This window comes from Geobacter sp. OR-1, assembly GCF_000813145.1.
GTDB lineage: Bacteria > Desulfobacterota > Desulfuromonadia > Geobacterales > DSM-12255 > Geoanaerobacter.
The window spans coordinates 1-57,671 of sequence record NZ_BAZF01000008.1 but is presented as its reverse complement, the minus strand read 5'-3'; the positions used below and the strand labels follow the sequence as shown (position 1 = coordinate 57,671).

The window sequence follows — 57,671 nt, the reverse complement described above, 5'->3', positions numbered from 1 at the left end:
GGCAGGCCAGCAACCGCCGCATCGAGATAATCCTCGTAAACCGGGATGAACCTTCGTCGTTGCCGTCTGCTCCCCAGTAAGGGGGCGACCAATGGCCAAGGAACTGAAGAACAAAGGAAACAGCGGCAGCAAGAAGTTCGCGGTCCGGCCGTTCACGGCCATCAAGGGGCTGGCGGTTGATAAAGCGCCCGCGCCGGCCAAGCCGGTCGTCACGCCGGTAACAAAACCGGAGTCCGCTAGCCAGGCCGAAGACGATCTGCTCTTTTTGACCGAGATGGCGGGCGTAGCCAGGATTCACACCCGCTCAGCATCTCGGCAGGGGAAGCGGCCCGAGATTCGGCCGGCAAAGCCGGAGCCTACTGTCGAGCCGGATGAGAGCAGGGTCTTTCTGGACGCCCTCAAGGCGCTGAAGCTCGATGTCAGCTTTACCGATGCCGTACCGGAAGAGGATATCCCGAGCACGCCGCGCCGGATCAGCCGGATGCGGCAGTTGCGCCGGGGCACGATCCGCCTGAACCTGGAGATCGATCTGCACGGCCTGACCAGAGACGAGGCGCTCGACGCCCTGACCTCGTTCATCCCGGCGGCCTGCAGGCGCGGCCAGCAGGCGGTGTTGGTGATCGCCGGCAAAGGGGTGCATTCGCCCGGCGAACCGGTACTGCAGGGGGCTGTGGCCGAGTGGCTCGGCAACACCGGCAGGGAATGGGTGACCGAGTTCGTTCCTGCCCCGGAGAGCATGGGGGGAGACGGCGCCTATGTGGTGTTTCTCAAGCCCGGCAGCAGTGGCTAGATAACCAATATTTAACTGAATCCTCAAAAGGGGGAGCGCATGGACAGACGGGATTTTCTCAAATCCGCCGGGATGGCGACACTGGCGCTGCAGCTGGCGCCGCAGGAGCTGCTGGCGGCTCCGGGGCCGCAGGTGGCGGTTGCCGAAGGGAAGAACTACGCGAAGACCACCCGGAATGCAATCAATGCCCTGGGCGGTATGAAACGGTTCGTCAAGCCGGGCAATGTGGTGGTGATCAAACCGAACATGGGGTGGGACCGGAACACGGAGCAGGGGGCCAACACCCATCCCCAGGTCGTGAAGGCCCTGGTCGAGGAGGCGCTGGCCGCGGGCGCGAAAAAGGTGAAGGTCTTTGACCGGACCTGCAACGACGAGCGGCGCTGTTATGTCAACAGCGGCATCGAACCGGCCCTGAAGGGGATGAAGAATGTGGAGGTCAAGCACCTGGAAGATGAGCGGTACAAGAAGGTCGCCCTGAACGGCAAGGCTCTGAAGGAGTGGGATCTGTACGGCGAGGCGCTGTCGGCGGACGTGTACATCAACGTGCCGGTGGCAAAGCACCACGGCCTGTCGAAGCTGACGCTCGGGCTCAAGAACGCCATGGGGATCATGGGTGGTAACCGCGGCAATATCCACAAGAACATCGACATCGCCCTGGCCGACATCAATGCCGCCCTGAAGGTTCATCTCACGGTGATCGACGCCACGCGGATCCTGACTGCTCACGGCCCGCAGGGTGGCAACCTGAAGGATGTGAAGGTGATGAACACGGTTATCGCGTCAACCGATATCGTGGCAGCGGACGCCTATGCCACCACCCTGTTCGGCATGAAGCCGGAAGAGATCCCGGTAACGGTCGCCGCCTTCCAGCGCGGCCTGGGCGAGATGCGGCTGGACCGGATCAAGATCCTGAAGGTGTGACCGGCATTCGCAACCCGCTGGAAGGGTTACGACCTGTTCAAGCTTTGCAGTTGACAGTTTTCGTCCGGAATCTTATGGTTAGCGGACTTTTATGTTATGGAGCCAATTATGGCCATGCAACGCGCATGACAACTGAAGCCGCATCACCGGTAGCCGCCGGTGGGGCGGCTTTTGTCGTTGGGAGAGAGTAAAAGCTCCGCCGCTGGTGCCTTGAGACGTTGGAGGAGAGAATTGAAGACGATTAAAACCTTACTTGTTTTTGCTTTGTTGGGTGCTTTCCCCACGATCTCTAGTGCAGAGAAACAGGCGAGCCCAGAAGACCAAATACGGCAGCATCTCAAACTCCCAACAAACTCACCTATCGACCTATGGAAGATAAGAGCGAAGGTTTTGACAGTGGTGCGTATCGGTCAACCGTGGCAAGAGGTAGAAAAGGCGATTTCAACATTTGATTTAAAAAAAAGCCCAAGTAGAAGCAAAGATACGCAAAAGCCGTCGTGCTGGCCTTGCGACAACGGATTGGTCTGTGAATTCAGAGCAGATGCATCAGACCCCGGAGGTAAGAGAACATACTGGATCGAGTTTTTCTACTGGAAGAATGAACAGATCCTTGAAGACGTCGCAGTAACGCTATTCAGGGGGAAGAAGACTCAGAGTACGAGCAAGTTCTATACTGAAAACTGAGAGCCTCCAACCACGTCCTTGGACCTGCCCGAAAAACCAGGCAGGTCAAGGCCGACACTGTTGGCTGGAAATGAAAAAAGTAATAACTGAAATGGTGAGGGTAAAAATGATTATCGATTCAACAGGGCTAATTCTCTTTTCTCCGACGCAAACTACCAAGAAGATAATCGAAGGTATCGCACAAGGACTGCAAGTAACAACAAAGCAATATTTTGATCTGACACTACCTGATACAATTGCCCATCCGAGCCAAGGATTCACTCAAGATTTGGCAATCATCGGTGCCCCAGTTTATGCCGGGAGGCTACCTTCTGTCATGCTCTCTAGGTTTAAACAAATTAAAGGAAACGGAAGACCGGCTGTCATTGTTGTAGTTTACGGTAATCGAGCATACGAAGACGCACTTATCGAATTGCGGAATGTTGCCATTGAGATTGGCTTCAAGCCCATTGCGGCTGGAGCATTTATTGGAGAGCATTCCTATTCAACTTCTGACTTGCCAATTGCAAAGAGTCGGCCTGATGCTGACGACATGGCAACAGCCCATAAATTCGGAAAAGAAATTCGCAAAAAATTTATGACCGAAATCAGCAATACAAACGAACTTCTTCAAGTACCTGGAAATTTCCCCTACAAAGAAATTCAGATGCTTTCAGGCGTAGTGCCATCTGTGAATGAAGCTCTTTGTTTAAGGTGCAGGAAATGTGTCCCCGTCTGCCCTACGGTGGCAATAGACAAAGAAAATCCCATGAATACGGCAAAGGATTTGTGCATAAGGTGCTGTGCTTGCGTCAAAGCATGCCCAAGCTATGCAAAATTATTGGATGATCCTCGTATTAAGCAGGCTGCCGAGTGGTTGTATGCAAACTTCAGTGTTCGGAAAGAGCCTGAAATATACTTGTAGGGACAGCCAACCAGGAGGCGGCACACAGTCGGCGCGATAAACTATGCGCCGCTGGTGCGCCCCCGAACCGTTAGGCAATAAAATGAGGTCATACTGATATGATCGAAGACGACCACTATGTTGTAAATACCAGGAACGCGCACATCGATACCTCGGATTTTCAGCGAGAAGTGCGCAAGGTACTGACAGATAACAAGTGCGGCATCAATGAGGCTCTTGAATGCATCTATGACATAGCATTCCTAAGGACAGGCACCGTGCCGCAGGAACCAGACCATACTCAGCTGATATGCAGGTATCTGTCTCCGTCGAAGTTCATTCAGTTCCTTCATACGCGTTCGATTAGCTTTCCGACGGCAACGCAGTTTTCCGACCATTGGGAGTGTCGTGTTCCGGAGGATTATGAAACGGCGGTACTGCGCATCCTCTATGATCTCAATATGTCTGCGGACGATTGGAGCAGCTTGGTAAGAAGGAAGGCTGAAGAATGGAACATATCTTGTTGGACTCAGCTGGATAACCATTTCGATGATCATCTTATGTGGGACTGTTATGCGGGTGGTCCGCAGGGCGTCGGAATTACCGTACGCTACGGAGTTCTAAAGGACAGTCTTGCCAATTCCGTTAAGCAGCTTGATGTTGACAGTTTGCTTCATTGCGGAAGCGTCAACTATGAAACCCTTTCCCTTCTTCCATTCAACAAGCACCACATGTTCAGAAATGAAAATGAGGTCAGATTTGCTTTTAGGGCTCGCCACTGCGGCGCCCTCAGTGTCTCAATCGACGACATCTTCGGTTCATTCGGAATTCGGATTTCGCCAGCCGCCACCGTCGAGCATCACGATGCTATGCGCAGTCTTTGGCTCAAGTACGGTGGCGTGGACCGAGTACAATGGCCTCAGTGAGCGTCTGGGGCGTCCGCAAGACGCCTAACCACGTCCATAGACACGGACAGCTAACGCCGCCGGTCATGGCCGTCCTCGTTGTACAACGAAAGAATGAGAAGAAATAAGTTACTGGCAAGTTGAGCCGTCCAGGGCATAGAGGGATGCAGCAAGGAGGAAACCATTCAGGAGATTACCGGCGATATCTGGAACTTTTTCGGGAAAGCAATCATCTGTATCACAACCAACGGCCACATCAATCGCAAGGGCGAAGCAGTGTTGGGCCGCGGGTGCGCTCTCCAGGCCAGAGAGCGTTTCCCCGACCTTTCTGCACGCCTTGGGGGGCTGTTGACAGCCGAAGGCAACCATGTTCATCTATTGGGAGACGGCCTCGTTAGCTTTCCGGTGGAAGAAAGCCCGTGGGCCAATCCTGACCTGCGGCTGATTCGGCGTTCGGCAGAGGAACTGAAAGCCCTGGCCGATCTGCAGGGTTGGGCTCGTATTGTCGTCCCCCGACCCGGATGTGGTGGCGGCGGGCTCGATTGGCCGGACGTTAAGCGACTACTTGTTGACCTTTTCGATGACCGGTTTACAGTAATCACCGTTGGGACTGCCAACCACTCGGCGGCACACGGGCTTCGCTAAACGCTTCGCAGGTGCGCCTCAGCCACGTTGTCTGAAAAAAAATAAGGGCAGGAGAAAGAATATATGTACCAACGGACCCACGGGACAATCAATATTACCTTTTCTTGACAACTTGTCACGAAAAGGTAATATTTAAGAAAAACAGCGAGGATCTTTATTATGCAAACCATGACAGTCGGTGAGGTCAAAGCTCATTTTTCAGAAGTCCTCGACATGGTGCAAAGTGGCGAGGATGTAGTAATCAGCTTCGGCAAGAAAAAGGAGAAGATCGCCGTTCTGGTCCCTTTTTCGCACTATCAGGGCAAACCGGAACGCAAGCTTGGGCTGCTGGCAGGGAAGGCGACCTTTTCGCTTCGGGAAGATTTTGCCTTGTCCGATGAAGAATTGTTGAAGTCATGAATTTTCTTCTCGACACCCATACGCTGCTCTGGTCACTGTTCGAGCCGACTCGACTGGGCAGAAAGGGGGCGGAGATTCTTGGTAATGCCGACGAAACCATATTTGTCAGCGTGGTCTCCTTCTGGGAACTGTCGTTGAAGTATTCTATCGGCAGGCTTGAACTCAACAATGTTGGCCCCGAAGATTTCCCCTGCCTTGTCCGGCAGGCAGGTTTTGAGGTTTTGCCGCTTGCCGAAGCTGATGCTGCAACCTTTCACCATTTGCCGCGACTGGAACACAAGGACCCTTTTGATTGTCTGCTGATCTGGCAGGCAATCTCAAGAAAACTGACTTTTATCTCACAGGACAAAGCATGTGCAGCGTATAAAAAGCAGGGACTGAAGGTGATCTGGTGAGAGTGTGATGAAAAAAATTACCTCCAGCCGCATAAGCCAGCTGCTGTTCCTGGCGCTGTTCCTGGTCCTGTTCGTCCGGACCGAATACCGGGGAAGCGACGAGATCAATGCCGCGGTCAATGCGTTCTTCCGTGCCAACCCGCTGGTGCTCGTCAGTTACCTCCTCGCTGCCAAGAGCTGGTCCTGGCTCCTGTTTCCGGCAACAGTGACCCTGGTTGCAACTGCCCTGCTGGGGCGGTTTTTCTGCGGCTGGATCTGTCCGCTCGGGACTGTCCTGGACCTGGTGACCGGCCGAATCGCCAAGTCGGGGCCGATCCGGGCTCTAGGCGGCAATACCAAATACTGGCTGCTGCTGCCGCTGCTGTTTGCGGCGCTCTTCGGCGTCAACCTTGCCGGACTGCTCGATCCGATCGCCATCCTGCTCCGCGCCCTGACCTTTGCCCTGTATCCGCTGGTCGGCGAAACCTTCAGGTCGGGGTGGGTCGGCCTGTACCGGGTGATGGGCGACAGCCGCGATACCATTGCCCCTGCCTATGCGCTGATCCGCGATTACCTGCTCCCGTTCCGGGAGACGATCTATCCGCTGGCGTTCCTCTCGCTACTGATATTAGGCCTGATCCTGTTCCTCGAAAAATACGAGCCCCGCTGCTGGTGCCGTCGGCTCTGTCCGCTCGGCACCCTGCTCGGGCTCTTTGGACGGCTGTCCCCCTTTGTTCGCATGCCGGCAAAGCTGTGCAGCGACTGCGGCTCCTGCCAAGAGCTTTGCCCGACATCTTTCGACCGGGAGGTTCTGCAGAAAGACGAGTGCATCCTCTGCATGGAGTGCCAGCTCCACTGCCCGCACAACAGGGTAAGGTTTCGCCTGACGGGCCTTGCCGCCAGCGGCGGCGATTATCTCCCTGAGCGCCGGGTTCTGCTGGGAGGGATCGTTTCCGGCTTGTTCGCTTCCCGGCTGTTCCGTTTCCGGAAGCCGGAGGCCGAGGCGCGGCTGCTGCGGCCGCCGGGGGTGCGCAACGAACATGAGTTCCTGCAGAAGTGCGTCCGGTGCGGCGAGTGCCTTAAGGTCTGCGTGAAGAGCGCGCTCTACCCGGCGATCATGCAGGCGGGGCTGGAAGGGGTATACACCCCGGTAGTCTTGGCGAGGCTCGGTTACTGCGAATACAACTGCACGCTCTGCGGCCAGGTCTGTCCCACCGGCGCGATCCCCAACCTGCCGAAGGAGCGGAAGCAGCGGGAGGTGATCGGTAAGGCGGTGTTCGACAAGAACCATTGCCTGCCGTTTGCCCGGAACACCAGCTGCATTGTCTGCGAAGAGCATTGCCCGATCCCGCAGAAGGCGATCCGGTCGCGTCTGGAGAGGCAGAAAACACCGGACGGCCGGACAGTTGAGGTCCTGGTGCCGTATGTCGTCACTGAGATCTGCAACGGCTGCGGCATCTGCGAATTTGTCTGCCCCCTGGAGGGTAAAGCCGGGATCGAGGTCTTCGGCGTCAAGGACAAAACCCCTCTGAAAGAGTCCGCCGAATTGCCATCGCTCTCCGAAACACCTGCGGAAGCCGATCCGTATCAATGAAAGATCCCGAAACCCGCGAATTTGCCGGTTGACGAAGTCCGATTCTCTGGTACTCCTTGAAGGGTAGTCAACTCTGAAGGAGGACCGGCATGTCTCTCATCCTCACCCAACTGCAGGACCAGATTGGCACCATAACCTTCAATTATTCCCAGCGCCGCAATATCCTCTCCAAGGCGATGGTGGACGAGATCATCCAGGCGGTCGAAGCGCTTCAGAAAAGCAAAGCCAGGGTACTGATTCTTCGTGCCGAAAAGGGGAGCAAGGTCTGGTCCGCCGGCCATGATGTAAGAGAGCTCCCCCTGCCGGGCCGCGACCCGCTTGCCTATCACGACCCGTTGCTGACGATCCTCCGCACGGTGCAGAGTCTCACCATGCCGGTCATCGCCATGATCGAGGGGGGTGTCTGGGGTGGCGCCTGCGATCTGGCGCTCTCCTGCGACATCCTGATCGGCGCCAGGAACTGCAGCTTCTGCATGACCCCGGCGAAGATCGGCGTGCCGTACAACGTGACCGGGATTCTTCATTTCATGAACATAATGGGGGTGAACGTTGCCAAGGAGATGTTCTTCACTGCCCAGCCGCTGTCGTCCGAGCAGGCGCGCAAGGCCGGCATCCTCAATCACCTGGTGGAAGACGGAGAGCTTGAGGAGTTTACCCACGACCTGGCCATGAAGATTACGCAAAACAGCCCGCTTACCATTGCCGTCATCAAGGAACAGATGAGGCTGCTGGCCAGTGCCTATCCCATGAGCCCCCATACCTTCGAGCGGGTGCAGGGGCTCCGCAGAATGGTTTATGACAGCAAGGACTATGCGGAGGGGATCAAGGCGTTTATGGAGAAGAGGACACCTAATTTCACCGGAGAATAGAGAGACGCGCCTTGCACGAAAATCGCGTCTCTGAAGACATAGAGATCAAAAAAATCAGGACTATTGTGTTATGACTGATCCCCCTCTTTCCGCAATCCGCAACATCGGCATTATCTCCCATATCGATGCCGGCAAGACCACGGTGTCGGAACGGATTCTCTTTTACACCGGTGAGACGCACCGGATGGGGGAGGTGCACGACGGCCTGGCCACCATGGACTGGATGCCGCAGGAGCAGGAGCGCGGCATCACCATCACTGCGACTGCCACCTGCTGCAACTGGCGCGATATCCGGATCAATCTGATCGACACGCCGGGCCATATCGACTTCACCATGGAGGTGGAGCGGAGCATGAGGGTGCTGGACGGCGCGATTGCCGTATTCAGCGGCGTGGAAGGGGTCCAGCCGCAGAGCGAATCGGTCTGGCGCCAGGCCGAGCGTTACCGGGTGCCGCGGATCTGCTTTGTTAACAAGCTGGACCGGGTCGGCAGCGACCATGAAGCGGTACTGGCCCAGATGGAGCGGCGGTTGGGGGCCAGGCCGCTGCTGCTGCAGCTCCCTGTGGGGAGCGAAGCTGCCTTCAGCGGGGTGATCGACCTGCTTGACCGGCAGATGATCACCTTTGCCGACACCGATCTCGGGATGACGGTAACCAGGCAGGAGCTGCCGGACTCGTTCCGGGAGCAGGCAGCCGTTGCCAGGGAGAAGCTGGTTGAGGCGGCGGCCGACTTTGACGATACCATCCTAACCGATTTCCTCGCCGGTGAGGATGTCTCTGCCGAGCGGCTGCGCCTGGCAATTCGTACCGGAACGCTGGCCTGCTCTGTTTTCCCGGTACTGTTGGGATCTGCCTTGCGCAACAAGGGGGTTCAACCGCTGCTCGATGCCGTTGCCTTTTATCTGCCGTCGCCTCTCGACGTGCCGCCTGTAACCGGGAAAAATACCTCGACCGGAGACGAGGTCAGTATTCCGTGCACTGTAGATGCCCCCTTGTGTGCATTAGCTTTCAAGGTTGTCGCCGAGGAGGGGCGGAAGCTTACCTATCTGAGGATCTATTCCGGATCGCTGAAGCCGGGGATGGCGCTGGCGAATGGTTCCAGGGGGAGGTTCGAAAAGGTCGCCCGGATATTCAGGATGCATGCCCACAGGCGGGAAGCGGCGGACCATGCCGGTGCCGGCGACATCGTTGCCGTTACCGGGTTCAAGGATGTGCTCACCGGCGATACCCTCTGCGACCCGTCGCTGCATCTGGAGCTGGCCGGCATGAACGTTCCCGAGCCGGTAGTCTCGCTGGCTGTGGAGCCAAAGGGGGTGGATGACCGGGAAAAACTCCTCCCGGCCCTTGACAAGCTCCAATGGGAAGACCCGACCTTCCGGGTTCATGAGGACCGTGAAACCGGGCAAACCATCCTCACCGGCATGGGGGAACTGCATCTGGAGATCATTATCGACCGTTTGGCCAGGGATTTCGGTGTCGGGGTAAAGACCGGGAGACCTCAGGTAGTTTACCGGGAGACGGTCGCCAGGGGGCTGACGCATCGGGAGGTGTTCCGGGTCGAGCAGGAGGGGAAGGCGGTCGGCGGCGAGGTGCTGTTTTCCCTCAAGCCGCTGGAGAGGGGAGCCGGGGTGCAGCTGTCGCTGGACAGGCTCAATGACGGCGCATTGTCAAACGATTTGAAAAACGCCCTTGCGGAAGCCATGCACAAGGGGTGCGCTGCCGGCGGCCTGGCAGGCTATCCGCTTACCGATCTTGCCATCGAGATCATTGAAGCGCCGTTCGAGCAGGGGGTGACCAGCGAGGCCGGGATCAGGGCAGCGGCGCAGCGGGGGTTGATCAGGGCATTGAAAGATGCCGGCGTTGTCATGCTTGAGCCGGTTATGGCCCTTGAAATCATCACTCCGGCCGAAGCAACCGGTCGGGTCATCGGGACGCTCCAGCAGAAACGGGGCCGGATCGAGGGGATCGACGGCCTTGGCGAGATGGAGGTCATTCACGCCCTGGTTCCGCTTGCCGAGCTTTTCGGTTACATGACCGAGCTCAGGAGCGCCACCAAGGGGCGCGGCACATTCAGCATGGAGTTTGACTCTTTTGTCAATGCCCCTCAGGAGCTGCGGCTAAAATTCGGACTGTAGTTGCGGAATTTTCTGCCGATTATAAGGATAACGATGTTAGTGGGGTAACTATTCTTAATTGAAGGGATTCCCTTTGGCTACTGTATCAATCGACAACCTTGCCGCCGGCATGATCCTGAAGAGCAATGTCTGCGATCGCAGCGGCCGGCTTTTGTTGCCCGAAGGGGTTGAGTTGACGGAAAAGCACCTGCAGATTTTACGCACCTGGGGGATTCTGGAAGCAGAGATCGTCGGGGGAAGCGAGACCGAAGCCGCCGGTCACGGGGACGAAGAGATCAGCCCGGAGGCGCTCGCCGAGGCAGAGGCCAACGTGAAGCCGCTTTTTATCCACAATAACCTTGAGCATCCGGCAATAAAGGAACTGCTCCGGCTATGCATAATAAGGAAGGCAATGCATGCCTCCTGACCTCAAAATAAGCATTGACGAGATTATCCAGGATGTCTCCACCGTTCATTCTCTGCCGCTGTTTTATGCCCGCCTTGACGAAGCGATAAACAACCCTAGGAGTTCCATTACCGATATCGGCAAGATCATTTCCGAAGACCAGGGACTGACCGCGCGTATTCTGAAACTGGCCAACAGCCCGTTGTTCGGCTATTTTTCCAGGATAGAGACGATCAGCCATGCAGTTACCATTATCGGCATCCAGCAGGTCAGGGATCTCGCTCTGGCGTTATCGGTAATGGATGTGTTTGCCGGGATACCGAAAGAGCTGATCAACATGGAACAGTTCTGGCGGCACAGCATCGTCACCGGGCTGACGGCCCGGTTGATTGCTACCAGTCAAAGGGAATCCAACCTGGAGCGTTTTTTTGTCGCCGGGATTCTGCATGATGTGGGCAGACTCATAATGTTCATCAAAGTCCCCGAACTCTGCAAGGAAATGCTCGAAGAGTGCCGGGGCCAAGGGCGGCTCCTGTACCATGTGGAGCGGGAGCGCCTGTTGTTCGACCATGCCGAGGTCGGCGGCAGGCTCCTGAGGAAATGGAAAATCCCTCCCAGTGTGGCCGAGCCGGTTGAGTTTCATCACCGGCCCAATAGGGCGGAACAGTACCCGCGCGAGGCATCTCTGCTGCATCTGGCTGATATTATTGCCCATGCGCTCCAGATCGGCAGCAGCGGCGGCCTTTTTGTCCCCCAGCTTGACGAAAAGGTCTGGGCCGGCCTGAATCTCTCCCCTTTTCTGTTTGCATCGCTCATCAAGCAGATCGATAAAACGGTTACCGAGACGGAACAGGCGTTGTTCGGGAGGGGGGCAAGTGCCTAGTCAGAGCGACAACCCGGCCAAGCTTCTGGAACGGATCAGTTTTCTCGAAGAGAGCAACCTGAACTATGTCCGGACCCTCGATATCCTTGCCGCCTGCAACGATTTCCAGTCCGACATCTATCGCAAACAGGACACTTCGGTCGTAATCAAGGCCATGTTCGGGCAGTTGCGCCGGTTGATACCATTTACTACCCTGTCTTACTACAACATCGAGGAGGATGCCAGCTTCAAGCTGATGCTCTGTGATCCGCACGAGGCGGAACCGGTACTGGCGGCAGAGGTTGATGCGAAAATTCTGGACGGCACATTCCCCTGGGCCCTGAACCAGAACCGTCCCGTAATTGTTCCGGTGGAAAGCGGGAGCGAATCTCTGGTCCTTCATGTGCTTGCGACGCAATCCCGGATACACGGGATGTTTGCGGGGATTCTGGAAGGGTGCCGCCTGAATTCCGACTTTGCCTCACAGACTGCCATGAGCATCATCCTTACCAGCACCGCCTATGCCGTGGAGAATGCCTCGCTTTACGAGATGCTGCACGATCATATGCAGAATCTGGAAAAGATGGTGCAGGTACGGACGATGGAGCTCGAGTCGGCCCGCAGACAGGCAGAATCCGCGACCAAGGCCAAAAGCGAGTTCCTGGCCAACATGAGTCATGAGATCAGGACCCCGATGAACGGCATCATCGGCCTGGCAAAGCTGATCAATGACACTGAACTTACAGAAGACCAGCGGCTTTACGTCGATTCCCTCCAGCTCTCTGCCGATAACCTGCTGACCATCATCAATGACATCCTGGATTTCTCCAAGATCGAAGCCGGCAAGATCACCCTGGAAGAGATCCCGTTCCGGGTCCGGAAATACCTTGAGGGCACCCTGCAGCCTTTGAAACTCAAGGCAAAAGAAAAAAACATTTACTGCGAACTGAAGCTGCCGGAAGATTTCCCGGAATCGGTGGTGGGAGACCCGGTACGGATCGCCCAGATTCTCAACAATCTTCTGGGCAATGCCATCAAGTTTACCTCTCATGGCGGTGTTGTCCTCGAATGCCGCGAGGAGAGCCGGGGCGAGGGGAAGGTCAAGGTCCGGTTCACCGTCACCGATACCGGCATCGGCATCCCGTCAACGGCGCTGGCACGGATCTTCGACAAGTTTACCCAGGCGGACAGCTCTACGACGAGACTTTACGGGGGGACCGGCCTCGGCTTGTCGATCACCAGGAGCCTGACCCAGCTGATGGGGGGCGAAATCGAGGTGCAGAGCACGGAAGGGGCGGGGAGTGCGTTTTCGGTTACCATCCCGCTGCAGCTCCCGCTGACCGGGCAATGCCCGGCGCTGCCGCATGAAGAGCTGCTGCAAACGTTTGTCTGCCGGCCTTTGCGGATACTGATCGTTGATGATATCCCGGTCAACCAGCTTGTTTCCCGGAAGATCATCGGCAAGACCGGCGATCATGCCATCACTTGTGCCGAGAACGGCAAGCAGGCGCTGGAGATGTGGGAGCAGGAGATGTACGATCTGGTGTTCATGGATATCCATATGCCGGTCATGGACGGACTGCAGGCCACCAGGGAGATCCGGCGGCTGGAAGAGGGGAGCGGGAGGCGGACGCATATCTGCGCCATGACCGCCAATGTCATGAAGGAAGATGTGGAGGTCTGCCATGAAGCAGGGATGGATTCGTTCATTGGCAAACCGGTCAAAGAAGAAGAGGTCTACCGGGTCATCAACCGGCTGGATGAGGCAAAGGACGGCATGATCCTCTCCCCGGAACGGCCGGTTGTCACTGGCCAAAGCGCCGAAGAGAATCCGGACCAAGCTGACTCGGATGAGGATGTTTTCAATCGTAAAGAGCTTCTGGACCGGCTGGATGGCGAAACTTCGTACCTGGTCAAATTTATCGGCATGTTCATAGACGCCGCTGAACCCAATATTGCCGAACTGGGAGAAGCGATCGAGACCGGTAATGTTGAGAATGTCAGGATAAAGGCGCATACGATCAAAGGGGCAGCGGCAAACATTGCTGCCGGCAGAATGAAGAGGATTGCCGCAGAGATGGAAGACGCTGCCAGAGCAGGGTCGGTCGCAGGGCTGTTACCCCGTTATCGGTCACTTAAAGAGGAGTTCGATGTTTTCAAAGATACGGTCAGAAGCGATCTGGCTGCAGTTTAAGCTGCGCTGCGCTGTTTCAGCCCCGGAGTTGTTGCCGGTGTTGAATTGTGCCCGGAAGCCTTTGTTCTGTTCTTCAGGGGGGAGTCATGGCGGATAATGCCGTGGTTGGCCAGAAAGAGGCCAAAAGGTTCGAGTTCAAGCGTCTCGGCTATACATTAATGCTGGAGGTTGCTCCGGACGGCCTCGTGTGTAAATCCACCTACACGCCGTCGCCAAACGGCGCACCCCTGTCCCACGAAGAGCTGTCGAACTATCTGGCCCAGGCCAAGGTCAGGGAAGGGATCAACGACGACGCCGTGGAAGAACTGCTCGCGGCCGCAATTTCCCATACCGAAGTAGACGGACACCCGCTGGCTTATGGCATTCCGATGGTGCCGGGCGAAGACGGCAGTATAGCCCTGACAGTCAAGGATTCTCTGGAATCGGCCGAGGAGGATGCCGAAGAAGATGCCGAAAACGAAACTGTCGATTTTCGGGTCGTGCAGAGTTTCTGCAATGTCACTACGGGGGACCTGGTCGGCCAGGTGCTGCCGCCGGGCGAAGGTACGCCCGGATTAACGGTTTCCGGCACGGTAATACCACCAAAACCCGGTACTCCTTTGAATCTCGTTCTGGCCGGTAATGTCTCCCTGGCTCCGGACGGCTGTTCTCTTCATGCCGAGGCCGATGGCCGGGTCTTCTGCCAGGGTGGCGAAATTTCCGTCGAAGATGTGTACAAGATCAGGGGAGACGTGGACTTCAAGGTCGGCAATGTGCTCTTTAACGGTTTTCTCGATGTGTCCGGGGATGTGCTGGACGGATTTTCGATCAATGCCAGCAAAGGGATAAAGGTGCGCGGAAATATCGGGGTATGCCGGGTAGAGAGCCTCGGCGACATCTCTTTTGGCGGCATGAACGGTCAGGGCAAGGGGGAAGTTTCAGCCGGAGGGAATGTGTTCGCCAATTATATCAATGATGTGGCGATTGAGACTGCCGGCGACATAGTTGTCGAGTACGAAATGCGGAACTGCAGCATAAAGGCTCTCGGATCGGTCCGGGTCAACCGGGGCGGGTTGTCCGGCGGCGAGTGTGTGGCCATGGGAGGGGTGGAAGCGGCGAGCATCGGCACCGTCACCTCTTTGCGCACCTTGATCGTGGTCGGGGTCAATTATCGTGACCAGGAAGAGATCAATCGCCTCTTTAACGACATGAAACAGTTGATCGCCAGTTTCAACGCCGGCAAGGGGACAATGGATAAAACCGATTTCTCCCGGGCGCGGGCCGAGATTGCCAACCGGATTCAGGAGGTTCGTGCCCGGCAATATGTTGGCTGCAATCCCAAGGTAAATGTAAAGAAAAAGCTCTATGACGGGGTGAACATTACGGTCGGCAGCATCTGCGAAGAGATGAAGGAGGAACAAAACGGACCGATTTCGATCATTGAAAACACGATCGAGGGTGGCTTCAGGTGTATCAGCCTCACTGATCTGTCGGTCCGGGCGCAGGATATTGAACGCGCGTATGTACAGCAGCACGAGTTCATGCTCAGAAGAGCGAAGGGGGTAGCTTCATGAAGGCGCTTATTGTCGACGATTGCCAGTTGACGCGGGAAATGCTCGGTTTTGCCATTCAGGCTGAAGCCGAGATCGATTATGCGGTAAACGGAGAGGAGGCTATCACTCTGGTCAGCCAGGCGATTGCTAAAGGTGCGTATTATGACCTGATCTGTCTTGATATAACCATGCCGGTAATGGGAGGGCTGGAGGCGCTGAGAAAGATCCGGGACCTGGAGGGGGCCGGCAAGGGGGGGCGGGCGACGATTTTCATGATCACTGCCAGCAGTTCCCCTGACGACATGATCGAGGCGATCAGCGAAGGGGAGTGTGACGATTACCTGACCAAGCCGGTTATCGGCAAGACATTCAAGGATCTCCTGAGAAAATACAATCTCCCCAGCTGAACCAGGCTAACCCAGAGACGAGAGAAACTCCAGCACACAACTGTTGAAGGTCTTTACATCCTCCAGATTTGCCAGATGCCCGGCGCTTGGTACTATGCAGAGCCTGCATCCCGGGATACCGGCGGCGATCGCCGTGCTGGTCGCAGGGGGGGCTGCCTGGTCAAGTTCCGCGCCTATGGCCAGTGCCGGGATGTTGAACGAACCGAGCGCTGCAGAGTAGTCCTTCCGTTCCCTCATTGCCAGGAGGCCACCCGCAAGCCCCCTGGAATCATTGGCCGCCATCCACCCGTATACCTCTTCCACCAGTTTCGGCCGCTCCTGTTCCGTTCCGGGTGCAAACAGGATCGACGCAAACGGGTCGGCCACCATCTGCGGGCCCAGTTTCCTGACTTCCGCGGCAAGCTGGAGCCTGCGGGCCTTGGCGGTCTCATCGTCCGGGGTTGCCCTGGTCGTGATGAATATGGCGCCTTTGACCCGTTCCGGGTAACGCTCCACCAGGTTGAAAAGCACATACCCCCCCATCGACATCCCGCCGATAACCGCCCGTTCGATTTCCAGGTAATCAAGCAGTCCGATCAGGTCGTCGGCGAAGATGTCCATGCTGTACGGGCCTTCAGGGGCATCGCTTTCCCCGAAACCGCGCAGGTCCGGGGCAATCACCCGAAAACCGGCCAGCGGGAGCTTGTTGACCTGGGGACGCCACATTTTCCGGCAGAGGGGAAAACCGTGAATCAGAAGAATGGGCACACCTTCCCCGGTATCGTCGTAACCGAGGGCAATCCCATTGACAAAGGCCTGCATCTGTTATTTCTCCTTTACCTGGTCATAACCGTTTACCAGGAGGTCCAGGTGACCGTCGTCTGGGCAGAATATCAGGCCATGGATCGGGACATCCTTTGGGATCAGGGGGTTTCGCCGGATTTTCCCCGTTACTGCGGCCACGTTCTGTTCCGGGCAGGAAAATGCGCCGATCCACCGTGACAGGTCAGGCACATAGTCTTCGATGATTTGCGGATCGATACCGCGGGCCAGCATCCGCCGCCGCAGCTCGTCCGGGTCTACGCTGGCCATGCCGCAATCCCGGTGACCGATGACGAAAATCTCCTCGACCCCGAGCATGAAAATGGCAGCAACGAGGCTTCTGATCACTCCGCCGTGGAGGGCGTCGACAAGGGTATTGCCGGCATTCTTGATCACCTTGGCATCGCCCCTTTTGATCCCCATTGCCGGTTCGAGGAACTCCACCAGTCTGGTGTCCATACATGTAAAGATCGCAAACTGTTTCTGCGGGTTTTTGGGAAGCGGCGGGAATGCCCCGGGTTTTACGAACTTGCCGTTTGCTTCGAGGATCTTGTCGAGCAGCTTCATGTCGTGTCTCCGGTGGTGTCGATCTCCAGCAGGAGTGCTTCGGCAATGGTCAGGCGCTCCTGTTCCGGTTTCGAGGCAAAGAATTCGTTGATAAAAACCCTGTTTATCGAATCGAGCAGCGTATTGAGCCGGTCCAGGTCGATCACCGCATTACCCGGCAGGGTCTCCACCCCCTGGAAATTGCTGGGGCAGTAATCGATCAGGCCTTTGCCCGCCTCTTCCCTCAGGATCGGCAGACCATGGGTGCGGCAGATGATCGGGCGATAATCGTACATGGCGCATCTGTCATCAACCAGCAGGGGGCAGGGGCCGTTCGGCTTTGCATATTGCGCCCTCAGCCTGATCGCCTCCACCTCGTTCGGCGGCAGCTTTTGCAGGGCAGTGGCAAGGGCCATCGCCTCCACCCAGGCAAGGGTGATATGCCGGCAGCATGAGGAACATCCGCTATGACAGGCAAGCTGGTCGGAGAATTCCGTCTCGATCTGCCTGCAGAGGTCGTCGACCTTGTTCACAAGGGAATAGTAATTTGCGAGTACATCTTCCATATTTTATCGGCTCGCCAAAAGTCCATCTGCTGCGTTACGCTCAGCTTTCGTCACTGCGACGTAGCCTCCGGCTACGACTCGCTCCTCATGCTTCGCAAGCCTTGCATATGGAGCTTTTTGCTTTGCCGTTGCAATCATCGTCTTTCGCCGAAGATTGCCGAGCCAATCCTCACCAGCGTTGCCCCCTCTTCGATGGCGACCCGGAAATCCCCTGACATCCCCATAGACAGTTCAGCCATTGTCACGCCCGGTATGGCTTCCCCGGCAATCGCTGCCGCCAGCTCCCGCAATTCGCGGAAGTATGGCCGGGCTCCTTCGGGGTCGTCAAAGAACGGCGGCATGGTCATGAGCCCCCGAACGCTGACGTTGGGGAGTTTGGCGATCTCCCTGATCAGCGCCGTTGCTTCCGAGGCCGTGGCGCCGCTCTTGGTCGGTTCTCCCGAGACATTGACCTGGACCAGTATGGGGCAGGAACCGCCGCTTTTCCCCCATTGCCGGTCGATCTCCTCTGCTAGCGAGAGCCGGTCCACCGAATGGATCATTGCTACCAGTCCGGCAATCTGCCGCACCTTGTTGCTCTGCAGGTGGCCGATGAAATGCCACTCGACCGGTACGGAGACTGCAGCTGCCTTGCCGGTCAGCTCCTGGACGTAGTTTTCACCGAAAATCAGCTGACCGCTCGCGGCAGCTTCTTCTATCGCTGCCAGCGGCTTGTATTTCGATACCGCCACCAGCCTGATGCCGGAGCTGTCCCGGTTCGCCTTTGCCGCTGCCGCGGCAATCTCCGCCCGGATCTGCCGGAGGTTTGCAGCCAGGTCCATACGTTACCTCAGATTGCGCCCATCTCCCGCAGGGTTTCAATCACTTCGCAGAGCGGCAACCCGACGACATTGGTGTAAGAGCCCTCGATCCGGGCCACCATGTGGGCCGCCCCTCCCTGGATTGCGTAGGCGCCCGCCTTGTCCATCGGGCATCCGGTGGCGATGTAATCGTTGATTTCCCGCTCGGTGAGGGTCTTGAAAAATACCCTGGTCTCCACGGCGGCGGTGCGGATGGCGCCGTTTCCGGCCAGGACCGCATAGCCGGTGATTACCGCGTGTGAGATGCCGGAGAGCTTTCTGAGCATCCTGGCGGCATCGGCGGCATCAGTAGGTTTCCCCATGATCTCGCCGCTGCAGAGTACGATGGTATCGGCGCCGATGAAGAAATCCCCTGCCTCGCGCCGGCTGACTTCGGCCGCTTTTTCGGCGGCAAGGCGGAGCACGTGATCAACGGGCGGTTCGGCTGGGAGCGGGGTTTCGTCGATATGCCCCGGTACCACCTGAAAGCGGATTCCTGCCGATTCGAGCAGTTCGGCCCGCCGCGGCGAGGCTGACGCCAGGATTATCCTACTTTCCGGCATCCCGGTCCCCTTTTTCCCGCTTTCTCATCTCCTCGTAGACCTGCTTCATCTTTTCCTGCTCTTCCCAATGGCTTTTCCAGTCCTTTTTCCGGACAAAGTGCAGGATGATCGCGCCGGTAATGATCATGCCGCCCCAGAAAAGTTGAATGGATTCACCGGTATAGAAACCGGAGCCGAGGGAGATCAATCCCATCAGGAGTATCAGCGCCTCCATGCAGAATATCCTGCCGATCAGGGATGCTTCTTGGGTTTCTTTTTCTTTCATGGGAGACCTTGTCGAATTTGATAACCGCTTTAACGGCGAAATTGTAACGGATTGGCGAGAGCGTAACAACTTAAAAGTAGCTGGGGATCAGTCCATGGCCTGCTGCCAGCCATCCAGATCAGCCAGTGCCCGCTCGGCCAGTAGTGACCGGCGTTCCTTCTTCTTCACCCTGCCGGGGAGTTCGGGGAAGAGGCCGTAGTTCACGTTCATCGGCTGAAAGTGCCTGACATCGGTATTGGTGATATGCCTGATCAGCGCGCCCAGGGCGGTGGTCGGCGGCGGCAGCAACGGAGCATAGCCCAGCGCCAGTCGGGCGCTGTTGACCCCGGCCAGGAACCCGCTTCCGGCTGATTCGACATAACCCTCCACGCCGGTGATCTGGCCGGCAAAGAAGATACGGGGGGCGGACTTCAGCTGCTGGAGCGGGGTAAGCAGTTGCGGGGAGTTGATGAAGGTATTGCGGTGCATGGAGCCGAGTCGCGCGAATTCGGCGTTTTCAAGGCCGGGGAGCATCCGGAATATCCGGCGTTGTTCCGGCCAGGTCAGCTTGGTCTGGAACCCGACCAGGTTGTACAGGGTTGCTTTCCGGTTTTCCATGCGTAACTGGATGACGGCATGCGGCTCTTTCCCTGTTGCCGGGTCGATCAGACCGACCGGCTTCATCGGCCCGAACCTGAGGGTTTCCCGGCCGCGGCCGGCCATCTCCTCAATCGGCATGCACCCCTCGAAATGCACCCCCTTTTCGAAGTCGCGGTACGGAACCTTTTCCGCTGCCAGCAGTTCGTCGACAAAGGCGTTGTAGAGCGGCTCGTCCATCGGGATGTTGAGGTAATCGTCGCCGTCCCCCTTGCCGTACCGGGACGCCTTGAACAGCTTTCCCAGGTCGAGCGACGAGGCGGACACGATCGGGGCGATGGCATCGTAGAAATAGAGGGAATCGCCGGTAACGGCTCTGAGGCTTTCGGCAAGGCGATCGCTGGTAAGCGGGCCTGACGCGACGATGACGGCGCCGGCAGCAGGGAGCTCGGAGAGCTCCTGCCGCTCGAGTGTGATGAGCTGGTGTTGTTCGATCTTTTCGGTAACAAAGGCGGAGAACAGCTCCCGGTCAACGGCAAGCGCCCCGCCGGCAGGGACTTTGGTTGCGTCTGCCGCTGCCATGAACAGGCTCCCCAGACGCCGCAGTTCTTCCTTTAGAAGCCCGACCGCGTTCTCCATGGATGCGCCGCGCAGGGAGTTGGAGCAGACCAGTTCCGCAAGATTTGGAGAGTGGTGGGCCGGCGAGAATTTTTGCGGCTTCATCTCGTGCAGGGAGACCGGTACGCCGAGCCGGGCCGCTTGCCAGGCTGCTTCGCAGCCGGCCAGACCGGCGCCGATGATGGTGATTGAAGGGATGGTCATGGTCAGTGTGATTTGCCCGGATCAGAGCGGCAGATTCGATTCCGTATCGTCGGTGCAGACGATCGATTCAAGCGCTTTAAGTATCTGTTCGTTGAAGGCGCCTTTCATCTCGTGCCTCATGATGTGCAGGCAGATGTTCGGGGACATGATCTTATTGCCATCCCTCCCCATGGTCATATTGCAGAAAAAGTCGCATGCCGATGCTACCTGTGCCCCCCTGGGGATGAGTTCGCCACGGATTCCACGCGGGTAGCCGTTGCCGTTGTTCCGCTCGTGATGCATGCGTACTATTGCCAGGGCAATATCGTTCAGGTTGGTGTTTTCCTTGAGATAGCTGTACCCCTCCTCGGGGTGCCTCTTGAAGCGGGCAATCTCCTCTTCGGTCAATCTGCCGGTCTTGTTCAGGATCTCGTCCGGCAGAAAGGTCTTGCCGAAATCGTGCAGCAGGGTGCCGATGCCGACGTCCATCATTTCGTCATGCTTAAGCATGTAAGCTTCGGAGTGGATCATGATGCTCAGGGCAGTGACCTGCAGGCTGTGGACAAACGTATGGTAATTGTGGGCAATGACCGTTTCCAGGGTCGAAAGGGTCCTGACGTCACCCGACAGGTAGGTGAGGAGGTTTTCGATCAGCCGCCTGATCCTGTCGCTGTCGTTGGTCTTTTTGGGATTGGAAAAGAGGTCGTTGATGAAGTTGATGGAAGTCTGGAAGATCATCTTCCCCTTGACGGTGCGGGTCAGCTCTTCGCTCTTCAGGAACCGCTCAACGTTTGCTTCCATGTACTCGTTGATGACGTCCATGTCCTGGGGGCTGACATAGAGGAATTCAACCTTGTTGCTGGTGAGCCTGTCGGCGTCCAGTTGCGAGAAATCCCTGCCGTGGCTTTTGTAGAGCACAAAGTTGCCGCCGGTCTTCAGGTAGAGGGCAACATCTGGGAACGCCATCGGCTCGATCCCCTCGATGGCAATCGGTATGTATGATTGTTCCTGCATGGGCATCTCCAGGGTTGAACAAAAATATCGCAGGGAAGTGCTATTCTTTTTTCGGCTCCTTCCCCCCGAGCTTGTAATCACACCCCTCCTTGGGGCATTTGAGGAACTCTCCTTCCCGTTTGTACACCTTTTTCACCAGGAGCGGGAAGCCGCACTTGGGGCAGGGGCCGGGCTGGGGAGGGTCCCAGAGAGCGAACTTGCATTCCGGGTACTTGTTGCAGGAGTAGAACATCTTGCCGTAGCGCGATTTCTTTTCGGTCAGCTCCCCTTTGCCGCACTCGGGGCAGGTAACACCGGTGCCTTTCGGCTTTACCAGAGGCTGGATGTTCTTGCAGGCCGGATAACCGGAGCAGGCAAGGTATTTGCCGTAACGGCCGTCCTTGATCAGCATCGGCTGGCCGCACTTGTCGCACTTTTCTTCGGAAATCTCCGGCTCAGGTTTTTCCGCCTGTTCGGCTGATTCGATGTTCCTGGTGTAGCGGCAGCCGTCCTTGTAACCGGTACAGGCGATGAACTTCCCGCGCCGGCCCAGTTTGACCGCCAGCAGTTCCCCGCATTCCGGGCATTTTTCGTCCAGCGCCTCGGTGGTGACGTCGGATTTGCTGACTTCCCCCTCCTTCTGCTTGAGCAGGGAGGAAAACGGACCCCAGAAATCACGCATCACCGGCTTCCACTGCTTCTCGCCCCGTGAAACCTGGTCAAGTTCCTCTTCGAGGCGGGCGGTGAAGTTGTAATCGACATACTGGGTAAAATGCTGGGTCAAAAGGTCGCTGACCACCATCCCGACATCTTCGGGGAAGAAGCGTTTCGTCTCCAGCCGGGCATATTTGCGCTCCAGGAGCGTGTTCATGATGCTGGCATAGGTGGATGGCCGCCCGATGCCGTATTCTTCAAGGGTCTTGACCAGCGTTGCCTCGGTGTAGCGCGGGGGTGGCTGGGTAAAATGCTGTTCAGGCTTGAGCCCCTTGAGGTTCAGGGCTTCCCCTTCATTGAGCGGCGGGAGCAGCCCTTCCTTCTCCTCGGTCTCGTCGTCGATCCCCTCGATGTACAGTTTCATGAAACCGGGGAACCGGATCACCGTACCGGTCGCCCTGAGCTTGAACCGCTCGCCGGCAGCGATATCCACGGAGGTCTGGTCGAGGAGCGCCTCTGCCATCTGGCAGGCAACGGTCCGTTTCCAGATCAGGTCGTAAAGCTTGAACTGGTCGGACGAGAGGATCTTTTTCAGCTCGGCAGGGGTCTTGTCGACATAGGTGGGGCGGATCGCCTCATGGGCTTCCTGGGCGTTCTTGGCTTTGTTCTTGAAAAAACGCGGTTTTTCCAGGGCATACTCTTTGCCGTATAGACCGGTGATGACCTGACGGGTCTCATCCAGCGCCTGGGAGGAGAGGACCACGCTGTCGGTACGCATGTAGGTGATCAGACCGACTGCGCCGCTGCCGATGTCGATACCTTCGTAGAGTTTTTGCGCAGTGGACATGGTCTTCTTGGCCGAGAAACCCAATTTTCGGGACGCCTCCTGCTGCAGGGTGGAAGTGGTGAACGGCGGCGCCGGGGTCCGTTTCCGTTCGCTCTTGGCAACCTTGTCAACCCGGTAGCTGCACCCCTGCAAATCCTTGACAATACCGTCGGCAGATGCCTGGTCCGGGATGTCGAACTTGCCGAGTTTTTTCCCGTTGACCTCGATCAGCCCGGCAGTCAGTTTCTGTCCTTCCTGCTTGGCAAGCTCGGCCCCGATGGTCCAGTATTCCTGGGTCTTGAAGGCCTGGATCTCACGTTCGCGCTCGCAGACGAGGCGGAGCGCGACCGACTGGACCCGGCCCGCGGACAGGCCGTAACGGATCTTTTTCCAGAGGAACGGCGACAGCGTAAACCCGACCAGGTAGTCGAGCACCGATCTTGCCTGCTGGGCATCGACAAGGTCGTGGGCAATGGTGCGCGGGTTACTGACCGCATCCACTATGGCGTTTTTCGTGATCTCGTGAAAAACCACCCGCTGGACCGTGATCGGGGATTTCTTTTCGTCGATGCCGAGGGCGGCCAGCAGGTGCCAGGAGATCGCTTCCCCTTCGCGGTCGGGGTCTGTTGCCAGGAGCAGGGTGTCGGACCCCTTCAGTTCACGCTTGATGGCATCGATATGCTTCTTGCTCTCGGGGAGCACCGCGTATTTAGGCTCGAAATCCTTTTCCGTATCCACCGAGCCCTGTTTGCTTGGGAGGGCGCGCACATGGCCGAACGAAGCCAGGACCTTGTAATCCGGGCCGAGAAATTTTTCGATGGTCTTTGCCTTGGCAGGCGATTCAACTATAACCAGGTGTTGGGGCATGATCTGTTGTTCTCACTTGAATTGGATCCGTTTCAGTCACGAAAGGGTAAAAAATTTGCCCGGAAGTTGAAGTAATAGGCCTTTCAACTCCAGGCGGAGTAAAATAACGGAAAGCTCCTGGACTGTCAACCCGGCTTTCCGGGCAATTTCGTCGATATGAACCGGCCCTTCGCCCAGTGTTGCCCAGACCGATTCTTCGTCGGGCTGGAGGAGCAGCTGCGGCTGCAGCGGGGTACGACAGCCTCTGCTGCCAGTGGGCAGCTCTTCCATGATGTCTGCCACCACATCGACCAGTTTGGCCCCCTGTTTAATCAGCCTGTTGGTGCCACGGCTCGTGCCGGAAGTAACCTGGCCGGGGATGGCGAATACCTCTCGCCCCTGGTCCAATGCAAACTGGGCGGTTATGAGCGACCCGCTCCGTTCCGCCGCCTCCACCACCAGAACACCGAGAGAGAGCCCGCTGATGATCCGGTTCCGCCTGGGGAAGTTTTTCGGCAACGGGCCTGTTCCCAGCGGGAACTCGGAGACCAGTGCCCCTTTGGCGGCCATATCGTCGTATAACCGGCTGTTTTCAGCCGGGTAAACTATGTCGATTCCGCAGCCGAGAACGCCGATGCTCTTCCCGCCACCGGCCAGGGCGCCCTTGTGGGCAGCGGTGTCGATCCCCCGGGCCATCCCCGAGACTACCGTAACCCCTTGTTCCGCCAGTTCCGTTGCCAGCCTGCCTGTCGCCTGCAGTCCGTAGGGTGTTGCCCGCCTTGATCCGACTACGGCCACGGCAGGTTCGCAATTGTCCAGGCTACCTTTTACATAGAGAAAAGGGGGCGGATCAGTGATCTCCAGGAGCAGAGCCGGGTATTCCGGCGACCGGAAGTCTATGATCCTGATCCCCTGCTTTGCGACGGCCGCGGCCTCTTTTTCGGCAAAGGGGTGGTAGTCGTGCGCTGCTATGGATGCCGCGACCGGATGCGAAACAATCCTGCTGCGCACCAGCTCCGGCAGCGCACTCTCCAGAACCTTTTCCGGCGATCCGAAATGTTCCACGAGCCGGCGAAAGGTGACGTTGCCGACAAGCGGGACCGATTTCAGGGCAAACCAGTAGAAATGATCAGTCATCGGATAGATACAAAAAGGGGCGGAATCCCCGCCCCTTTTTCCCCATGCTTTTTCAGCGCCCCTTGAGCAGTTCTACCCGGTCTGCGCGGTATATTGTGTCGATGCTCTTGATCACAAGGGCGGTTGAAGTTGTCTTGTTGGTGTCGACCACCACCAGTGCGCCGATGACCTCGGGTGGCAGCTTGCCGACCGGAACGTCTATGAACTTCGGGTCAGGCTGCACATCCCTGACCACGTATACCATGTTACCGGTCCTGATGCCATGCGATTCGCCCAGGTCCAGATAGGCTATTTCTCCGGTGGCGATCGCCTTGTTCCCGGTTTTGGTTTCAATGATATATCCGGACAGATCCAGATCCGCAGCCTTGAGAGGGATCGCTTTTTTCCTCTCCTTGTACGGAGCCAGTTGTGCTCCCGGGCCGATTTCCTGATATGATTCCGTGATAATCGCCTTGGAGACCTTGTCTTCAAGTTCCGCAAGCTGCAGGGTCCCCAATGGAATGACCTTGTACCCGGCAATCATGTTGGTGAGCGGATGACTGATCGCCCCTGATTTCTGATAGATGGAGAAGCGGTCGCCGACTTTCGCCCCCCTGGTTCTCCCTAGGTCGGTGTAGACGATATCGTCTTCTCCGGATAACTGCCGGTTCTGGTAGGTGGATATTATGGTGCCGAAAGGCCTGTGCTCCCCTTCTTCGATAAACCCTTCTCCTCCGGTGACTGAAAAGGTTATCTCCTTAACACGCTGCTCCACCGGTTTTGCAGCAACCGGCGCTGCAGCCGGCTGTTCGGTGGCCTCTGGCGCTGGCGCCGGTGCGATTTCGATCTTGCCGTTTCTGAACAGAATCTTCTGGCCTGGGAATATGACATGAGGATTTGTGACTACTGGGTTTTTTGCCCAAAGGTCGGGCCAGTAATGCGGGTCATTCAGGAACTTTTCGGACAGCCCCCAGAGAGTATCCCCCTGCTGGATTACATAGGTCTGCGGTTCTGCGGACCCGGCGAGGACCGGCAGGGCATAAGAGAGAATAGCGGCAGCCAGAACAGTAAATATGGCCTTTTTCATTTGTGTTAACCTCTTGAGTGATTAGGGTCGATTGAGTCGCTCTCTTGCCTTGGCCGCGGCCGGGCTTTTTGGGAAAGCCTCAACCAGTTTCTGCATGGTGGCCCTGGCAGCGGGCTGATCGTTCAGGCTCAACTGCGAAAAGGCAATCTTTAACATCGCATCCGGGACTTTTTTCCCTTTCGGGAATTTTAGCGGCACGGTATTGAAGGCAGCGAGCGCGCTCCGGTAGTCCTTCCGGGAATAGTGGCATTCTCCGATCCAGTACTGGGCGTTGGCTGCGTATTCGCTGTTGGGATATGCGGCAATGAAGTCAGTAAAGGCGCTGATCGCTTCGTCGTACCTGTTGGCGCTGAAAATGCCGAAGGCCTTCATGTAGGCCTCCTGTTGCTGCGATTCACTGTCTGCCCTTGCCGGCTCGGCACCGACGACCTCAATAGTCGACCGGGTCTGGGCAACCGGCTCTGATTTTTGCAGCGCGGCCAGCTGGCTTTTTAATGCCTCGGTTTCGGATTTTTGCGCTGCCAGGGTAGCTTCCTGGTCAGACACCTTTTTCGAGAGTTCCTGTAGTTCCCGCGAAAGCTCGGACAGCTGCGTTCTCTGGGCGGCACCGGCCTGAAGGACCTGCTCCAGTCTACCTTCGGTTTCCATCTGTTTCTTGGTCAATACATCCATGGAACTGCAGCCGCTCAAAAGGGCAATAGCCAGCAAAAGCCCCGGGCTTTTTAATCGATTCATTGCTCAGCCTCCCGCAAAGTTACCATAATTAAAGCTTCTTCCGATTCGTTGTCAAGGGGTTGCGCCCCTTTTGGGTTCCTTTGGGGGTAGGGATGTGCTAATATCCGCCTTTACGCCGCCAAGGGGTGAGGATTCAATGAAGATACCCGAACTGCTGGCTCCTGCCGGCAATATGGAAAAGTTGAAAATTGCGGTTCATTATGGTGCCGATGCCGTCTATCTCGGCGGCAAGTCGTTCGGACTGAGAAACCTGGCCGGCAACTTCTCTGTCTCCGAGCTGGCTGAGGCGGCGGATTATGCCCATTCCAGGGGGGTCAAGGTCTATCTGACCCTGAACGCGTTCCCTGCAAACAGTGATTTTTCGCATCTCCAGGACTACCTGTCAGAAATTTCCCCGATCCCGCTGGACGCCTACATTGTTGCCGACCCCGGGGTGATCGACCTGGTCCGGGAAATCTCCCCCGGTATGGAGCTGCATCTTTCCACCCAGGCCAATACCGTAAATTGGCGCAGCGCGCTTTTCTGGCAGAAGCAGGGGATCCGGAGGATCAATCTGGCCCGCGAAATGTCGCTGGCCGAGATCAGCGAGACCGCCGGCCGGGTAGAGCTGGAACTGGAGGCCTTTGTCCACGGAGCGATGTGTATCTCCTATTCCGGGCGCTGTCTGCTCTCCAGCGTCATGTCGGGACGGAACGCCAACAAGGGGGAATGCTCCCACCCCTGCCGCTGGGGGTATGCCCTGGTCGAAGAGACCAGGCCGGGCGAATACTTCCCGGTCTTCGAAGACGAAAGCGGCACGTTCATCTTCAACTCCAGGGACCTGTGCCTGATCGAGCACCTGCCGGAGCTGGCCGCGGCAGGGGTGTCGTCCCTGAAGATCGAAGGGCGGATGAAAGGGATCAACTACGTCGGCGCCGTCATCAGGGTCTACCGGGAAGCGCTGGACCGGCTGGCTGCGGAGGGGGATGCGTACCGGTTCCGTCCCGAATGGCTGGAGGAGTTGTACAAGATCAGCCACCGCGGTTATACTACCGGTTTTGCCTTTGGCGCGCCGTTGAATGTGGGGCAGGAGTATGATTCCCGCTACATCAGGAGTCATGAATTTGTCGGCGTGGTCGAGTCGGTCGGGGAAGACGGCACCGCTGTCATTGCCGTGCGGAACCAGATAAAATCAGGCGATACGATAGAATGGCTCGGTCGGGGGATGCGGCTGGGGGTCATGCAACAGGTTGAGCTGCTTGACCTGGACTCCGCTCCCCTTGAGGTTGCCAACCCCAACAGCAGGATCCGGCTGAAACCCTCATTCCCGGCTGAACAGCACGACCTGTTGAGGAAGGCGCGATGACCGGTCGTGATCTGAAGTGGGCGGCCGGCACCTCGGCAATCATGGCGCTCACCGTCCCTTTTGCTGTAATGCCGCTCAGGATGGCCACGCAGCTGGGGGAAAAACTCGGGCTGATCCTTTATCAACTGTTGCGACGGTGGCGTTCGCTCGGTTTTGAGAACATGGAGAAGATGCTCCCCTGGTTGCGCCGGCAACCGGGGTGGAACCCGTTATACAACGCTCCGGCGCATCTGGCCCGGGAGCTGTTCGAGAATATGGGGAAGCTGGTTGCCGAGATCAGCAGGCTTTACCATGGGCTCGATGAAGATCTTTTTGCAACGGTCGAGTTCAGGGGGATGGAACATTATGAACAGGCTTCCGTCCGCGGCAACGGCGTTTTGTTCATAACCGGCCACTGCGGCAACTGGGAACTGCTGGCGCTCTCTTTCGGCGCAAAATACAAGCCGTTGGCGGTGGTGGCCAAGCCGATGAAAAAACAGTACATCGACCGGCTCCTCGAAAAGATGCGGTTTCGCCACGGCAACAGCGTCATTTATCGCGATCACGCCGTGCGCGAGATCCTGACCCGGTTGAAATCGAACGGGATTGTCGGCATTCTGGTGGACCAGGTGGCCCGACCCCCTCACGGCGTGATTGCCGGCTTTCTGGGGCAACCGGCCTGGACGACCATGATGCCGGTCAAGGTGGCGATGAAGTCAAAGGCTGCCTTGGTGCCGATCTTCATCCATCGCGAAGCTGACCGGAATATCGTCACGATTTATCCCGAAATGGCGCTCAGCAGCGAGGGGAGTCAGGATGAGCGGATCCGCCGGGATACGGACCGGTTGAATCGTTATATCGAAGAGCAGATTGTCAATTATCCGACCCAGTGGAACTGGTTCTACCGCCGGTGGAAGGGGACGGAGAACCTATAATCCGGAGTTGAAGGGGAATCGATGCAGCAGATTATCCAATTCTTGACCGAACGAACCGGGTCCGCACGCAGGGACCTGACAGTCATAGCCCTGATTTTCGGCACTGCCTTTTTCCAGTTCCTGGGGAAGTTTCCCCTGATGGAGCCTGACGAGGGACGCTACAGCGAAATCCCCCGCGAAATGCTCGAACGCGGTGATTTTGTCACGCCGATGCTCAATTACGTCAAGTATTTCGAGAAACCGCCGCTTCATTACTGGCTGAACGCGATATCGATGCGCATCTTCGGCGAGAACGAATTCGCCACCCGCTTGCCTGGAGCGCTCTGCGGGCTGCTGACCGTGCTGTTCATCTACCACCTGGCCAGGAAACTGTTCGGCAGACGCGAGGGGTTGATGGCAGCCCTGGTCCTGGGGTCCGCAACCGGTTTCCTGGTTCAGGGGCGGATCAACCTGACCGATATGACGCTGACCTTCTGCATGACCGTGACGATCGGTTGCTTTCTGCTCGCATCCCATCCGGCGGAAGCGCGCAAAGGACTTTACTACCACCTCTTCTACCTCTTTTCCGCCCTGGCCTTTCTGGCCAAGGGGCTGATCGGGATCGTGCTGCCGGGCGGCGTGATTTTCCTGTACCTGCTGTTCTGCAAGAGATGGTCGCTTTTGCGGGAAATGCGGCTGTTTACCGGCATGATCCTGCTGCTGGCCGTGGCCGCGCCGTGGCCGCTGCTCGCTTCGCTGCGCAACCCGGAGTTTTTCAACTTCTTCTTCATACATGAGCATTTCACCCGGTTCCTGACCAAGGTGCACGGCAGATACCAGCCGTTCTGGTTTTTTGTGCCAATCCTGTTGCTGACCATGCTCCCCTGGTCCTTTTTCGTGCCGCAGGCTCTGGTGCGAGCCTGGCGGGAACGGAAGAGCCCCGGCGGCGACCGGATTCTGTACCTCATCATCTGGGCGGCGTTCATATTCCTCTTTTTTTCCAAGTCCAATTCCAAGCTGATCCCGTACATCCTGCCGGTCTTCCCGCCGCTGGCAGTCCTGGTGGGGTTGCTTTTCGGCAAATGTTTCGACGGCGAAGCGCTGCCGAAAAAGACCGCGATCACACTTGCCGTGGTGCTCTGCATTGCCGGTTGCGGGGCCATCGCCTATCCCTTTGTCGATAAGAAGCCTTATGCATCGGCAGCTGGTGGGGCGGCCCTGGGGATCGTGTTCATTGCCGAAGGTGCCCTGGCCATTGTCATGGCGCGCCGCGGCGATGCCAAGCGGTTGTTCTGCGTGCTGGTCGCGGGTGGGCTGCTCCTGTCGCTGGTCGCTCCCCATGCGGTTTTCCCTGCCATGTCCGGGAAAAAGGCGAGTTCCAGAGAGCTCTGCCGCATGGTGCGAAGCGTTGCCGGCCCGGATAGCGCAGTTGTCAGCGTGGGTTACGAACAGGGATTCCCGTTTTATGCCGGACGGCGGGTGATCATTGCCGGCGGGATGGGAGAACTGGAGTTCGGCGCCAAGATCGGCGACCAGTCCGCCTGGTTTATGGAACGGGAGAATCTGCCGTCACTCTGGGATTCGGGTCGTCATGTCGTTGCCCTGATCAAGCCCAATGATCTGGAGTCACTGAAAGCCAATATCAAGACCCCGGTAAGGGTGCTGGGGCAGGACAGCCGCAAGCTCCTTATTGCAAATCGCTGAGTCGCGGGAAATGATTTGCACCGGCAGGTGATTTGTGCCATAAATAAACGATTTTACGAGTCATCCGGAGGTTTTGTGCGCAGCGAGTTTCTCCCCTTTTCCACCCCAACCATAGAGGACGCGGAAATAAACGAGGTGGTCGATTCCCTCAGGTCTGGCTGGATCACCACCGGACCAAAGGTGAAGCGTTTCGAGGATGCATTCAAGGCGTATGTGGGCGCCCCTTTTGCCGTGCCGCTCAGTTCCGCAACCGCCGGGCTGCACCTTGTTCTCCTTGCCCTCGGGATCAAGGAAGGTGACGAGATCATCACTACCCCGATGACCTTTGCCTCCACGGTCAGCATCCCGATCCTGTGCGGGGCCAAGCCGGTTCTGGTGGACATCGAGCCGGGGACGCTCAATATCGATGCAACCAAGATCCGGGAAAAGGTAACGGAGCGTACCAGGGCGATCATTCCGGTCCATTTTGCCGGCCAATCCTGCGATATGGACCCGATATTCAAGCTGGCAAAAGAGTTTGGCCTGACCGTGATCGAGGATGCTGCCCATGCCGCCGGCACCGAATACAAAGGGGCGCGGATCGGTTCGTTTCCCAGCATCTCCATATTTTCGTTCCACCCCAACAAGAATATGACCACCGGCGAGGGGGGGATGGTCTGCGCTGGCGACGAGACCCTGGCCGAAGAGGTCTCGCTGCTCAAGTTCCATGGCATGAGCCGCGAGGCGTGGAAGCGGTTTGCTGCCAGCGGCAGTCCCAACTACGACATCATGATGCCGGGATACAAGTACAACATGATGGATATCCAGGCCGCCATCGGCATCCACCAGTTGCCGAAACTGGACGGCTTCATCGACCGGCGCCGGGAGATCGCGGAGTTTTATAACCGGGAGTTCGCCGATGTGCCGGAACTGGCCCTGCCGGCTTACGCCCCGTACGAACAGCGCCACGCCTGGCATCTGTATACGCCGCTGGTCAGGATCGAGCATCTGAAACTGGACCGCGACGGCTTCATGGCCGAGCTGAAAAAGCAAAATATCGGTACCGGTCTCCATTACAAGGCGGTGCATCACCACGCCTGGTACCGCGAGAACCTCCCCCAGCCCGCAGGTTCGCTCCCCAATGCCGATTACGCCTCGGACCGGATCCTGTCCCTGCCGCTCTTCCCGAAGATGACCGACGGTGATGCTCGTGATGTCGTGGCTGCGGTGAAAGACGTGATCGCGAAGAACAGGAAATAGATTTCGTAGGGGCGCGACTTGCCGCGCCCACGTCAGTCCGGGCGCAGCAAGTCGCGCCCCTACAGGAAAATGCAATGCCCGATAAACCTTACATATCCATTGTCATACCGGTCTACAACGAGGAGGGGAATCTCGCCAATCTCTTCGATCGGCTCTACCCGGTCATGCAGGGGTTGGGAAAGCCGTTCGAGATCATCCTGACCGATGACGGCAGCCGCGACCGGTCCCTGGAGATCCTGAAGGAGATGGTGGCCAGATACCCCGAGGTCCGGGTAGTGGAGTTCAACGGCAACTTCGGCCAGCATATGGCGATCATGGCGGCCTTCGAGATCAGCCGCGGCGAGATCGTAATAACTCTTGATGCCGATCTGCAGAATCCGCCGGAAGAAATCCCGAAGCTGGTTGCCGAAGTGGAGAAGGGGCACGACGTTGTCGGAAGTATCCGCCAGAAACGGCAGGACACCTTTTTCCGCAAGACCGCCTCGCTGATGGTGAACATCGTCACCCGGAAGATGACCGGCATGAAGATGAGCGATTACGGCTGCATGCTCCGGGCCTATCACCGCAACGTGATCAACAATATCAACCGCTGCCAGGAGACCTCCACCTTCATTCCGGCGCTGGCCCAGACCTTTGCCGCCAGCCCGAGCGAGGTCGAGGTCGCCCATGCCGAGCGCCAGGAAGGGGAGAGCAAGTACTCGCTCTACAAACTGGTGCGGCTGAATTTCGACCTGATGACCGGATTCTCGGTGGTGCCGCTGCAACTGTTCGCATTGCTCGGCATCCTGACCTCGCTGTTCAGCGTTGCTTTTGCCATCTTCCTGCTGGTGCGGCGGTTCATTGTCGGCGCCGAGGTGGAGGGGGTTTTCACCCTGTTCGCCATCCTGTTCTTTTTCATCGGGATCACCATCTTCGGCATCGGCATCGTCGGCGAGTATGTCGGCCGGATCTACCAGGAGGTCCGCCGCAGGCCGCGCTATGTGGTGAGGAAGGTTCATGGAGCCGATAATGAGCATTAATCAAGGACAACCATTGGATTTGGCTTCAGGACAAGGCGGGAAGGAGGATGCGACGCAGGCGTACACAGCAGTACGTCGAGGAGCTGACGACGCAGCCAACACCGTCATGGAGACAAAGGCAACGGTTGTTGTCTGTGCCTATCATAATGTCGGTTACCGCTGCCTTGAAGAACTGCTTCGCCAGGGGGCCGACATCCGGCTGATCTTTACCCACGAAGATTCACCGACCGAGGAGATCTGGTTCAAGTCGGTGCGGGAACTGGCCTGCAAGCACGGCATCCCGTTCCTCACCAGCGACATCAACCTGCCGGAGAACCAGGCCAGAGTGGCGGAGATCGCACCGGCGTTCCTGCTCTCCTTCTACTACCGGAACATGATCAAGCCGGAACTTCTGGAACTGGCGGCCCGTGGCGCCTTGAACCTGCACGGCTCGTACCTGCCGAAATACCGGGGCCGGGTGCCGGTGAACTGGGCGGTGATCAACGGCGAGACCGAGACCGGCGCCACGCTGCACTACATGGTGGAGAAACCGGATGCCGGCGAGATCGTGGACCGGGAGAAGGTGGCCATAGAGTTCACGGACACCGCCTTTGACGTCTTCAACAAGGTGACCGATGCGGCAGTGACGGTTATCCGCCGCACTTGGCCGATGCTTGTGGCCGGAACCGCGCCGCGCATCCCGATGAACCTGAAGGAAGGCAATTACTGCGGCGGGAGAAAGCCGGAAGACGGCCGGATCGATTGGACCAGGAGCGCCGTTACGATCTACAACCTGGTCCGCGGGGTTACACACCCGTATCCAGGCGCTTTCACTCACCTCTGCGGCCACAAGGTCGTCATCTGGAGTGCCTGGCCGGTTGCCGGCAGCTCTGAGCCGGGCAAAGTGGTCTCTACCGAGCCGCTGCTGGTCGGCACCGGTGACGGACTGCTGGAGATCAAAAAGTTGCAGGCAGATGGAGAAGTCGAAACAACTGCTGCTGTCTATGTAGAAAAGAATTCGCTGGAACACGCGTGTTTCGAATAAAAACAAGGAGATTGCGACAATGAAAGTACTGATACTCGGTGTCAATGGATTTATAGGCAATGCGTTGACCCATCGTATATTAACCACCACCGACTGGGAAGTCTACGGCCTGGATATGGCCTGCGACAAGCTGGAGCGCTCCCTGGGGCATGACCGCTTCCATTTTCTGGAAGGCGACATCACCATCAACAAGGAGTGGATCGAGTACAACATCAAGAAGTGCGACGTGGTGCTGCCGCTGGTGGCGATCGCCACGCCGGTAACCTACGTGAAGGACCCGCTCCGCGTCTTCGAGCTCGACTTTGAGGAGAACCTGAAGATCATCCGCCAGTGCGCCAAGTACAAGAAGCGGGTCATCTTCCCCTCTACCTCCGAGGTCTACGGCATGAGCCCGGACCGGGAGTTCGACGAGGAGAACTCGCCGCTCATGCTCGGGCCGATCAACAAGGAGCGCTGGATCTACTCCTGCGCCAAGCAGATGCTCGACCGGGTTATCTATGCCTATGGCGCTCACGAGGGCCTGCAGTACACCCTGTTCCGGCCTTTCAACTGGATCGGCCCCAAACTCGATTCCATCAGCACCGCCAAGGAAGGGAGTTCGCGGGTGCTCACACAATTTCTCTACAATATTCTGGCCGGCGAGCCGATCCAATTAGTTGACGGCGGCAGCCAGAGACGCTCATTTACTTTTATCGAAGATGGCATCGACTGCCTGATGAAGATCATCGCCAATGAGAACGGCGCGGCGGACAGCGGCATATTCAATATCGGCAACCCGACCAATGACCTGTCGGTCAAGGAACTTGCCGAGAAGCTGCTGTTGCTGATGAAGGAGTATCCGGCCTACCGTGACAAGGCGGAACAGTGCCGGATCATCGAGGTCACCTCCGGAGAGTTCTACGGTAAAGGATACCAGGATATGCTCACCAGGGTGCCGTCGGTAAAGAACGCTAAAGAGCGGTTAGGATGGGAGCCGAAGACTTCCATTGATGATGCTCTCAGAAAGACCCTCGATTTCTACCTTGTGGACGAAAGGGAAAAGATCGAGCATTTACTCTAGAACCATGGGCTGGAGGTATTGACGATGGGACACCTGATATTCTTTGTTGTTACGGCGCTATTGCTGGCGCTGCCGGGTATGGGGAGCAACGCAGCTGCTGCCGATTATGACTGGATGAGAAAGAAGGATCAGGTGGAGACCTCTGGCAAGAAGTATGTTAATCAGTACGCCCTGTTTCGCGCCGGCGGATTTTTCCCGGAGGGATCTCCCGGGATGAATATCGGTGAAGGGGCCGAAGCCGGCTACGGCATACAACCGATACGCTGGCTGGCTGCGGAGGCATCGTTCGGTTTCATCGCGGCCGACGACTACGATGACAACCTCAAAAACCTGCATCGATCTCTCCAACTGGTTCCGGTTACCGGAACCATCCGGGCGATCTATCCTTTCAAGCAATTTGACATCTATGCCTTGGCCGGCGGGGGGATGTACTACTCGATGCTGAAAGTTGAGAATCGCAACCAGGTCACGGCCTCTATTGAGGATGACAAGGTTTTATTCGGTTACCATTACGGCGGCGGTGTTTCCATGCTGCTTGGCGGCAGCTCTTCTCTCGGTATTGAAGTCAAGCGTTTTGAGACCCGTTGGGATGATCATGACCTCGATATCAGGGGCACATTCCTGACCGCATTCTTCAGGTTGGGGCTTTAAACCATTTTTAGCGTAACTGTCTGATCAGGAGGGTTGTCAGTCAATGCCGGGTCTTGCTCCTATCATCGCCTTCAAGGTCGATGTGGATACCTACTCCGGTACCCGGGACGGCGTCCCGCATCTGGTGGAGATCCTCGGCAGGTTCGGCATCCGGGCAACCTTTTATTTTTCCATGGGGCCGGACAACTCGGGCAAGGCCATTCGCCGGATCTTCCGGCGCGGGTTTCTGCGTAAAATGATGCGGACCGGCGCACCGTCGGCGTACGGGTTGCGCACAATGTTGTACGGCACCATTCTACCGCCGCCGTACATTGCCGAGCGCCTTCCTGACACCCTCCGGAGCGTGGAACAGGCAGGCCATGAAGTCGGCATCCACTGCTGGGACCATGTCAAGTGGCACGACTATCTCCCCTGGCTTCCCAAGCAGACCGCGCTGATGGAACTCGGCCGGGCGAGCGCGGCATTCGAGGAGGTCTTCGGCCACCGAACCCGGACAACCGCTGCGCCCGGATGGACCGTGACCCCCGATTCCCTGGAGATCCAGGATGCAATGGGGCTTGCCTACTGCAGCGATTCCCGGGGCACCCGCCCGTTTTATCCGGTGATGGAGGGCCGGCGTTTCAACACCCTCCAGATCCCATCCACCTGGCCGACTCTTGACGAAATCCTGGGCGAGAGCGGCATCACCACGGACAACATCAACGATCATTATCTTTCGCTGGTCAGGCCCGGCCTGAACGTTCACACCATCCATGCCGAGCTGGAGGGGAATGCCTATAGCGCAACATTTACGGCACTTCTGGAGCGGTTGTCAGAGATGGGGGTCCGGTTTGCGACCCTTGGTGAAGCGGCGGAGCAGTATGAAGACGATGCCCCGAATTGCGAACTGCAGATGAGTTATACCGGCGGCAGGGCCATGCCGGTGGCGATACAGGTCGAAGCGTAGCCTGGCCGGTTGCGGCGTTGTGCCATTGTGTCACCGTTCTTATATCGTCTTTGGAGTTGGAATGACAGCGGTAGATAAAGTCAGCTATTTCCGCGTTGATCGCCGGAATCTCGTTTATCTCAAGTTTATTCTTGAGGCTTACGAAGGTCTTTCGACCATGAGCACTGCAGACCGGAAAGAGGGGATTGTGCGGATCAGCTGTCCGGAATGGGCGGCGGCGGATGTCAGGGACCTGCTTGATTCTTTGTCCAGAGAGATTGGACTAGTAGAGGTTGACGAACCGATGGAGGCAATGGGTGCTTGAAAATATAGCGATCGACAGGATTTTGCGGACTGCGCTGGCCAATGGCGGCGAGTTCGCCGACATCTACTTTGAAGAGGGTTCATCCACCGGTATTTCCTGTGACGACGGCCGGATCGAGCGAGTAATATCAGGCAGCGACCGGGGAGTGGGAATCCGGGTCATCGCCGACCTGCGGACCGCCTATGCCTATACCAATAACGTGACCGAAGAGGCGTTGCTGGAGCTGGCTCGTACTGTCAGCCGAGCGGTGAAGGGGAAGAGCTTCGATTCCGCCATCGATCTGCGCAGCCGCAATGTTGCCCCCGGGTTTACGATTGTCGACCCGCCGGAACTGGTTCCGCTTGAGCGGCGGGTGGCAATGGTCAACGAGGCGGACCGGGCCGGCCGCGGTTTTGATCCGCGTATCCGCCAGGTTTCGGTCAGCTACCGGGACGGCCGTTCCAAGACCCAGATCGCGAACTCGTGCGGCGAATTTGTCGAATTTTCCCGGACCGGGGTGGTCTTTGCCGTGCAGGCCGTTGCGGCCGACGGGTCGGTAATTCAGACCGGATACGAGCCGGTCGGCGGGTTCTGCGGCCTGGAGATTCTGGGGACCCGGCCGCCTGCCGAAATTGCGCAGACCGCGGCCCGCAGGGCGGTAATGATGCTGGGTGCCGCCAAATCCCCAGGAGGGATGATGCCGGTGGTCCTGTCGTCCGAGGCCGGCGGCACCATGGTGCACGAGGCCATAGGCCACGGGCTGGAAGGGGATCTCGTTGAGTCCGGCGTTTCGATGTATACCGGCAAACTCGGCACCATGGTGGCCTCGCCCCTGGTGACCGTGGTTGACGACGCGACCATTCCGAATGCACGGGGCTCGTTCTTCTTTGACGACGAAGCTGTCCCGGCCCGCAGGAATGTGCTGGTGGAAAACGGCATCCTGAAGGGCTATCTGTACGACCGGCTCAGCGCGATGAAGAGCGGCGCGGAGTCGACCGGGAACGGCCGGCGCGAATCGTACGCCTCAAAACCGATCGTCAGGATGACCAACACCATGATCCTCCCCGGAGAGACCGAGCCGCAGGAGGTCATTCGGGAGGCCACCCGCGGCCTGTTCGTCAAGAAGATGGGGGGCGGCCAGGTAAACACGGTTACCGGCGATTTCGTCTTCGAGGTCACGGAAGGATACCTGATCGAAAACGGTGCGGTCGGCGAGCCGGTACGGGGGGCCACCCTTACCGGCAATGGCCCGACCGTCCTGCAGAACGTAGTCAGGGTGGGGAACGACCTCGGCTTCGGCATCGGCACCTGCGGCAAGGACGGCCAGGGTATCCCGGTATCCGATGCCCAGCCGACCCTGCTGATCTCCGAGATCACCGTCGGCGGGGCGGCCTGACAAGGGGGGGACAATGCGCGACAGGTATAAGGTCGGGGCTGAGCAGACACTGGCAGCGGTAAAGCATGCCGGTTTTCTCTCCGGGTTCACCCTTGCCCTGTTCCGGCAGGGTCAGAAATCGGCAGCGCCTAACGCCTCATGGCCATATGCCGGTGCCGGCGCTCCTCCGCCTGTTCTCGAATGGCTGGGGCAGCCGTTTCTGATCGATCTGCTTGGCCGGGTGGCCCGGATCGGCTCGCCGCAGGTCTCCCGTTCCGGGGCGGGACTTTATTGTTTTGCCGTTCCGCTGGAGGATGACGGGGGTGATTTCTGCATCGTCGGGTGCGGGGTGCGCGACTCAAGCCTGGACCTGGTGACGGTTGAGAGCCTGGCGCGCCGGTCTGGGACTGACACGATCGCACTGCTGGCCGAGCTGGAAGCTCTGCCGGTTGTCACCTTCGGCAGCGTATCCGAGGTAGCCGCCCGGGTCATGGCGCTCGCCAAAATGCTCCGGGGAGGCGAATCTGCAGAAAAACCGGGCAGTGTCGATTCCGAAAGGATGCGGCTGGTGGGAGAGATTAGCGCCGAGCTGGACCGGGCCGAGACCGGACAAGATGCCATTGCCCTGCTGGGCGAGTCTATCGGCCTGATCTTTGACCTCCCCGGGGTGGCGATAATCCGCGCCTCTTCAGGGGGGTGGCTGGTGGAGCCGCTCTGGGGGATCGATTTCGAGCCGGCCGGAATTCCCGGCGACCGGGTAACAACGCTGCTGTCCGGCCGCAAGCCTCTGTCGCTTTCGCCCCACGAACTGGCGGAAATCCTCCCCATAGCTGCAGGGAACAGGGGTGGGCTCATCCCTCTAAATGCCGGCGGCAGGAGCTTCGGGGCGCTGTTGTTGCTGGGAGGCCGGCTGTCCGCTACCGATTTGTTGCTTCAGGATCTTCTGGCCGGCCGAGGCGCGCTACGGCTGGCCCTGCTCGACCGCGAACAGGAACTCAGCGCAAGGAACCAGCGGACCGAGCAGCTGTTCGACATCTTCAACCAGCTTGCCCTGATCGATGATCTCGGCGAACTGGCGGCCGAGTTCCTCGACAGGGCTGCGGAGCTTGCCGGCGCCGGATCCGGTTCGCTCATGCTGCTTGACAGCCAACAGCAGACGCTCAATATCTCGGCAGTGCGGGGAATGAATCCAACCCTGGCGCGCACGCTTGCCGTGCGGGTCGGGAGCGGTATTGCCGGCCAGGTTGCCAAGAGTGGCCAGCCGGTCCTGGTGAACGACATTCAAACCGACAGCCGTTTTGCCGTCGGCCGCCGGCCCCGGTTCAAGACCGGCTCCTTTGTCAGTATTCCGCTCTGCTGGAAGGGCGAGACGCTTGGCGTTCTGAATCTTTCGGACAAGGCCGATCATCTGCCGTTCGATCAGGCCGATCTTGATGTCCTGTCCGCCCTGGCCGGCCATACCGCCTCGCTGATCGCCCGCGTCCGAACCAGCGAAGGGGCAAGGCACCTTGAGCGCCTCGCCATAACCGATCCGCTGACCGAGCTTTACAATCGCCGTTTCCTTGAACGGCGGATGGACGAGGAACTTGCCCGCAGTTCCAGGCACGGCCTCAAGATGAGCGTGATGATGCTCGATCTGGACAGTTTCAAACTTTACAACGATCTCTGCGGGCACCAGGCAGGCGACATTGCCCTGAAACGGGTGGCCGATGTCCTGCGCCGCCTGGTGCGGGAGATGGATATCGTGACGCGGTACGGGGGGGAGGAGTTTTGCATCCTGCTCCCGGATACCCCCAAGATCGATGCCATGTATGTGGCCGAGCGGATCCGTTACGGCATCGAGCAGGAACCGTTCCCAGGCGAGGAAGGCCTCCCCTGCGGACGGATGACGGTAAGCATCGGGCTTGCCTCGTTCCCTGACAACGGCACCGGCGCGATCGACCTGATTGCCGCCGCGGATGTGGCCCTGTACCAGGCCAAGTCTGCCGGCCGGAACAGGATCATCGGTTCTTTCGACCTCCCCGGCAGCAAAGGGGCGCGAACCTTCAGCTACAGCGGTTCCCTGCAGACGCACTGAAAAGATTCTTCTGAGAGGACCATACGATGACCGATGTGCGCAGGCTGGGGACCGCCTCAGCCCATGACTCCCAACTGCTCATCAAGCAGCTGATCCATACCCCGATTGTCAGTGCCCCGGACCAGGAGATCGTTTACCGGGGAGAAAAACGTTATACCTACCGGGAGCTTTACGGTCGAATCTGTCGGCTGGCCAATCTGCTCGTTTCGCTCGGGGTAAAGGCGGGCGACACGGTTGCAGTGATGGACTGGGACAGCAACCGCTATCTGGAGTGTTTCTTTGCGGTGCCGATGATCGGCGCCGTGCTGCATACCATCAACGTTCGCCTCTCACCGGAGCAGATCCTCTATACCATCGACCATGCCGAGGACGATCTGTTGCTGGTAAACGGCGAGTTTCTGCCGATACTGGAGCAGATTCGCGGACGGATCGATACCGTACGCCATTATATCCTGCTGAACGATGAACCGGCGGTGCCCGAGACCCATCTCACCTTCAGTGGCGAATATGAAGAGTTGCTGGCCGCGGCAGCCCCGGAGTTCGATTTCCCTGATTTTGACGAAAACAGCCGGGCAACCACCTTTTACACCACCGGCACCACCGGCATGCCCAAAGGGGTGTTCTTCAGCCACAGGCAACTGGTGCTGCACACCTTGGGCGTGATCGCCGCGCTAGGCACGCCGCTTTCCCAGGGGCGGCTCCACCGCGAAGATGTCTACATGCCGATTACCCCGATGTTTCATGTGCATGCCTGGGGGCTCCCCTATGTCGCCACGACCATGGGGATCAAGCAGGTCTACCCCGGCCGGTACATGCCGGATCATCTCCTGGAGCTGATCGCCAGGGAAAAGGTCACCTTCTCCCACTGCGTGCCGACAATCCTGCATATGCTGCTCAAGAGCCCGTTATGCAACAAAGTGGACCTGTCGGGGTGGAAGGTGATCATCGGCGGGGCGAGCATGTCCCGGGCGCTCTGCCTGGAGGCCACGAAGCGCGGTATCGATCTGTTCACCGGTTACGGGATGTCCGAAACCTGCCCGATCCTGACGATTGCCCATCTGTTGCCCGAGATGCTGGACCAAGGCCCTGAGGCCCAGGCCGAGATCCGGTGCAAGACCGGTCTGCCGCTGCCGCTGGTGGATCTGCGGCTGGTTGACTCCGAAATGACCGATGTCCCCAGGGACGGAATGGGCAGCGGCGAGATTGTCGTCCGTGCTCCCTGGCTGACACAGGGGTATCTCAAGGATCACCGGACGTCGGAGAAGTTGTGGGAAGGTGGATGGCTCCATACCTGCGACGTGGCGAATATCGATGCCAGGGGATACGTGAAGATCACCGACCGAACCAAGGACGTGATCAAGATCGGCGGCGAATGGATCTCTTCCCTGGAGCTAGAGGATATCCTTGCCCATCATCCGGCGGTCAGCGAGGTCGCGGTCATCGGCATGCCGGACGAGCGATGGGGGGAACGGCCGCTTGCTCTCGTGGTGCCAAGGCCGGATAACAGGGAAAAGGTTACGGAAAAGGCTCTGCAGCATCATATGCATGAATATGCCGACAAGGGGATGATTTCCAAACAGGTCGTACTACTGAAGGTCCGTTTTGTGGATGCGATCGACAAGACCAGCGTGGGAAAGATCAGCAAGGTTACACTCAGAGAAAAATATCTGCCTAAGGTCTGATGACTTCGCCAAGTTCTTAGTTTTCTCAAAAGTTGTTCACTACAGGATTATTTCTAATTTTCAGTGCCCGCTCCAGGTTTGCCCGGTAGGAACGGTTCAACGGATCGAGCCTGACTGCTTCCCTGAATGCCTGCAGCGCGGCGTCTATCTCTCCTCTGGCCGCCAGCGCTGAGCCTAGGTTGTTCCTGGCTTCGGCAAGCTCCGGCGCGATCCGGAGCGCTTCCCGGTAGGAGCGGATCGCCTCGTCAGATCTCCCCTCTCGCGACAGCAGCACTCCCAAGGCGTTATGGGCCTCGGCCAGCCCTGGGTCCAGCCTGATCGCCGCCTGATAATCGCTCATCGCACTCGTAACATCCCCTTTGGCCGCACGCAGAACTCCGAGGTTGTACCGTGCCCTGGCATGGCCCGGTTCAATGGCCAGCGCGGCATTGAACTCCTGCTCCGCAGCTTCGGTGAGCCCTCGTTTACTCAGGATCGTTCCCAGGTTGTAGTGCGGTCTGGCCTTTCCCGGCGCTTTGGCAACGGCGTCGCTCCAGAGCAGCAGCTCGTCGCTCCAGATAAGATTCCGTTGCCAGGTTGCCGCGGCCAAGAGCAGCACCAACAACAGTAGAGTGGTGTTTACCGCCTTGGTGCCAAGACGCAGCGCAAGCCATCCCAAGGCTGAAGAGGCCGTTATCGAAGCCCCGGCCAGAGGCAGGTACAGCCGGTGCTCGTTGATGACGTCGGATAGCGGTACAAGCGCCTCGGCGCTGAGGGCGGCCAGAAACCAGCTCATTCCGAACCCGGCCAGCCTGGAAGATCTTGTGCCCTGGCGGTAAAGGTACAGGATCAGCCCGATCAGGGCGGTCAAAAGCAGGATGCCCGCAAGTACCGGGAGGGCGGTTACGGCTTGGTAAACCTGGTAGTCATAGTCGATAGTCTGGTTAATCGGCAGAAACAGCAGCCTGAGATAGGTGCAGAGCACCGCCGGCTGCGTTATCAGGTAATTTGCGTACGTCGTTGACGGCAACCCGGTTTTGGTCAGCATTGTTAGCGTGGTAAGTTCTGAATCGGTCGCCGCAAAGAGCATCAGGACCGGGATTGCGAGCAAAGCGCCAAATGGGACAAGCAGCATCAGCCTCTTCCTGATGGTTCCGGGAAAGAGAGTGAGTTCAAGCAGGGCGATGCTGAACGGGATTGAGAACGAGATCTCCTTGCTGAACATGGCGCCGACCGTGGCAAGGATTGCTGCGCTGTACCAGCTGTTATACGGGGCGCTGTTCGAGTTTCCCGTTGTTCTGGACTTTGCATAGCAGAGAAGCGCCAGGAGGTAGAAAAAGGTCGCCAGCAGGGTGAACCGCTGGGTGATATAGGTGACCGCCTGGGTTTGAACCGGATGGACTGCGAAGATCAGGGCAGCGCTGAATGGCGCTGAAAATGGCTGTGCCGTGGTACTCCGGCCTTTGTTCTCTACGCCGCCGGTCAACAGCAGTCTGAGAAACATGAACAGCAGCAGTGCGGTAGCGAGGTGTATCGCCAGGTTCACGGCATGATATCCGAACTGGTTCAGGCCGCCGATCCGGTAGTTGGCGGCAAAGGAGAGCTGCCCCAGGAAACGCCGCGGTGCGGCGCAGAACAGGGCCGGGTCGGTCAACAGCCTTTGAAGGCTTCGGATTAATGGGTTATTTACGATCGAGGTGAGGTCGTCGAAGACAAACGGGGCGCTGAAGCTGTTGGACCAGGCAAGAATGCCGGCGCCCAGAATCGCGATTATCTGCAGCGGGATCGGGTTGCCTTTTGCCGGATCGGCGTAGCTGGATGGAAACATTTTGTTGCTTGGCGGGCCGGAAAGCCCGGCCCGCCCGCGTACTTTATTCGATCGGCTTGACGGAGTTGATCATAACCGGTTCGACCGGGACATCGCTATGCCCACCCTTGGAACAGGTCTTCACCCCTTTGATCGCATCGACGACATCCATCCCTTCGATCACCTGCCCGAATACGGCATAGCCAAAATCTTCCGGCCGCTTGCCTTTGTAATCGAGGAAGGCATTGTCGACGACATTGATGAAGAACTGCGAGGTGGCGCTGTCGACCACGGCGGTCCTGGCCATGGCCAGGGTGCCTCGTGTGTTCTTGAGCCCGTTGTTTGCCTCGTTCTTGATGGCAAATTTAGTCTTTTTCTGCTGCAGGTCGGCATCCATGCCGCCACCCTGGATCATGAAGGTCGGTATGACCCTGTGGAAGGTGAGGCCGTCGTAATAACCGTCCTTGACATAGGAGAGAAAGTTTTTAACGCTGATCGGCGCCTTGTCCTTGAACAGCTCGATGGTGACGTTGCCCATGGATGTTTCCATCAGAACTCGAGGGTTGGCAGATTCGGTCATTGCTGAACTCCTTATTGAAAGAATTCCCCATTCTCTATCACAAAATGATCCCAGGGAGAACAGTTTTCTCGTTACGGATTCGTCCTGACAGCAGTCAGAAACAGCCCGGTAGCGCTGTTAGTTGCCTGGGATGGAAAGTTGAAAGGTGTTGGGTGCCGCGGCAGTTGTAAACCGCGGAGCATCAGGGGGGAGTGAGTTACAGCTCCATGAATTTGAAAGAGCTTTTGCCGCTATTTTTTACCTCATACATAAGTTTATCCGCCTGGATAATCAGCTCGTCCAGCGATTGGGCCGGCTCCGAGCAGCAGACAACCCCGGCGCTGAATGACACGTTGTAGTTGAAAGCATTCATCCTTGCCGAAACTGCGGCAGTGATTTTGCCCATGATGAGAGCAATGGTGTCGGAACTCGTATCCGGGAATATAATGACAAATTCGTCGCCGCCAAATCTTGCCGCCTTGTCGGTGACCCTGATTGTCGAGATTATGGAATCCGCGACGTCTTTAAGAACCGTATCCCCAATATCATGGCCGTATTGGTCGTTAATTTCCTTGAAATTGTCGAGGTCAATAAAGGCAATTGAAAATGGGGAGTTCGTTCGCTTCATGATGCACAGGTAATTCTGGGCAATTTCGTAGAAGGACCTGTTGTTGAGCAGTCCGGTCAGGTGATCGGTCCGGGAGAGGAGCTTTTCATGGTCATACATGACCCGTGATCTATGAGTTATGATTGAAAACAGGCAATAAAAGCCCAGGTTGGTGACTGTGTTGGAGATCAGTGAGGCGGTTTGCAGGTCATGGTTGGATGATGCCCAGATCAAGGTGCAAATGACAGACATGGCAATCGCAGTTCTTAAAGAGATATACCAGACATACAACCCGATCGGGATCAGGTAGAATAAGGCCAGTGAAAATGTCTCGCCGGTCAGATTGTCAAGCATGCCGATCGCCATGGTAAAAATGAGGCCGAGAGATATTATCGCTCTTGAGTTTTGGTTCTCAAGGAAATACAGGCATTCGATTATGACGCACTTCTTCAGCATGGCACCCTCGCTTTAATGAGAACCAAGCATAATGCGTGCCTTGTCAGGATATCTTTCCTACACCGGTAATTAACCGCCAGATTTTGCTCAATTGCATTCGGCCGGTTCCTGTTCAGGCAAATTGGGGTGACAAAAGTCACATTATGGTGATTGTTGTTAGTAGGGTTTTGCCGCTAATTTACCCAGGAAAGGATAATGACGCGTACCATCAGATGCAAACGGCTGAATCCGGCTGATCGTGTTCTGACAATCCTGTTATCCGGCAGGGATCGTGTTGTTGCCGATGGCCCTGGAAATGGAATCCTCGTAAACACAGGCCAAATAACGTTTTAATTGACACGTTTCAGTTATTGGTATAAAAAAGATTCGTTTTGTAGTGCCGTTGTGGCTCAGGGGTAGAGCAGCTCACTCGTAATGAGCAGGTCGTCGGTTCGATTCCGACCAACGGCTCCAGTAATCAAGAAGCCCCGCGGGGAAATCCGCGGGGCTTTTTGTTGCATCGTTTCAGGCAGTTTTATCAGAAAAGAATCAGGCCGGTCTCACTCACGGCCATGTCTGCCACGGTCATCTCTTTCATTGCCGCGATCTTCCCTGCCCCGCTTCCGGTCTTCTTTCCTCTCTTCTTTTTCTATTTTGCGTTCCATCTTTTCATGCCTTTTCTCATCCTTCCATTGTTCCTTTTCGGCTCTGCGGTGCTCCTGCCATTCGCCCCGGTCTGATCTGAAATGCCTGCCGTGGTAATGGTCGCGCTCGCGCTCGTACACCCGATATTCCCGGTCACGGTAATTCCGGATCCGGTCGAGCCTGTGTTTGCGTAAACCAGGGGGCAGGTGTCGGCGCTCTACTGTTACCCACGGGCCTCTGTGGTTGGGGGCCCGGTACCAGTTGCCGTCCCGGTAGGTGAAGTAGAAGTTGTTCAGGAAGAACAGATCGAACGGAACCCCAACCCCGACATAAAACCCAAGCTCTGGGGGATAGATGAAGTCCACGTCGTCTTCAATGATGATGGTTCTGGAAGGTGGTTCCCGGACAATGACCCTGGCGGGCGGGGGCGCTGGGTTGCCGATCTGAAGATTAAGGTCAACGCCGACGTTGGCTGCGTCAGCGGTGCTGATGCCCAACAGAAGCAGGGCAGCAATGAACGGTACGATCTTAGGCATGTTAGCCTCCTTATCTATTTTTGGCTTATGAATGAAAGTAACGAAGCAGTTGCGCATCGGTTGACATTGCCAGTCGTAAAATTATCATCTCCGGACGATATCAGAGACCTATAGCAAAATAATCAAAAAAACAAAAAGGTCCGAAATTTGCTAGAAAAGGTCGATTCCCGCATTGACGTATTTCACTAAATGGGCGATACTTGCCTGAATTAAGCAGGTTAGCAGATTGATCGCTGGCCACCTGCCGCCAAATGCCTGTTGACATCGGTTTCATTAAGCCGATTGCGTCTTGCGCTTGCTAAAAAGGACTTATATCAATGAAAAGTATACTCGTTACCGGTTCATCCGGCCTGATCGGCTCGGAGGTTGTCACCTTTTTCCATAACCTCGGTTTTAGTGTCCACGGTATTGACAGCAATCAGCGGGCGGTCTTCTTCGGCCCGCAGGGCGATACCCGCTGGAGCCAGCAACGGCTTGTCGATACCCTCCCCCGCTTCAGTCATCACGAACTCGATATTCGCAACCGCCAGGGGTTGATTGAACTGGTCAAGCAACTGAAACCGTCCGGCATCGTTCACACTGCGGCCCAGCCTTCCCATGACCGGGCTGCCGACATCCCGTTCGACGACTTCGACACCAACGCCGTCGGCACCCTCAATCTCTTGGAGGCTGCCCGCCAGGCCTGCCCCGAGTCTCCATTCATCCACATGTCCACCAATAAGGTCTACGGCGAACTCCCCAACTCCATCCCGCTGGTGGAACAGGAGACCCGCTGGGACTACGCCGACCCGGCCTATAGCAACGGCATAGCCGAATCATTCTCCATCGACCAGTCCAAGCATTCGCTCTTCGGCGCCTCCAAGGTTGCCGGTGACGTCATGGTCCAGGAATACGGCCGGTACTTCGACATGCCCACCTGCTGCCTCCGCGGCGGCTGCCTCACCGGCCCCAACCATTCCGGTGTGGAACTGCACGGTTTTCTGAGCTACCTGGTCAAATGCAATCTGGAAGGGAAAGAGTACACCGTATTCGGCTACAAAGGGAAACAGGTGCGCGATAACATCCACTCCGAAGATGTGGCCCGGTTTATCCATGCCTTTTACGAGACCCCCAGATGCGGCGAAGTCTACAACCTCGGCGGCGGCAAGGGAAACTCCTGCTCCATCCTGGAGGCGTTCGCCCTGACCGAAGAGTTCACCGGCAAGCAGCAGGTATACAGGTATGTCGACCAGAACCGGATTGGTGATCATATCTGTTACTACAGCGACCTGAGCAAAATGAAAAAGCATTATCCGCAATGGGATATCACCAAATCTTTGCGGCAGACGGTCCGGGAGATCGTCGCGTCCTGGCAGGGGCGGCTGGGATGAAGAATCCGGGCGATTCCGGGGGGCGAGCTCCGCTGCAGCTCCTCTCTGTAGTTCTTCCGGCTCGTGACGAGGAGGGGTGCATCTGCTCGACCGTGGAGCACCTTCACCTTGAACTTCGCCTGCAGGGTGTTCCTCACGAGATCGTGGTGGTCGATGACGGTAGTTCAGACCGGACCTGGGCACTGCTGCAGGATCTCGCCGAAAGGGTTCCCCAGCTCAAACCGGTGCAGAACAGCGGGTTGCACGGTTTCGGCAGGGCGATCATCTGTGGGCTTGATAACATGACCGGTGATGCCGTCGTAATAATGATGGCCGACGAATCCGACGACTGCCGCGATGTGGTTCGTTATTGGCAGGAGCTGAACAAGGGGTATGACTGCGTTTTCGGCAGTCGCTTTATCAAGGGTGGCGGGACCATCGACTACCCGGTTGTGAAGATGGTTTTCAATCGGCTGGCCAATAAATTTCTGCAGCTGCTTTTCGGGATCAAGTTGAACGACACTACCAACGCTTTCAAGGCTTATCGCCGGGAAGTGATCGACGGCTGTCGTCCCCTTATTGCTCCTCATTTCAATCTGACTGTAGAACTCCCGCTCAAGGCGATTGTCCGCGGTTTCACCTGGACCACTATCCCGATCACCTGGCGCAACCGGAGGTCCGGGGTTGCCAAACTGAAGATCAAGGAGATGGGGAGCCGCTATCTCTTCATCTGTCTCTATGTCTGGCTGGAGAAATATTTTTCGTGCGGGGATTACCGTAGACAATGACGCTTTGATTAATGCGAAGCATGTTATCCATAGACAGCCCGGTTGTTATCTTATAACTTTGATGCAGCAATGAAGGAATAATTCGGCAAATGACTTCCCTCCCCAAAATATCTATTGTTACCCCGTCATTCAACCAGGGGCGGTTCATCGAAAAGACGATCCTCTCGGTCATAGAGCAGGATTACCCGAATCTTGAGTACATCATTATCGACGGCGGCAGTACTGACGAGTCGGTTGAGATAATAAAGAAGTACGAGAAACATCTGGTCTACTGGGTAAGCGAGCCGGACCGGGGCCAGAGCCATGCCATCAACAAAGGGTTCGATCGGGCGACCGGCGAGATCTTCGGCTGGCTTAATTCGGATGACTGGTATCATCCCGGTGCGCTCAATGCCGTTGCCGAGGCGTTTACCGCAAATCCGGATGCCGGGGCGGTGGTGGGAGGGGGAGATTATGTTGATGAAGGAGGAATGGTTATTGTTCGAACAGTCCCATCTGTAGTTACAGTTGACACAATCTGTACTTGGTTTGATTCTCATTTTTGGCAACCGTCATGTTTTTTCACAAATGTAGTTTGGGGGAAATGCGGGCCATTGGATGAATCTCTTGATTTGGCAATGGATATTGATTTATGGTTAAAAATTGCAAAAGAGTTTACTTTTTCAACTATTGAAGAAATCTTGTCATCAAGTCTAAGGCATGCGACAGCCAAAACTGTGGCGTCAAGTCATCTTTCAGATATGGCAACACTGAAATTGGTATTGGGGCATTGTGGGGCAATTGGTGGGGAAAAAATATTAAACAGCTACACTCCCCGTTTACTGGCCTTTGCAAGAGAATATCAAGCAACAATTACTGAATTGAACGAGAAAAATATTATTATTGCTGAATTGCATAACCAGCTTGAAGCTGTTATTAACTCCAAAACTTGGAAATCCACCGCATTTGTGAGAAAAGCTATCAATTGTCTTTCAAGGGCTGGGCATAAGAGTTCTGCCAACAACCATTGAAAAGATTCAGGTAATTAAGTGGAAGAAGATCAAATAAAATCAGCGTTGAATCCCGATTCACCTGTTAGGATTTTGTGCATAGTTCCCAGGCTTCCGTATTTCGACAGGGCATCGGGAGATCTGCGCCTGTTTCGCATCTTACAGATACTAACCAAGTTTTCTGAAGTTTATATTTATAGTATCGGATATGGTGAAGAATCAAATTATCAAAGGTATATTAATGAATTGATAAACAACAAAATTAAAGTAATTTATCACGATAAATTCATTGAAATGCTTCAGTTAGAACTGATAGATGCCGTCATATGTGAATTTTATTTTATCGCAGAACAATTTGTGCCGGTTGTAAGAGAAATATCCCCCAAAACTATTTGTATTGTGGATAGCGTTGATGTACATTTTTTCCGTGAAGCCATGATGGCAAAAGTATTGAACGATGACGAAATGTCTCAGCAGGCACTAAACACCAAAATAAAAGAGATGAAAGCGTATTCTTTGGCGGATCGAGTGTGGGCTGTAACAGAACAAGACAAGAAAATCTTAGTTAATAACGGAATTTATGCGAACAAGATTCATATAATACCAAACGTGCACTCAATTCGAAGTTCAGTTCCGCCGAGAGAGGAGCGAAATCCAAATTCCCTGCTTTTCGTCGGAGGCTTTAAACACCGGCCGAATGTTGATGCAATGTTATTCTTCTGCGAATCAATCTTGCCAATAATCAAGCGACAAGTACCCGATGCGAGATTGAAAATTGTTGGCTCTGATCCCCCCCAAGAGGTCATACAACTTGCTTCTCCTTCGGTAGAGGTTACCGGGTATGTGTCGTCAACGCAGCCCTACCTGGACGAAGCAATGGTGTCAGTTGCTCCTTTGCGTTTCGGTGCAGGGATGAAAGGCAAGGTAGGCGAAGCTCTTTCCAATGGATTACCGTTAGTTACAACCAGCATAGGCGCGCAGGGAATGAGTCTGGTTTCAGGCAGAGAATGTATAATTGCCGACAACCCAGAAGAATTTGCCGCTGCAGTGATAAGGTTGCTAACGCAAATCGATTTATGGAAAGGGATGTCATTAAATTCCATAAAATATATGGGGTTGGAATTCAAATACGATGCAATAATATCATCACTGCAATTTGCGATTGAATCAATTTACCAGTGTCAATCTGATGAACTTTATCTCGAGAAATCAGTGATCGCCAGTGAAATTCAGAAGGATCTTAATGAGTTATTTCCCAAATTATTGGTTAACGAACAATTATTATCAGAACGGAGTCAACAGTTAACTGAGCAAAAGCAGCAGTTAACTGAGTTAAATCAACAATTGGCACAAGTTATTTCAGAAACTATATACTTAAGGCAATACAACGAAAACATGCTAAATTCGTTGAGTTGGAAAATAACAGCCCCTTTTCGTAAAATGTTGTCAATAATGTCTCGTGCAAAATAAGTTATCTGGAAATATATTTATGAACACTGCAAGTAAAGATCGAAATTCCATTGAATTAATAGAAAAACTAGATCGAACTGAACAGCAGTTGCAAATAGCTAAGATAAGGATAGCCCAACTTGATAGTCAGTTAAATCTTGTTTACAGCTCATTGAGTTGGCGAATTACATCGCCTTTACGTAGGGTTGGGCTAAAGTTGCCTCAGTTATTTAGATTAATAAGTAAGTGGTTAGGTGGGGCTTCTCCCTCCTATTCAATCCATTCTAAGCACAAAACGTTAAAGGGGCAGTTGTTTGATGCCATATTGGACGCAGAATCGATAAGCAGTACAATTGGGATTCATCTTCATCTTGATTGTTTTGACTTGCTTGATGAAATTGCATCGTATCTTGTTAATATCCCCTTTGATTTTGACCTGTATGTTTCTACAATCTATCAATACCACGAAAACGATGTTCAAGTTAAGATGGCATCAGTCAAAACTGTCCGGGGATGTTTTGTAAAAGTTGTTCAAAATCGCGGGAGCGATATTGCTTCCTATGTTTCTGTCTTTGCTGCTGATCTTCTGAAATATGATTACGTGTGCTACATTCACAGCAATATATCTCTTTACTCTGACATACAGCAAAACGAATGGCGGAAACATCTTTTGGATAACCTTATGGGGTCTGTGCCAATTGTGCGAAAAATCTTTGGGATATTTACTGCTTATGAGGATGTCGGAATAATTTATCCTGAGACATATTTAACGCTGCCGTATTGGACACATGCTTGGTTAAGCAACAAGCAGCTTGGTCAACAACTCTGCAATATGTTCGGGATTGCAGGAGATTTTTCAGGATATCTGGACTCGCCGAAGGGGGCCATGTTCTGGGCGCGGCCAAAAGCGATTGCACCGTTGCTCTCTGCTGGTTTTAAGATTGAGGAGTTCCCTGAAGAGTCAGGACAAATCAAAGGTACGCTAATTCAGACATTAGAAAGGATGATAGTTCCGATAGCCCACAACCAAGGATACACTTTTTGTGAAATTAATACGTTAAAAAAAGAGTTTTCAATCTCATTTGGCAGTAGAAATCTTCATCAATATTGGCAAAAGAGTCTTGATGGGTTGAAGCAGGAAATCCTGAAATATGAAGTTATTACCTTTGATATCTTTGACACCCTTGTTACCCGGCCATTGATCGATCCCGATACCGTTTTTGATCTGCTGGAGATTGATGCTGCAAGATCTGAAGACGTGAAAAATTTTCGCGAAATACGAAAAAGGGCAGAAAGCGAAATCAGAGGTGAGATTGGTTTTAGCAGGGATGTGGGAATCGAGGAAATTTATCACCGAATAAGAGCTATTCTTAAGATTGATGGATCGATCATAGAAAGGCTTTGTAAGCATGAAATGGAGATTGAAGTTTGTTTTACTCGTGCCAGGCCAGAGGTAGTAGAGGCACTGCGTTTTGCGAAGGAGCACAATAAACATGTCATTCTGATGTCCGACATGTATCTTGACGCAAAGACTATTCGGGCAATACTTACTGCAAACGGGATCGCTGGTTACGACGAACTGTACTTATCATCAGAGTTGGGTGTGCGAAAAGATAATGCAACCATGTGGATGAAGTTGTTAGAGAATTATTCTAGAACATCCATACTTCATATCGGAGACAACGAACATTCTGATGTTCAAATCCCCAGCGAATTGAAGATAGCAGTTTACCATGTCATGTCTCCTAAAAATCTGTTCAATAATTCATTTATTGGAAGAGAACTAAAAACGTTTTCTCTTGCTCATAATATTGCCAATTCAGCTATTTTAGGAATGACTATTAATTACCTGTGCAATAATCCTTTTGCTATGCATGATTATGCTGGTGACTACAAATTCTCAAACAAACACGGGTTTGGTTATGCAGTAATAGGCCCTGTTATTTTTGCGTATCTTACCTGGCTTCTAAAATCAGTAATTAAAGACAACATTGTAAAAATACTATTCTTAGCTCGTGAAGGCTATTTGCTTAAACGCATTTTTGACATGTTCCTAAAGCATAAGGATGTTGCAAATAAGATAACTGAAAGAATTGAAACAGTTTATTTGCTTGCTTCTCGGAGAGCAACAACGGTTCCTGCAATTGCTAATCTTGAAGATGCTCTATATATATTGAAAAAACCCTACAAGGGTGATCTGTTTAATCTTATGGAAACTCGTTTTGGTATTAGCACGAGTTATCTAAAGGGGAAAAACGTTGCGAGTTCATATGTTGAACTTCCAACTGACATTAATAAGATTGCTGGAATTGTCAGGAATAATTTTGATGCAATATTAGCTGTTGCTAGTAAAGAAAATGGAAATTATCTGACGTATCTAAATGAGTTAGGTATTAATGCTGACAAGGTCGGTATTGCAGTTTCAGACGTTGGGTATAGTGGCAATATTCAGAAGGCGCTATCTAGGCTGTTAGGCAGTTCTCTGACGGGGTACTATTTCGCTACGTGCTTAGACATTCAAGATGGTGATAAGTTGCATAATAAATTTAAAGGCTATTTAACAGAAAATGATGATCCTTTGAATACTGCAAGTGATATGTACCGATATAGCTTGATTTTTGAAAGCATATTAACTGCGCCGGATGGTCAACTTGTTTGTTTCGAACACAGAAACGGAGAACTTGAACCCGTTTTTGGAAAACCTAACGAACAATTTAACCACTTGATGGAGATTCATGAAGGGATTACGGCTTATTGTTGTGACATGCTTAATTTGCACGGACGCTATCTCTTGGGTTTTGAGCCAGACAGAAAGATTGTCGAATATCTTTTTGGAAAAGCTATTTCAGAAAATAAGGTTGATAAAACAATACTATCAAAGCTAAGTGTTGAAGATAAATACTGCCAGGATCAATACATAGCTGCGATATAGTCAATTGTGAGGGAAAAATCAAGGATGGAATTAAATGTATTTGCACGTGAGCAAACTTACTTTAGTAGTGTGCGAAAAGGTTTAGCCGATATATTTTGTCGCACTTTGTCAAAATCTTATTCTAATTTTGCTTCGTTCATAGAGGCCGTCAAAAAACTGATCAGAAGTCAATCAATTCGCAAGCAGATACAGCAGCTAAATAAGTGGGATTCGCAGGCTCCCCTTTTTTCTGTAATCATACCTGTATATGACAGAACTTGGGAGCTTGAAAAGGCCATAGATAGTATATTAAGCCAAACTTTTAGGAATTTTGAATTGATACTAGTTTGTGATGGTTCTCCTGAAAATACTCTAACCATTGTTGATAGATATGCTTGTCATCCTCAAGTTCGGGTACATAAATACACTGACAATAGTGGTAACGCATGTAGAGGTCGAAACACTGGAATCAAAATGGCAAAGGGGCACTACGTTGCATTTATGGACAGTGACGATATCTCAGTACCTGAAAGGCTAGACATCACCCTTTTTTATTTCATGCTTACTAAAGCTGATATGGTATATGGATCTGTAACAATAATATCTGATGGTGCAAGGCAGATTGAGGGGGTCTGGGACGGGCAGTTTAGGAAATCTTTTTCACTGAATTTGAAAGAGATGGAAGAGGTGAATCCTGTGTGGACTTGCACTGCATCAGTAAAGAAGGACGTTTTAGACCGTTATGGCGCGTTTCGTGTGGAAATGCGTTATCGTGAAGATCATGAATTGTGGTTGAGACTTGCCTTTAATGGTTGTAAGCTCTTTCCGATCATTGAAATGTTGGCTTATTACAGATTTCATAAGAATAATGCGGAGCTCCTTTTTAAAGATCAAGATGCGCACTGGAAGTCTCTGATGCTAGAAATATATAAACAGCCCTATTATTTTTGATGAATAGTTACTGTCAGTAAAACAACTAGTGTTCTCTGGATAAGGAAATGAACCTAATCAAATTACTAAATGTTGTTGCCCGAACTTTTTATTATGAAGGTATAAACGGCATTGTTGCACGAATACAGACATTATTAAGAACTAGAGGTGTGAGCCAGTCTACTTTAGCTGCTTCCCTGACAATAGACTATTCCTCACAACATATAATGGATGTTAAGCGTCAGCTCGATGAATCGCAATTTGTAACATTGCCCGAACGTGTTGAAGTGAACCACGATAACGGTAATCGCCCTGTTGATATTTCCATGTTGTCTTTTCTTATGTTGATACCCGAACCAGAGCGAGGTTCAGGGGGAAGAATGACCATGGCCAGAGTATTAGATTATCTTATAAAAAAAGGTGTGAAGTGCTTTGTCACGTTCTACCCTGAGGTTATTGAATATCGTTATTCAGAATGTGAGAAAGCTTGGTTTGAAGAGTTTGGATTTGACGCGGTCGCCTGCCCTGTGCTGAGATTGGATGAGGCGATGGCAATGTATTTCGATATTGCCGTGGCGACTTACTGGCCTGGTGCTTATGTGTTGAAAAACTGTATTTCGGCTTCATCCAAGGGATACTTTGTCCAGGATTTTGAACCTTATTTCCATCCGCCAGGAAGCATGGCGGCGTTTGCCGAAGAGACTTATCGTCTGGGGCTATGGGGTGTATGTGCATCTCCATGGCTTGCTGAAACTCTTTCTTCAGTATATGGGATGCGCACCGCTGGATTTCTATTAGGACTAGAAAAGAGCGAATACTACTTAGACAATTCAGTAATTCGTGAAGAAAATCTTGTCGTAGCCTATATTCGCCAACATACGCCAAGGCGCGGTTATGAACTGATCATGTGGGCGCTAAAACTGCTCAAGGATAAGATGCCAAATGTGAGAGTAGAGATATTTGGAGATGCAAGACTCCCGGCTGGTAAGTTTTTGTGGATTGACAAGAATCATGGCATAATTGGGCACGAGGAATTACGAATTCTCTATAATCGTGCGACAGTTGGAATTGTGACATCTTTTACCAATTATTCTCTTATACCTAATGAAATGATTGCATGTGGATGTGCCGTTGTTGACTTGGACACGCCATGTATGAGATCAGCTTTTCCTTCGGGCGTTATAACATTGGAACGAGCGACACCTCAGCGTTTAGCTACTGCTGCTCAATTATTGTTAACGAATAATGATATGCGCGTGGCACAAGTGGATAGAGGATTTAAATATGTTTCAACGATTAGCTGGGAACAAAGTCTAGATTCAATTTATTTTGCAATACAAGAGTTTTCACATGACCAAACTGGCAAGATGTAGCTAATGGCTACTCACTTTTAATATAATTGTTAGAAGTTTTGGGAATGGAATTAAACTTAAAGACGACATATTGTTATTGGTTGTTTATATTTGCATTATCATCAATCTGTACTGTTTGGTACGGGTCTTTGCCATATCTAACTTTTATGGGGGATGATTTAAATCTTATTGTGAAGGCCCAAGATGGTGGGTATGCCAGTAGTATTGCCAAAGCATTTACAATGGTAGATGCTGAAAAGTATCGCCCCGTAATGGCCCTATTCTATTGTATTGAAATCAAATTACTTGGGAACAACTTTATTAATTATATCTGTGTTAATATTGTTATTCAATGTATTAATACTGCCCTTTTGGCATATGTCTGTTGGATTCTTTCAAATAACAACTACTTAATATTAATTGTTGCTGGATTGACTGCTATTGTATCAAGATTTGCGTATTATAATGTGTTGCAAGTATGGGGGGCAATGGAAGGGCTTGGCATCTTATTCCTCTTACTGTTAGTAATTAATGTTGTCCGAGCAATGCAATACGGAAGAGTATCGAACATACTTTGGGCAAATGCTTGGTTCATGATTTTGATTTTTACGGCGGAACGTTTTCTAGTGGCAGGGCTATTTCTCCTTTTTGCTGCCTTTATGGTAAATCCCAATTACATATCCAGAATACAGCGAACCTACCTTGCCACTATCCCGATGCTTATAATAGCATTTAATTATTTTATTAAAAAAAAGGTATTAGATGTGAATTTTCTAGTTGGTACTGGTGGAACTCATATAAAATTCGAATTTGTAAAGTTTGTCTCGTTTGTTGGTTCGGCAATAGCGAACCTTTTTGGTTTCAACGTGGGGCCTGACTACTTATCGGGTCTTAACGTTATGGATACTTGGATACCTGGTGTTTTATTTGGAGTTGGAGTTACTGTTGTCATATTGTCGATCTTTTATTATGGGTTTAAATCGTTTCGCTTTGGAAATGTCGAAAATTCTCAAAACAAAATACTGATATTGTTATTATTGCTACTATTTTCACTGATTGCAGCTGCATCAATCACAATTCGTCAAGAGTTTAGGTGGCTTTATTCCCCGTATATGGTTTTTTTAAATGGTGTTGAGTTTAATCTCTTCTAGAATAACAAGTAAGTTTAAGCTAACATGGCTTCTTGTGACCTTTCTGGGACTTATTATTCCTTTAGAGAGTTATTACCGCGGATATTTACCTAAT

54 protein-coding genes and 1 tRNA gene (1 of these 55 running past the window's edge) are annotated in these 57,671 nt (G+C 54.6%); 39 read left to right on the top strand and 16 right to left on the bottom strand.

Features of this window, described 5'->3' with window-relative positions; all coding sequences use genetic code 11:
* The 17 genes from OR1_RS10140 to OR1_RS10060 form a co-directional block, all read left to right on the top strand.
* A protein-coding gene (locus tag OR1_RS10140; protein ID WP_041971709.1) for an OmpA family protein crosses the window boundary here: on the top strand, positions 1–80 show its final stretch. It extends 817 nt beyond the left edge of the window; only the last 80 of its 897 coding nucleotides appear in the window; its start codon lies off the left edge, out of view; its stop codon occupies positions 78–80.
* Between the two features lie 11 nt (positions 81–91).
* Positions 92–790 (top strand): Smr/MutS family protein, encoded by a 699-nt coding sequence (locus OR1_RS10135; RefSeq protein WP_041971708.1) that lies wholly within the window; start codon positions 92–94, stop codon positions 788–790.
* Positions 791–829: 39 nt separating this feature from the next.
* The gene (locus tag OR1_RS10130) at positions 830–1,711 is read left to right on the top strand and encodes a DUF362 domain-containing protein (protein ID WP_041971707.1); all 882 of its coding nucleotides are present in this window, start codon (positions 830–832) and stop codon (positions 1,709–1,711) included.
* Positions 1,712–1,942: 231 nt separating this feature from the next.
* The gene (locus OR1_RS10125) at positions 1,943–2,395 is read left to right on the top strand and encodes a hypothetical protein (protein ID WP_041971706.1); all 453 of its coding nucleotides are present in this window, start codon (positions 1,943–1,945) and stop codon (positions 2,393–2,395) included.
* 70 nt (positions 2,396–2,465) lie between these two features.
* Complete coding sequence (locus OR1_RS10120; RefSeq protein ID WP_237754273.1) at positions 2,466–3,299, top strand: 4Fe-4S binding protein; 834 nt, start codon at positions 2,466–2,468, stop codon at positions 3,297–3,299.
* Between the two features lie 98 nt (positions 3,300–3,397).
* Positions 3,398–4,204: a hypothetical protein gene (locus OR1_RS10115; RefSeq protein WP_041971705.1), complete on the top strand. Its 807-nt coding sequence runs from the start codon at positions 3,398–3,400 to the stop codon at positions 4,202–4,204.
* Positions 4,205–4,459: 255 nt separating this feature from the next.
* On the top strand, positions 4,460–4,828 hold the full coding sequence (locus OR1_RS21560; protein WP_305047293.1) for an ADP-ribose-binding protein: 369 nt from the start codon (positions 4,460–4,462) through the stop codon (positions 4,826–4,828).
* 159 nt (positions 4,829–4,987) lie between these two features.
* Positions 4,988–5,227: a type II toxin-antitoxin system Phd/YefM family antitoxin gene (locus tag OR1_RS10105; protein WP_041971702.1), complete on the top strand. Its 240-nt coding sequence runs from the start codon at positions 4,988–4,990 to the stop codon at positions 5,225–5,227.
* On the top strand, positions 5,224–5,622 hold the full coding sequence (locus tag OR1_RS10100) for a type II toxin-antitoxin system VapC family toxin (protein WP_041971701.1): 399 nt from the start codon (positions 5,224–5,226) through the stop codon (positions 5,620–5,622). Before OR1_RS10105 ends, OR1_RS10100 begins: the two co-directional genes overlap by 4 nt.
* 7 nt (positions 5,623–5,629) lie before the next feature.
* Positions 5,630–7,195 carry a 4Fe-4S binding protein gene (locus tag OR1_RS10095; RefSeq protein ID WP_041971699.1) on the top strand — a complete coding sequence of 522 codons (1,566 nt, stop codon included), beginning with the start codon at positions 5,630–5,632 and terminating at the stop codon, positions 7,193–7,195.
* Between the two features lie 89 nt (positions 7,196–7,284).
* Positions 7,285–8,064: a methylmalonyl-CoA decarboxylase gene (scpB, locus tag OR1_RS10090; protein WP_041971697.1), complete on the top strand. Its 780-nt coding sequence runs from the start codon at positions 7,285–7,287 to the stop codon at positions 8,062–8,064.
* 70 nt (positions 8,065–8,134) lie between these two features.
* Positions 8,135–10,198 carry an elongation factor G gene (fusA, locus tag OR1_RS10085; protein ID WP_041971696.1) on the top strand — a complete coding sequence of 688 codons (2,064 nt, stop codon included), beginning with the start codon at positions 8,135–8,137 and terminating at the stop codon, positions 10,196–10,198.
* A 73-nt stretch (positions 10,199–10,271) separates the two neighbouring features.
* A complete protein-coding gene (locus OR1_RS10080) occupies positions 10,272–10,604 on the top strand; it encodes a hypothetical protein (RefSeq protein WP_152609861.1) in 333 nt (110 codons plus the stop codon).
* Positions 10,594–11,466 (top strand): HDOD domain-containing protein, encoded by an 873-nt coding sequence (locus OR1_RS10075; protein WP_041971694.1) that lies wholly within the window; start codon positions 10,594–10,596, stop codon positions 11,464–11,466. Before OR1_RS10080 ends, OR1_RS10075 begins: the two co-directional genes overlap by 11 nt.
* Entirely contained in the window at positions 11,459–13,639 is a 2,181-nt protein-coding gene (locus tag OR1_RS10070; protein ID WP_041971693.1) for an ATP-binding protein, read from the top strand. Before OR1_RS10075 ends, OR1_RS10070 begins: the two co-directional genes overlap by 8 nt.
* An 86-nt stretch (positions 13,640–13,725) precedes the next feature.
* Positions 13,726–15,192 (top strand): DUF342 domain-containing protein, encoded by a 1,467-nt coding sequence (locus OR1_RS10065; protein ID WP_041971692.1) that lies wholly within the window; start codon positions 13,726–13,728, stop codon positions 15,190–15,192.
* Entirely contained in the window at positions 15,189–15,578 is a 390-nt protein-coding gene (locus OR1_RS10060; RefSeq protein WP_041971691.1) for a response regulator, read from the top strand. Before OR1_RS10065 ends, OR1_RS10060 begins: the two co-directional genes overlap by 4 nt.
* Before the next feature lie 6 nt (positions 15,579–15,584).
* Here OR1_RS10060 and OR1_RS10055 read toward each other — a convergent pair whose 3' ends face one another.
* The 12 genes from OR1_RS10055 to ybgF form a co-directional block, all read right to left on the bottom strand.
* Positions 15,585–16,379: an alpha/beta fold hydrolase gene (locus OR1_RS10055; protein WP_041971690.1), complete on the bottom strand. Its 795-nt coding sequence runs from the start codon at positions 16,377–16,379 to the stop codon at positions 15,585–15,587.
* 3 nt (positions 16,380–16,382) lie between these two features.
* Entirely contained in the window at positions 16,383–16,946 is a 564-nt protein-coding gene (locus OR1_RS10050; RefSeq protein ID WP_041971688.1) for a carbonic anhydrase, read from the bottom strand.
* Complete coding sequence (locus OR1_RS10045) at positions 16,943–17,491, bottom strand: YkgJ family cysteine cluster protein (protein ID WP_041971687.1); 549 nt, start codon at positions 17,489–17,491, stop codon at positions 16,943–16,945. The genes OR1_RS10050 and OR1_RS10045 overlap by 4 nt, the downstream gene beginning before the upstream one ends.
* Before the next feature lie 134 nt (positions 17,492–17,625).
* Complete coding sequence (locus OR1_RS10040) at positions 17,626–18,312, bottom strand: YggS family pyridoxal phosphate-dependent enzyme (RefSeq protein WP_041971686.1); 687 nt, start codon at positions 18,310–18,312, stop codon at positions 17,626–17,628.
* An 8-nt stretch (positions 18,313–18,320) separates the two neighbouring features.
* Positions 18,321–18,893, bottom strand: coding sequence for a Maf family nucleotide pyrophosphatase (locus OR1_RS10035; RefSeq protein WP_041971685.1), 573 nt, complete (start codon positions 18,891–18,893; stop codon positions 18,321–18,323).
* On the bottom strand, positions 18,880–19,158 hold the full coding sequence (locus OR1_RS10030; protein ID WP_041971683.1) for a hypothetical protein: 279 nt from the start codon (positions 19,156–19,158) through the stop codon (positions 18,880–18,882). Before OR1_RS10030 ends, OR1_RS10035 begins: the two co-directional genes overlap by 14 nt.
* Before the next feature lie 87 nt (positions 19,159–19,245).
* Positions 19,246–20,562 carry a methylenetetrahydrofolate--tRNA-(uracil(54)-C(5))-methyltransferase (FADH(2)-oxidizing) TrmFO gene (trmFO, locus tag OR1_RS10025; protein WP_272946194.1) on the bottom strand — a complete coding sequence of 439 codons (1,317 nt, stop codon included), beginning with the start codon at positions 20,560–20,562 and terminating at the stop codon, positions 19,246–19,248.
* 15 nt (positions 20,563–20,577) lie between these two features.
* Positions 20,578–21,549, bottom strand: a complete 972-nt coding sequence (locus tag OR1_RS10020) for an HD-GYP domain-containing protein (RefSeq protein WP_041971681.1) — start codon at positions 21,547–21,549, stop codon at positions 20,578–20,580.
* Between the two features lie 40 nt (positions 21,550–21,589).
* A complete protein-coding gene (gene topA / locus OR1_RS10015; RefSeq protein WP_041971679.1) occupies positions 21,590–23,875 on the bottom strand; it encodes a type I DNA topoisomerase in 2,286 nt (761 codons plus the stop codon).
* 36 nt (positions 23,876–23,911) lie between these two features.
* The gene (dprA, locus tag OR1_RS10010; RefSeq protein WP_041971678.1) at positions 23,912–24,991 is read right to left on the bottom strand and encodes a DNA-processing protein DprA; all 1,080 of its coding nucleotides are present in this window, start codon (positions 24,989–24,991) and stop codon (positions 23,912–23,914) included.
* Positions 24,992–25,043: 52 nt separating this feature from the next.
* The gene (locus tag OR1_RS10005) at positions 25,044–26,057 is read right to left on the bottom strand and encodes a LysM peptidoglycan-binding domain-containing protein (protein ID WP_041971676.1); all 1,014 of its coding nucleotides are present in this window, start codon (positions 26,055–26,057) and stop codon (positions 25,044–25,046) included.
* A 21-nt stretch (positions 26,058–26,078) separates the two neighbouring features.
* Complete coding sequence (gene ybgF / locus OR1_RS10000; protein ID WP_041971674.1) at positions 26,079–26,792, bottom strand: tol-pal system protein YbgF; 714 nt, start codon at positions 26,790–26,792, stop codon at positions 26,079–26,081.
* A 136-nt stretch (positions 26,793–26,928) separates the two neighbouring features.
* Here ybgF and OR1_RS09995 point away from each other — a divergent pair, with 136 nt between their 5' ends.
* The 13 genes from OR1_RS09995 to OR1_RS09935 all read left to right on the top strand — a co-directional run bounded on the left by OR1_RS09995 (position 26,929) and on the right by OR1_RS09935 (position 42,090).
* Entirely contained in the window at positions 26,929–28,137 is a 1,209-nt protein-coding gene (locus tag OR1_RS09995; RefSeq protein ID WP_041971673.1) for a U32 family peptidase, read from the top strand.
* Entirely contained in the window at positions 28,134–29,051 is a 918-nt protein-coding gene (locus OR1_RS09990; protein WP_041971672.1) for a lysophospholipid acyltransferase family protein, read from the top strand. The genes OR1_RS09995 and OR1_RS09990 overlap by 4 nt, the downstream gene beginning before the upstream one ends.
* Before the next feature lie 21 nt (positions 29,052–29,072).
* The gene (locus OR1_RS09985) at positions 29,073–30,734 is read left to right on the top strand and encodes a glycosyltransferase family 39 protein (protein ID WP_041971670.1); all 1,662 of its coding nucleotides are present in this window, start codon (positions 29,073–29,075) and stop codon (positions 30,732–30,734) included.
* 75 nt (positions 30,735–30,809) lie between these two features.
* Positions 30,810–31,973: a DegT/DnrJ/EryC1/StrS aminotransferase family protein gene (locus tag OR1_RS09980; RefSeq protein WP_041971668.1), complete on the top strand. Its 1,164-nt coding sequence runs from the start codon at positions 30,810–30,812 to the stop codon at positions 31,971–31,973.
* A 74-nt stretch (positions 31,974–32,047) separates the two neighbouring features.
* Complete coding sequence (locus tag OR1_RS09975) at positions 32,048–32,992, top strand: glycosyltransferase (RefSeq protein ID WP_041971667.1); 945 nt, start codon at positions 32,048–32,050, stop codon at positions 32,990–32,992.
* Between the two features lie 106 nt (positions 32,993–33,098).
* Positions 33,099–34,016 carry a formyltransferase gene (locus tag OR1_RS09970; RefSeq protein ID WP_041971666.1) on the top strand — a complete coding sequence of 306 codons (918 nt, stop codon included), beginning with the start codon at positions 33,099–33,101 and terminating at the stop codon, positions 34,014–34,016.
* A gap of 19 nt (positions 34,017–34,035) precedes the next feature.
* Positions 34,036–35,076 (top strand): bifunctional UDP-4-keto-pentose/UDP-xylose synthase, encoded by a 1,041-nt coding sequence (locus tag OR1_RS09965; protein WP_052440374.1) that lies wholly within the window; start codon positions 34,036–34,038, stop codon positions 35,074–35,076.
* 24 nt (positions 35,077–35,100) lie between these two features.
* Complete coding sequence (locus OR1_RS09960) at positions 35,101–35,727, top strand: outer membrane protein (protein WP_041971665.1); 627 nt, start codon at positions 35,101–35,103, stop codon at positions 35,725–35,727.
* 43 nt (positions 35,728–35,770) lie between these two features.
* Positions 35,771–36,673, top strand: coding sequence for a 4-deoxy-4-formamido-L-arabinose-phosphoundecaprenol deformylase (locus tag OR1_RS09955; protein WP_041971663.1), 903 nt, complete (start codon positions 35,771–35,773; stop codon positions 36,671–36,673).
* Positions 36,674–36,734: 61 nt separating this feature from the next.
* Positions 36,735–36,977 carry a DUF4911 domain-containing protein gene (locus OR1_RS09950; RefSeq protein WP_041971662.1) on the top strand — a complete coding sequence of 81 codons (243 nt, stop codon included), beginning with the start codon at positions 36,735–36,737 and terminating at the stop codon, positions 36,975–36,977.
* Positions 36,970–38,352 carry a TldD/PmbA family protein gene (locus OR1_RS09945; RefSeq protein WP_041971660.1) on the top strand — a complete coding sequence of 461 codons (1,383 nt, stop codon included), beginning with the start codon at positions 36,970–36,972 and terminating at the stop codon, positions 38,350–38,352. The genes OR1_RS09950 and OR1_RS09945 overlap by 8 nt, the downstream gene beginning before the upstream one ends.
* A 13-nt stretch (positions 38,353–38,365) precedes the next feature.
* On the top strand, positions 38,366–40,408 hold the full coding sequence (locus OR1_RS09940) for a diguanylate cyclase (protein ID WP_052440373.1): 2,043 nt from the start codon (positions 38,366–38,368) through the stop codon (positions 40,406–40,408).
* A 26-nt stretch (positions 40,409–40,434) separates the two neighbouring features.
* Entirely contained in the window at positions 40,435–42,090 is a 1,656-nt protein-coding gene (locus tag OR1_RS09935; RefSeq protein WP_041971659.1) for a fatty acid--CoA ligase, read from the top strand.
* A 25-nt stretch (positions 42,091–42,115) separates the two neighbouring features.
* On the opposite strand, the gene OR1_RS09930 is transcribed toward OR1_RS09935, so the two are convergent.
* The 3 genes from OR1_RS09930 to OR1_RS09920 form a co-directional block, all read right to left on the bottom strand.
* Positions 42,116–43,897 carry a tetratricopeptide repeat protein gene (locus tag OR1_RS09930; protein WP_041971658.1) on the bottom strand — a complete coding sequence of 594 codons (1,782 nt, stop codon included), beginning with the start codon at positions 43,895–43,897 and terminating at the stop codon, positions 42,116–42,118.
* Between the two features lie 43 nt (positions 43,898–43,940).
* Positions 43,941–44,456, bottom strand: coding sequence for a peptidylprolyl isomerase (locus OR1_RS09925; RefSeq protein WP_041971656.1), 516 nt, complete (start codon positions 44,454–44,456; stop codon positions 43,941–43,943).
* 196 nt (positions 44,457–44,652) lie between these two features.
* Entirely contained in the window at positions 44,653–45,498 is an 846-nt protein-coding gene (locus OR1_RS09920; RefSeq protein ID WP_041971655.1) for a GGDEF domain-containing protein, read from the bottom strand.
* A 378-nt stretch (positions 45,499–45,876) separates the two neighbouring features.
* Between OR1_RS09920 and OR1_RS09915 the strand changes: the two genes are divergently transcribed.
* A tRNA-Thr gene (locus tag OR1_RS09915) sits at positions 45,877–45,951 on the top strand.
* A gap of 86 nt (positions 45,952–46,037) precedes the next feature.
* On the opposite strand, the gene OR1_RS09910 is transcribed toward OR1_RS09915, so the two are convergent.
* Positions 46,038–46,658, bottom strand: a complete 621-nt coding sequence (locus OR1_RS09910; protein WP_041971654.1) for a hypothetical protein — start codon at positions 46,656–46,658, stop codon at positions 46,038–46,040.
* A gap of 317 nt (positions 46,659–46,975) precedes the next feature.
* On the opposite strand from OR1_RS09910, the gene OR1_RS09905 reads away from it, so the two are divergent.
* The 8 genes from OR1_RS09905 to OR1_RS09870 all read left to right on the top strand — a co-directional run bounded on the left by OR1_RS09905 (position 46,976) and on the right by OR1_RS09870 (position 57,577).
* Entirely contained in the window at positions 46,976–48,028 is a 1,053-nt protein-coding gene (locus OR1_RS09905) for an NAD-dependent epimerase/dehydratase family protein (protein WP_041971651.1), read from the top strand.
* Complete coding sequence (locus tag OR1_RS09900; protein ID WP_041971650.1) at positions 48,025–48,795, top strand: glycosyltransferase family 2 protein; 771 nt, start codon at positions 48,025–48,027, stop codon at positions 48,793–48,795. The genes OR1_RS09905 and OR1_RS09900 overlap by 4 nt, the downstream gene beginning before the upstream one ends.
* Positions 48,796–48,884: 89 nt before the next feature.
* A complete protein-coding gene (locus OR1_RS20795; protein WP_052440372.1) occupies positions 48,885–49,805 on the top strand; it encodes a glycosyltransferase family 2 protein in 921 nt (306 codons plus the stop codon).
* Between the two features lie 18 nt (positions 49,806–49,823).
* A complete protein-coding gene (locus OR1_RS09890) occupies positions 49,824–51,254 on the top strand; it encodes a glycosyltransferase (RefSeq protein ID WP_041971649.1) in 1,431 nt (476 codons plus the stop codon).
* Between the two features lie 19 nt (positions 51,255–51,273).
* The gene (locus OR1_RS09885; protein ID WP_041971648.1) at positions 51,274–54,165 is read left to right on the top strand and encodes a rhamnan synthesis F family protein; all 2,892 of its coding nucleotides are present in this window, start codon (positions 51,274–51,276) and stop codon (positions 54,163–54,165) included.
* Between the two features lie 24 nt (positions 54,166–54,189).
* A complete protein-coding gene (locus OR1_RS09880) occupies positions 54,190–55,095 on the top strand; it encodes a glycosyltransferase (protein WP_052440371.1) in 906 nt (301 codons plus the stop codon).
* Between the two features lie 47 nt (positions 55,096–55,142).
* Complete coding sequence (locus tag OR1_RS20790) at positions 55,143–56,447, top strand: glycosyltransferase (RefSeq protein ID WP_152609860.1); 1,305 nt, start codon at positions 55,143–55,145, stop codon at positions 56,445–56,447.
* Positions 56,448–56,491: 44 nt separating this feature from the next.
* Complete coding sequence (locus OR1_RS09870; RefSeq protein ID WP_152609859.1) at positions 56,492–57,577, top strand: hypothetical protein; 1,086 nt, start codon at positions 56,492–56,494, stop codon at positions 57,575–57,577.
* Positions 57,578–57,671: the final 94 nt, after the last annotated feature.

What these genes read in the sequence shown, in the direction of transcription:
- OR1_RS10135 (WP_041971708.1), top strand. Translation starts at nt 92, where the DNA reads ATGGCCAAGGAACTGAAGAACAAAGGAAACAGCGGCAGCAAGAAGTTC.
- OR1_RS10130 (WP_041971707.1), top strand. Translation starts at nt 830, where the DNA reads ATGGACAGACGGGATTTTCTCAAATCCGCCGGGATGGCGACACTGGCG.
- OR1_RS10120 (WP_237754273.1), top strand. Translation starts at nt 2,466, where the DNA reads ATGAAAAAAGTAATAACTGAAATGGTGAGGGTAAAAATGATTATCGAT.
- OR1_RS10115 (WP_041971705.1), top strand. Translation starts at nt 3,398, where the DNA reads ATGATCGAAGACGACCACTATGTTGTAAATACCAGGAACGCGCACATC.
- OR1_RS10105 (WP_041971702.1), top strand. Translation starts at nt 4,988, where the DNA reads ATGCAAACCATGACAGTCGGTGAGGTCAAAGCTCATTTTTCAGAAGTC.
- OR1_RS10100 (WP_041971701.1), top strand. Translation starts at nt 5,224, where the DNA reads ATGAATTTTCTTCTCGACACCCATACGCTGCTCTGGTCACTGTTCGAG.
- OR1_RS10095 (WP_041971699.1), top strand. Translation starts at nt 5,630, where the DNA reads ATGAAAAAAATTACCTCCAGCCGCATAAGCCAGCTGCTGTTCCTGGCG.
- scpB (WP_041971697.1), top strand. Translation starts at nt 7,285, where the DNA reads ATGTCTCTCATCCTCACCCAACTGCAGGACCAGATTGGCACCATAACC.
- fusA (WP_041971696.1), top strand. Translation starts at nt 8,135, where the DNA reads ATGACTGATCCCCCTCTTTCCGCAATCCGCAACATCGGCATTATCTCC.
- OR1_RS10075 (WP_041971694.1), top strand. Translation starts at nt 10,594, where the DNA reads ATGCCTCCTGACCTCAAAATAAGCATTGACGAGATTATCCAGGATGTC.
- OR1_RS10065 (WP_041971692.1), top strand. Translation starts at nt 13,726, where the DNA reads ATGGCGGATAATGCCGTGGTTGGCCAGAAAGAGGCCAAAAGGTTCGAG.
- OR1_RS10060 (WP_041971691.1), top strand. Translation starts at nt 15,189, where the DNA reads ATGAAGGCGCTTATTGTCGACGATTGCCAGTTGACGCGGGAAATGCTC.
- OR1_RS10055 (WP_041971690.1), bottom strand. Translation starts at nt 16,379, where the DNA reads ATGCAGGCCTTTGTCAATGGGATTGCCCTCGGTTACGACGATACCGGG.
- OR1_RS10050 (WP_041971688.1), bottom strand. Translation starts at nt 16,946, where the DNA reads ATGAAGCTGCTCGACAAGATCCTCGAAGCAAACGGCAAGTTCGTAAAA.
- OR1_RS10045 (WP_041971687.1), bottom strand. Translation starts at nt 17,491, where the DNA reads ATGGAAGATGTACTCGCAAATTACTATTCCCTTGTGAACAAGGTCGAC.
- OR1_RS10040 (WP_041971686.1), bottom strand. Translation starts at nt 18,312, where the DNA reads ATGGACCTGGCTGCAAACCTCCGGCAGATCCGGGCGGAGATTGCCGCG.
- OR1_RS10035 (WP_041971685.1), bottom strand. Translation starts at nt 18,893, where the DNA reads ATGCCGGAAAGTAGGATAATCCTGGCGTCAGCCTCGCCGCGGCGGGCC.
- OR1_RS10030 (WP_041971683.1), bottom strand. Translation starts at nt 19,158, where the DNA reads ATGAAAGAAAAAGAAACCCAAGAAGCATCCCTGATCGGCAGGATATTC.
- OR1_RS10020 (WP_041971681.1), bottom strand. Translation starts at nt 21,549, where the DNA reads ATGCAGGAACAATCATACATACCGATTGCCATCGAGGGGATCGAGCCG.
- topA (WP_041971679.1), bottom strand. Translation starts at nt 23,875, where the DNA reads ATGCCCCAACACCTGGTTATAGTTGAATCGCCTGCCAAGGCAAAGACC.
- dprA (WP_041971678.1), bottom strand. Translation starts at nt 24,991, where the DNA reads ATGACTGATCATTTCTACTGGTTTGCCCTGAAATCGGTCCCGCTTGTC.
- OR1_RS10005 (WP_041971676.1), bottom strand. Translation starts at nt 26,057, where the DNA reads ATGAAAAAGGCCATATTTACTGTTCTGGCTGCCGCTATTCTCTCTTAT.
- ybgF (WP_041971674.1), bottom strand. Translation starts at nt 26,792, where the DNA reads ATGAATCGATTAAAAAGCCCGGGGCTTTTGCTGGCTATTGCCCTTTTG.
- OR1_RS09995 (WP_041971673.1), top strand. Translation starts at nt 26,929, where the DNA reads ATGAAGATACCCGAACTGCTGGCTCCTGCCGGCAATATGGAAAAGTTG.
- OR1_RS09990 (WP_041971672.1), top strand. Translation starts at nt 28,134, where the DNA reads ATGACCGGTCGTGATCTGAAGTGGGCGGCCGGCACCTCGGCAATCATG.
- OR1_RS09985 (WP_041971670.1), top strand. Translation starts at nt 29,073, where the DNA reads ATGCAGCAGATTATCCAATTCTTGACCGAACGAACCGGGTCCGCACGC.
- OR1_RS09975 (WP_041971667.1), top strand. Translation starts at nt 32,048, where the DNA reads ATGCCCGATAAACCTTACATATCCATTGTCATACCGGTCTACAACGAG.
- OR1_RS09970 (WP_041971666.1), top strand. Translation starts at nt 33,099, where the DNA reads ATGGAGACAAAGGCAACGGTTGTTGTCTGTGCCTATCATAATGTCGGT.
- OR1_RS09965 (WP_052440374.1), top strand. Translation starts at nt 34,036, where the DNA reads ATGAAAGTACTGATACTCGGTGTCAATGGATTTATAGGCAATGCGTTG.
- OR1_RS09960 (WP_041971665.1), top strand. Translation starts at nt 35,101, where the DNA reads ATGGGACACCTGATATTCTTTGTTGTTACGGCGCTATTGCTGGCGCTG.
- OR1_RS09955 (WP_041971663.1), top strand. Translation starts at nt 35,771, where the DNA reads ATGCCGGGTCTTGCTCCTATCATCGCCTTCAAGGTCGATGTGGATACC.
- OR1_RS09950 (WP_041971662.1), top strand. Translation starts at nt 36,735, where the DNA reads ATGACAGCGGTAGATAAAGTCAGCTATTTCCGCGTTGATCGCCGGAAT.
- OR1_RS09940 (WP_052440373.1), top strand. Translation starts at nt 38,366, where the DNA reads ATGCGCGACAGGTATAAGGTCGGGGCTGAGCAGACACTGGCAGCGGTA.
- OR1_RS09935 (WP_041971659.1), top strand. Translation starts at nt 40,435, where the DNA reads ATGACCGATGTGCGCAGGCTGGGGACCGCCTCAGCCCATGACTCCCAA.
- OR1_RS09930 (WP_041971658.1), bottom strand. Translation starts at nt 43,897, where the DNA reads ATGTTTCCATCCAGCTACGCCGATCCGGCAAAAGGCAACCCGATCCCG.
- OR1_RS09925 (WP_041971656.1), bottom strand. Translation starts at nt 44,456, where the DNA reads ATGACCGAATCTGCCAACCCTCGAGTTCTGATGGAAACATCCATGGGC.
- OR1_RS09920 (WP_041971655.1), bottom strand. Translation starts at nt 45,498, where the DNA reads ATGCTGAAGAAGTGCGTCATAATCGAATGCCTGTATTTCCTTGAGAAC.
- OR1_RS09910 (WP_041971654.1), bottom strand. Translation starts at nt 46,658, where the DNA reads ATGCCTAAGATCGTACCGTTCATTGCTGCCCTGCTTCTGTTGGGCATC.
- OR1_RS09905 (WP_041971651.1), top strand. Translation starts at nt 46,976, where the DNA reads ATGAAAAGTATACTCGTTACCGGTTCATCCGGCCTGATCGGCTCGGAG.
- OR1_RS09900 (WP_041971650.1), top strand. Translation starts at nt 48,025, where the DNA reads ATGAAGAATCCGGGCGATTCCGGGGGGCGAGCTCCGCTGCAGCTCCTC.
- OR1_RS20795 (WP_052440372.1), top strand. Translation starts at nt 48,885, where the DNA reads ATGACTTCCCTCCCCAAAATATCTATTGTTACCCCGTCATTCAACCAG.
- OR1_RS09885 (WP_041971648.1), top strand. Translation starts at nt 51,274, where the DNA reads ATGAACACTGCAAGTAAAGATCGAAATTCCATTGAATTAATAGAAAAA.
- OR1_RS09880 (WP_052440371.1), top strand. Translation starts at nt 54,190, where the DNA reads ATGGAATTAAATGTATTTGCACGTGAGCAAACTTACTTTAGTAGTGTG.
- OR1_RS20790 (WP_152609860.1), top strand. Translation starts at nt 55,143, where the DNA reads ATGAACCTAATCAAATTACTAAATGTTGTTGCCCGAACTTTTTATTAT.
- OR1_RS09870 (WP_152609859.1), top strand. Translation starts at nt 56,492, where the DNA reads ATGGAATTAAACTTAAAGACGACATATTGTTATTGGTTGTTTATATTT.